Genomic DNA, 41766 nt, shown 5'->3' with positions numbered 1-41766 from the left:
TGGTCGCAGAACCAGATACCGGAGACCTCTTCAGTTATCGATCACCGCCACGCCGCAACTTCACGGACACAACCCGACTTACGAAACACGCCTTAGGCGCTGCCGTACCGGAAGGACGGCAATCTCGGTCCGCTGGACGTCAGACTGTCGGAGGCGGTTGACGGTATACCGGGCGTAGGCGGCGGTGACGGAGGGCCGTTCGATAAACCGTCTGAAACTCGCCCCTGGAACCACCCGGACCACCATGGGGGTCAGCGTCGAAACCGTGCCGGAGCGGCGGCCACCGTCTATCACGGCCAGATCGCCCACGACATCGCCAGCCCCGCGAATCGTCAAGATCGCGCTCTTTCCCGCTGCTTCGCCCCGAACTACCTTGACCGCGCCGCTGAGGATCACGTAAGCGTGCTCCCCCTCGTCGCCCTGTCGGAATAACGGGTAGTCCGCGGCCATGAGGCACCGGGAACCGAGCGAGCACATCGCGGCCCAGTCGGTCGTCGAAAGAAAGGAAGCGAGACCGCCACTACTGGCGGACAGATCGTCAACGTCCACGCACAGAAGGTAACGAGTGGATTCCCTCCGGCCTACCCTCAAGCCAGCCCCTCCGCCGGAACTGCGGCATCACGGTGAGGCGGCGCCGAAGTTCCGGCGGACTGGTCGGAGGTGATCAGTCGCCGGCGCCGCCGCGGGCGGCGACCGGTCTGACCCGGGCGGCGTGGTAGGCCGGCAGCACTCCTCAGCACGGTAGCGATCTAATACCCGACCGGCCCGCAGCCGGCATCGGCGGTACACCCCCACGGCGTAGTCCGCCGTTGCGATGCTTGTCGCACAGCAGACCCCCATCTCGGCGCTCCGAATCCGCTGGCCAGCTACCGTAGCCTTGAAGGCATGGCAGGTAAGGACAAGTTGCGGCGCCGGCATCACATCGTGCCACGGTTCTACCTTCAACGATTCGCTGACCAGCGAGGGCTACTCAGGCGCATCGTGCTCCCTGGCAACGTCCGCCACTCAGTTTCTGTCACGGACGCTACGGTGGCCAAAGACTTCTACCTCGTTGAGGAGAAGGACGGCAGCCGCAGCGACCGAGTGGAGCGGCTGCTGGGCGACGTCGAGACCGAGGCCGCAGATGCGTTCCGCACGGTCGTCGACCGCCGGGTGTGGCCAATCCCGGACGACGCGCGGCTCGCCATCGCTTGTTGGGCGGCCTTCCAGATCCTCCGCACCACCGTTCAGCGACAATCCGGTGCGGAACTCGCCGACATGCTGTTCAAGCTGCAAATGGGCGCTGGCGGCAAGCCCCAGCTCCGCAGCATGCTGCGCAAGAACCTCAACCGGGAGCCTACCGAGGCAGAGGTCGAGGAACTCTGGACGAAGATCAGTGACTTCGACTCCTACGCAGTCGTGCCCCATCCGAATTCCCAGATCAAGACGATGCTGGATCTGATGCCCACTGCTGCATACACGTTTTATGAGCGAGGCTGGACCCTGATCCGTTGGAAGCGCAAAGCCCTCGTAACGAGTGATCATCCGGTTGTCCTGGTGGCCGATCCTGATCGACCACAGTGGTCCGGTGTGGGGCTGCGGACAGCCGGTGCCATCCTCGTGCCGCTCGACCGCCGCGCTGCACTCTGGATGGAAGCACCGAAGGCAGCCGACGAGCAACTAGCCGGGACTACAGCGATGGCTAAAGTTTACAACTGGATGATTGTCGGTCAGGCCCACAAGGCCCTATTCCACCACCCTGACGATGATCCACTTGCCGGCATCGACCTACCAGAGCCGCGCGGCAGGCTCATGAGAGCCTATGAGCAGGTCAAGGGCTTCGTTTATCCGGACGGCATGCCTCCTATCCCAGCGGGCGTTGACCTCCCTACTTCTTGACCAGCCGAATTGTCCCGCCGCCCTTGCGCACGTCGGCGATCGCCAGGACGCCACGCGGGCCACCTGGTGTGCTCAGCAACAAACACGCGGCGACCGCTGATCGGGTGCACGCTCATTGGCAAGACCGGCGTCAGCACCGGGCGAATCTTAGAGCCTCGTCACGCAGCCCCTTCAGCACTTCGAAGTTATGCAGCCCCTTCAGCACTTCGAAGTTATGCAGCCCCTTCAGCACTTCGAAGTTATGCAGCATGACCCCGGGGTTGTGGGTACGGGTCATCTTCAGCCTCGACATCCGATCGAGCACCTCCTCATCAGTCAGTTGGGCCAGCCACCCTGCGATCTGCTGGTCGCTCGGGGAGCCGTCCACCTGGCCGATCAGATCGACCAGGTCTGTCCGGACGACTGCCGCGTGCAGGCGCCGAACTTGGCGATCTGCGGCCGACGTCGTCGAACCCATCGACATCGCGCGGCGTTCGTCCTGGTGACCAACGGCGATCTCATAGCGCGTCGGAAGCGCCGGCTCGGGCGGCTCCGTGCCCATGACGAGGCGCGGCACCGCCTGGGTGCGGACCCAATGGGAGAACGCATCGAGCTCCTGCATCAGCACCGGCCACCGATCCGTGCCCGGTCGATTGATCCCGATCGTCGGAAACAGGGTGACGGGGATGGTGGTGCCGATCGGGGTCTCCGCGATGACGTCGCCGACGCGTAGCGGCTCTTCGGGTCGCGGTGGCAGGTCGCGTACCGAGCGGGGCATCTTTTTGTCCTGGTACATGGCAGCCAAGCGGACCGCGGTGATCGCGGGCGTCCTGTGCTTCGCATGGTTCGTGTGGAGCACCAGTCGAGCCAGAGGGTGCGCCTGAGGATCGCTCTGACGATGGAAGGGCTGCAGGCGTTCGATCCGCCGCACGAGTTCGCTGCCGGCTCGAAGCGATGGCGGACGGTTACGGAACTGCTTCTTCGTCCACTCCTCAAACTTTTCGTATGTGTCCGACGCGGGCATCTCCACGAGCCTGGCCGCCTTCTCGTCGAGCGGCGCACCGTCCAAGAACTCGACCTCGGCGAACAGCGTGTGCTCAAGCGCGGCCCGCAGTGCCACCAACGCGTCGGCGACGAGGAGAGGCACCTTGCGTGGGATCGGAGCCACGCTGCCCACAACGGTCCGACTGAACGACCCCGCCGGAACCTCACGCAAGCCGAACACGCCTTGGGCCTGTGTCTGGTAGGCGAAGAGCAGATCGCCAACCTGTCCGATCAGCTCATCCGCGTGCGAGAGCGTCGCGGCGACGCTGAGATGGCGCTCGGGGAGCCAATGGGGCGTCGAGTCCGTCACGCCGCGATTTTACGTGCTCTCGAAGTCGCGCATCGTGCAACTCCCCCACCAGCGAGTCGCCCCAGGCTTTACCCGAGTCTAGGTCGACCGCGGCTGGGTGCGGGCGGCGAGTTTCTTCGAACCGCATTCCAGTGGCCGGGGCGTCAGCACCATCGCCGTCGGCCGGTTACTGGGCACTGCAGCAGAGTCGCACAGAACGTTAAACCTGTCCGCCATCCGTACGAAGGACGGCGCGACTCTCTGAGTCGAGCCGCTTCGTTAGTCGGGATCACACCGACCGTCGTCGGACCCGCAGTCACGGATGCACTTGGCCCCTGAGCTGCCGGCATGCGGTCCGATTCTGCCGAGAATGGTCCACCGATAGAAACTGACCTGGGAAAACTTCAGGCGGTGTTTGGCAGTCCACGAATCGCCTTTGCCGGATGTGCGGTGGGCTGGGAGAACGTCGCGGTCGGCAGAGCCGGTCACCGATGCACCGATGATGTCGCCGGCACCCGTTGCTGCTGAAGCAGGAACGGCAGGTTGGTCGTCTCTGTCGATCGGCAGGTCCCGGGCGGCACTCGGCCCCAGGGTCACCGGTTTGCCGGGCGTAGTCAGCGCTGCGTCGGCACTGGCCGAATCGTCCGAAGCGCCTCGATGCCCATCAGTCCCATGTTGGTGACCACGGCGTCCAGTTGCGGGTCGGGACCGGGCAAGCGGTTGTCGTAGGCGGTGGCGACCAGCGCACCGGTGTCGCCGTCGTAGAGCAGCCCGAAGGACCGGTCGAGCTGCCACTGGTGCTTCTTCGCGCTGGCGTACCGCGCCAGCTCCGCGTGGGCGGCTGTAGGGGCGCCGTAGGGCGGATGCGTCATCCACACGAGCACGAAGCTGTCGCCACGTCGTGTTCCGCCGGGCATGGCGGCGCTGTGCGGGCGCCCGTCCGCGCGGGTCTGGCCGGCGAGACGCTCACCCAGACCGGCCCACCGTCGTTGCGTAGGGGTGTCTCCGCCCAAAAGGGTGGCGGACATCGCCAGCCATCCCGGTTCTGCCCGAGCGGTGAGGTTGTCAACGAGCTGCAACAGGCCCCGATCCGCCATCAGGCGGGGCTTGTCAGCCGGGGTCCGACGGTATCCGAGCCTGTGCATGTACCAGGCGTCGAGAGCGTCCGTCCGGCTCGTCAGGAGCTCCAGCTGCTGCTTGCGGTACTTGCGCCGGTCCCTGACCCGGGGCGCGCCAAGCTGTGGGAGCTCGCGATGCACGACATCGGGATCGGGTTCGGCGTACAGCTTCGCGGCGAGGAAGTGCAGATAGAAGTCGAGTTCGTCGACAGCGTGGAACCATCGTGTGATGTCCGGCTCGGTGCGCCGGCGCAGGTACAACAGCAACTCCGCGGGCCGATCGATGAGTTCGCTGATAATGCGCAGGTCATGCAGCGAGACAGTCCACGGCAGGGCACTGTCGGTCAGTAGGCCGGCTGCGACGAGGTCGCTCGTCACGGTGGCGATGCCGGACAGGTCCTCGAGGCTGACCGCGATGGCGTGCACTTCGCGCACACCGCTGAGATCCAGCCAGTTCTGGTCGCGTAGGCGCAGCCCGCCGTCGTCGAGTATGCGCCGGCGGAGCCGCTCGCTCTGGTTCGCGGCGTCGGTGACGATGCGACGCAGGTCCTGCCGCAGCCGCAGCGGATCCCCAGTCCGCGACTGCGCACGTAGGGCCACCGCCTTGCTTTCGATGATGATCGCGACGTCGTCGCAGATGAGCAGACCGTCGCCCTCGACTACCTTGGTGTATCGTGCCGGTTCGGTTTCGACGCCTGTGGCCGGGACGAAATGCTCCAGCCCAAGGTGCGAGACGCACCCGGGCAGATGCGCCGCGACGAGATCAGCTGCTGCCCGCTCAACGTACTGGCCGCGATGCTTGCTGTAGACGTCCCAGGCGCGCTGATCCAAACGCAGTGCCTCCTCCACACGCTCGCGAATCGCCGGAATCAGCAGCCCGCCGTGCACGACGACGAAGCTACCGTCGGGATCTTGCAAGATTGGACGTACCCGCAGCGGAGACCGGCCCTGAAAGAACTCGAGCGCCACCTCGGTCGACGGCCGCTGCACCAGCGGCGTTGTGAACAGGTCGAGCACGGTGCGGACAGTCTCCACATCGATGCCGGCTTTGCGGGCGATGACCTCATCAGTGAAGGCCGAGCAGGCCGCGGGATTATCCCAGAGAGCCGACAGGTGCAGCGCCTGCGCAACCACGTCCGGCGGCAGGTCATCAGCCGTCGCAGTGTCAGAGTCAGCCAACTGCCCGAGCTCCCGCAACGCAGCGAAGCGGCCGTGCCAGGCCTCGTTGTGCAGGGCGTGCAAGGCCGAGAACACATCCCTGATCTGCCTCACCGTGCAGCCCATAACCCTGCAACAGGCGTCTTGCACGGCGGGCTGGTCGAACAGCGCCGTCAAGGTGTCCTCAACCATGTGGCCGTATGCGACGTTACGCACCGACACCTCGCGCAGCCGTGCGCCGAAGCTCAGGCGTCGCAACGGATCAGCATCCAGCGCGGAAGCGAACATGATCAGCATGGAGCCCGCGTCGAAGGCCTCCCTGGCGGCAATCTGAATGTCCTCGACGATCTGCTCCGGTCTCACCGGCTGGTCTTCGTCGTTTGCTGCGGACGCAGCACGGCTACCGCGCGCCGCCATGATCAGCGCCACAAGCTCGATCACTGCGGCGCTACCTTCGTGTTCGGTCTCTTGGAAGGTCTCCGGGTTAACTATCGCGTTGTCAAGCCGGACGTACTCGAGGACGTCGAAGGCATCGCACTGCGCGGTCAGCCGCGCGATGCGCTGTGCCGCATCGGTGAGCCGCGCAGCGGCAAGCGCCGCGGCCGCCTCCGGACCGCCCAGCTCGGCGTACTGCACGAGCCGCTCAAACCCCTCCAAGGCAAGTCGAATCGGGCGAGGAAGGTCGCGACCTGCGGCCCTGGCCTGCTTCGCGCGACGGAGCCTACGGCGCTTATCCTCCTTCCTGCGCTTCTCGCCTGACATACCAAGATCGTACGACCGTTTGCGCTCGTTGCCGGCCGCCTCGGGCCGACAAGGAGCCCTCGATCTGGCGCAAGAGATGCTCCTGGTGACTTTGCAGCACAAGGTCCCTCCACAGAGGACGGCAAGGCGGGGCCGGGTAGCTCCCGGGCACTACAGCCCGCCGACCACGAACTCCGCCAAATCGGGGATGCCGGCGCTGCCTGACGCTGATGGATCGCCTGTTCCCCGCACCTGCGATCGACCAGCGGGTACCGGTCGTCTCCCACTGCTTGCTCCATTGGAATGAAGGCACTGGACATCCCGCGCCTGTCGTCGCCGCGAGAGCACGCGCATCAGCAGACGGCCCGCGCCTACGCCCCGGTATCCGCCGGCTCGTTACCTCGCGTCAGGAAGGGGACTATGACCGAAAGCTGGGAGCGCGCGACCGGCCAGTAGTTCGCTCGGGTCGGTCGTCACGGTCTGTGGATGTGCTCCGTCCAGGCGGCACCGTCCCACCAGCGCAGCTGCGCCGGCACGTGGGGGTCCGGGTACCAGCCGGCGCCTGGGGCTGCCGGGGCCGACGCCTGCCGGCGGCCGAGCAGCCGCCCCAACACGCCTGAGCGTCGTTCGGGGGCCGCGGTGTCGGCGTCCGGCGAGACCGCAGGTGGCGGTGTGGACGGTTGCCCTGGTGGGGCTGGGGCTGGCTGCGCCGCGGTAGCGGGCGTCGACGGTGGCGCGGAGGTTGGCCGTTGCTCCGGGGCGGGTCGGGCCGGAGCTGCCTGGCCGGTGGACTCCCATGACCGCCCGAGCAGAGCCATCCGCGCGGGCGGGGATGCCGACGCCGGCGGCCCTACCGAGGTGATCGTCGGCTCCGTGCCGGCGACCCGGCTCGCAGCTTGTTCCGTGGTGGTCGCAGTCTGACGGACGGTGTCGAGTCCGGCACGGACCTGCCGGACGGCAGCAGCGTACCGGTTGAAGGGAACGGTGGTGGGCCAGGTGAGCCGGGCCGCGCCGAATTCCTCCGGAGTCGGCGGCCGGTCGAGCGCCTCCTCGAGCTGGACGAATCGGGGGGCCTCGGCGGCCAGCCTCCGGAGGTCCCACGAAAGGCGGTTGCCCTCGATGTCCTCAACCGCGCGCCCGTTGGGCACGTACCGGCCGCCGAGGTCGGTGAAGACCTGATTGCAGAACGCCGCCCGGTCATAGGGCATCAGCTGCACGCGAGTCTGCTCGACCGGTGCCCTTTCGCCGACGGCGGCGTAGAGCGCGGCGAGGTCCCCGCCGAACCACGCATTGGCGACCGGCGCCCCGAGGGTGGCGAACTGCTTGAGGGTAGGGAGCTTGCCGCGGCGGGCGACGGCAAGGTTCACCTGGCGGGCGAGCTCGCGCAGCGGCTCCTCCCAGGCGCGGTTCAGCGCAGTCTCCAGGTTCTGGACGGCCCATGCGCGGCGGTGCGTGGTAACGATGTCGCGGAGGATCTCGAACCCGTCGCGGCGAACGCCCCCGCCCATCGACATCGTTATGCTGACGCCGGGGCCTGCTTCGAGGACGCGGCGGTCTGCCCACAGTTCCTGCGGGGGTCCCAGCCGCTGCTGGGCGGCGCGCAGATCAGCGAACAGTTGCGGGTCGACCGGTGTGTCAGCGGCGGCGAGGGCCTTGACGCCGCGGCTGTAGAACTCGGCCGCGCCGTCGATGTCGGTGCGGGAGTAGGGGCCCTCGCAGTAGAACCAGCAGGTGAGCGCGATGTTGTTCCAGAAGGTCAGAGCGGGGCCGAACGCAGCGACCATCTCCGCTTGTGGAAACAGCGCCGAGACGATGCGGTCGGGGTAGCGAGGAACGCATGCGCCGTTCCATAGGGCTTCGATGTCGGCGAGCACGGCCGGGGGCAGAACCCGCTCGAGATCGGGACGGGTGAATGGCACATCCTTGCCGATGTCGAAGCCGCGGCCCGGCGTCAGGTCCGGTGGCGCCGGCGTGCCGGAGGCCTGCCGCGCGTGGACGGTGTCGAACGCGGCCCAGTAGCGGCGCAGGACGTCGAGGCGGCGCTGGATTGGGGAACGGATTTCGTCGGTGCCGAGGTAGCTGGCGAGGATCTTCGCGACCTCCGCGACCGGCAGGTTCTTCTCCGCGGCGACCTGCTCGACCTTCGCTGAGGCCTGCACATACAGCCGCGGCTCCGGCAGAGCGGTGGTGATCTCCTCGCTGGCGGCCACGGCCTCGCCGAGGTAGTCCAGCAGCGCCAGCCAGTTGCCGCCGAAGTAGGCGGCGGTCGCTGGTTGCAGCGCCTTTGTCAGTACCACGCGTGCGGTGGGCGCGTCCTTGTTCGCCTTCGCGTAGTACCGGCGCACCAGCGGCCGTAGCACCTCGGCGCGCCAACGGCGGACTGTCTGCCGGCCGACGACCTGGCGGAGCGCGTCGAGCAGCGCCACCTTCGTCGCGATCTGCTCCGCGGTCGGCAGCTGCGACCAGCCGTTGCCCGGACGCATCCGGGTCAGCGTGGACCGCACGTTCTCGCTCGCGAGTCCGAGCGCGGTATACAAGGCGTCGACCGCGGCCCAGGAGGCGTCCCGGGCGGCGGGCTCGAGCGCGCCGGCGTCGGGTCCGCGCAGGATCAGCGGTGCGTAGAGGGCGTTGGCGAACGGAATAAGCAGCGCCCAGCTGGCCAGCGCGTCCGGGCTGCCGCCGAACTCGACGCGTACGGCGTCGGTCGCCGCGGTGTTCATCGCCCACCGCGGCTCGATGGCGTAGTACGCGGGCAGGTTGACCGTTCCTGGCTTGATCGGCGCGGACTCCGGCAGCCACCACGCGCCCGCCGCCTGTTGCGTGGCGAGGTCGAACCCCTCCTTGAGCGCCGCACGGGCCGAGGCGGGAACGTGCCGAAGCGTGAGCGCCCTGGTGGCTCCGGCGGCGGTCACCCGCACTGGGGGCTTGCCTGCGAACGCCGCAGACGTGACCGCGGCCAGCAGCCCGTCCACCGCAGCGAACCGCTTGCCGGCACCGGCCTCGTCCTCGACGGCCAGCCACTCCTCCGCGTCGGTGGTCGCGGCCAGTCGGCGCCCCAGGCTGTCAGTCACGCATGCCTCGCATCACCTCGACGTACTGCTCGAACGTCACCGGGTCAGCGGTGCTGGCCGCGTAGGCGGCGTACCGGGCGGCCAGCGCCTCCCGTTCGCGTTCCGCGCGGCGGGTCTCGACCCGGTCGGCGTCGTACACCACGCGGCTGGCAATCTCGCCGCGCTCGAACAGGACGAAGGCGTCCATCCGGCCGGCCTCGTCACCGCCGGTAGTGCCGGGGCAACGGCGGCCGGGTGCCGCCCGGGAGGGCATCGAGCTTCGCATCACCGGTGACTGGGTCCATGTCGTTCTCGGCGTAAAGGGTCTTCAGGTGCTCGTCGAGACCGAGTTCAGCGTGCAGCACGACGTCGAGGAACTGCTGCTCCGGGCCGACCCGGCCGATCAGCGCCGGGTGGAGCAGCACCCGGATCCCGCGGCCGATGAACTGGTAGAACTCGCTGAAGCTGCCGTACGGGCGCATCGGGACGACAACGCAGATCGGCGGGAAGTCGTAGCCCTGGCCGAGCATCTTCAACTGCACGACCGCGTCCAGGTCGCCGGCATCGGACTCGAATCGCTCACGAACCCGCTTGATCTTGGCGTCAGTCATCGAGTGATGCAACACGTCGCAGGCGATGCCGTGCTCATTGGCGATGCGGGAAATCTGCTCGGCGTGTGCCTGACCCATCGCCGCGAACAGCGCCCGCGGCTTGACCGGGAACAGCAGCTCCCGCTGAGCGCCCAATGCGCTGGCCACGACCCGCATGACCTGACGGATGGGTTCGGCGGACCGCGCGGTAATCCGCGACAGCTTGCGTTCGTCTCCGAGGACAGCGAGCAGCGCGTCGCGTCCAACGATCTCCTCCCGGCGCCCGCCGGGCCACACCAGCTCGTAGGTGGTCACTGCGGTGTCAGGGATGAAAGGCAGCACCCGCAGGTTCTTGGCGTTGCCGTCGGCGATGGAGTCGATCAGCCGGTAGCGGTAGACGACGTCGGCATCGATCGGCTTGCCGTCCAGGCGGGTGAAGCAGGCGCTCATCAGCAGCGACCGGGCACCAGCAAAGTGCGCGAACAGTCGCTGATAGGACTCCGCGGCGGCGATGTGCGCCTCGTCGACGACAATCATGTCCACGTCGCCGGGGGCGAGCTTGGCCAGCAGGTCGTCGGGGTCGTCACCGGTGCCCAGGGAATGGAAGTTGGTCACGATCACGTCGGCGGCGAGCAACTGTTCGCAAGTGACGCGCCGGATGCCGCCGGTGTCCCGGTCGAGCACCCGCACCAGTGGCGGGCGGCGGCCGGGGATGAGCGGGCCACCGGGGAGCCCGTAGAGAGCGTTGCCGGGCGCCTGGTGGTCGAAGGCGCGGTCGAACGTGCCTCGGATGACGTTGCCCGGCGTGACGACCAGCGCGCGGCGCCGGGTGAACGCTAGGGCCGCGACCACGCCGAGGACGGTCTTGCCGGCACCGACGCTCATCACGCAGGCGGCCTTCGTGCCACCGGAGCCGTAGTAGTTGCCGAGCGCGGTGAATGCTTGCTTCTGACACTCCCGCAGCGTGCGGACGTCGACGGCGGAACGGACGCCGACGAAGTACCCGGAGGACGTCGGCGCTGCGGCGCGCGGGGAGGGCGCCAACGCCCACATCGGGTCGGGGGCCATGTCGGGCGCCTCCACATGGGGATCGGGGACAACGAGGAGAGCAAGCGCGGCGTCGCGGGTGAGTACCGCTTGAAACTGGGCAATGCAGCGGGCGGTGTCGGTGCGGATCGCATCGTAGGAGAACCGAATGACGGCACGGCCGGTGGCGATCAGGTCGTTCTGCCGGAGCCGGTCGTACGTGAACGCCGCACGGGTGCCATGCACGGCGAAGCCGTCGAGCTCGACAGCGACAGTCAGCTCGTCCCCAACGATCTCATAGTCCAAGCGATAGGTGCGCCCGTCGACAGTGGCCTCCGCCTGCGGGCGGACCCGAGCGGCGATCGCCTGGGACGCGGCCGGCGTTAGTACCCACCGCAGGAACGCCCACTCGAGGAACGAGTCGCTGGGCAGCACGTCCGCCAGCGACGTGACCTTGCCCGCCTGGGCGGGGATCATCAGCTGTTGTCCTCCGCGGCGAACGCAGCACACCGCTCCCGTGCCCGCCGGGCCGATGGAGTGTCGCCGTTGTCGAACCGGTCGGCGAGCTCAAGCACCTGGGCTGCGTCGCCGAGTGCCCCCTCGGTGAGGTAGAGGTCAAGAAGTGTCCGGAACGCCGTGATGCTAGCGAACCGCACCCCGCCGTCACGGTGCTCATAGGTGACCGCGTCGGGGCAGGCCCGGATCAGCTGGAGGTCTAGCCAGCCCAGCCGCTCCAGCTCGACGAATGCCTGCGGCCCCTCGGCGCGGCGCGACCACAGCAGCGAGACGACCTCCTGGATCGCGAAGTGGTAGTCGGCGGGTTCACCGGGTAGCTCGAGGGCTTCGGCGAGGGTGCGCAGCACCCGGGCCGTCGTCGCCTTACGGGAATCATCGAGACGGTGAGCACCGGCAGGGGCCTCACTGGTGGTTCCGTTCGGCAGCGGCCAGCTCAGCGACGGCGGCATATCCGGCCAATGGTCCACCGTCGGGCGGACGCTGCGCTGCCTGAGCTTGGACACGTCCAGCCCTGCCGGCGGGGAGTAGCGGACGCCCGGCACGTCCGCGAAGCGCGGGAACCACAGCGGCACCTGCGAACTCATCTGACGACCTTCCCCGTAACGGCGCCCGGCAGCGGCGCCGCGTTGCAGAACCAGCACGTAACGTACCGACGGTCGGCTATGTTGTCACGCTGCGCCACCCCGGCGCACCCTTATCAGCGAGCAGCCAGGGTCGCCGACAGACCTTGCCCCGACATTGCCCGTCAGCCACTCGGCCGGATGTCGTCGACATCACCCGAAAGGGTGACGGACCTGCATGAATCAGCCGCTCCTCCTACTCTGGACGTGGAAACCCAGGGCGGGGGTAGACGCGCCGATCGTGGAGGTCCTATGTCGACGAGGATGACGACACCCCCGGAACGGGGCACTCTCTCGTCGTGGGCCACCGGGCAGCGGAAGCTACGGCCACGACGGTTCACCTCATCTACGGATGGGCTGTTCGCGTTCTACGGCCGGATGTCCACTGTCGACTTCCAGGATCGGGCGTCGTCGTGCCGGTGGCAGCGCGACTACGCCGAAGACCTTGTTGCTGGTCATGGTCGGATTGTGGTCGAGTTCTTCGACGAGGGTGTCTCTCGCCGGATCGCTTGGCCGGATCGGCCGCAGGCGGCACGGCTGCTCGCCGCGGTGGCGGACCCGGCGCGCGGGTTCGACGCGATCGTCGTGGGCGAGTACGAACGTGCCTTCCACGGCCAGCAGCTCGAACAGTTGACCCCCACCTTGCTCAGGCATGGTGTGCAGCTGTGGCTTCCGGAGACCTATGGGCCGGTGGACTTCAACAACCCCCGACAGTTGGCGCTGCTGGACCTGCTGGGCGTGCACTCCCAGCGGGAGGTGTCCCGGGCGCGGCATCGCACGACTGCGGCCATGCGCGCCCAAGCCGAGCTGCAGGGTCGACATCTCGGCGGCCGGCCACCCTACGGCTACCGGCTGGTCGACGCCGGTCCTCATCCGAACCGCGCCCACGCCGCCTGGGGACGCCGTCTGCACCGCCTGGAACCCGACCCGGCCACAGCCCCGTACGTCCGGTGGATCTTCGAGCAGCGGCTCACCGGCCGCAGCGTGGCCAGCATCGCCCGCGCCCTCAACGACACCGGCATACCGTGCCCGTCCGGCGCGGACCCGGCGCGTAACCCGCACCGCAGCGGCCAAGGCTGGATGCTGACCACGGTCGCGGCGATCCTGGCCAATCCCCGCTACACCGGCCGGCAAGTCTGGAACCGGCAACGCAATGACCGCGACGACCTCACGCCCGATGGGACCATCGCGCGGCACCGCGAGGTCCAGCGCTGGAACGCCGCCCCGCAGTGGGTCATCTCCCGCCAGATCGCCCACCCGCCGCTGGTCACCGAGGAGCAGTTCGTCGCGGCCCAGGCGATCCACACCGCGCCGACGCCAACCGATGGCGCTCCTCGCCACTACCTCCTGGCCGGCCTCGTATGCTGCGGCGTCTGCGGCCGCATCATGGACTCCCACTGGGTCCACGGCCGTCCCGGCTACCGATGCCGCCACGGCCACACGAGCACCCGCACCAAGACCTCACCGCAGCCGAAGATCCTCTACATCCGCGAAGACCACCTGCTGGACCGCATCCGCCACGACCGCGGACTACACCGTCACCATCCCGCGCTGCGCAGCCCCGACCCAGAAAGGGTCACCGCCTGCCTGCGCGCCAACAACATGGTCATCGTGTGCGATCACCGCGCCTTGACCGTCGAAGCCGAGACCGCGGTCTACACGCTCAACCATCCGGGGAGCGTCCTCGCCGCCGCAGCAAAAATCCCCGCCCAACGGGACGGGGATCACGCAAAGCACGAAGAAAAATCGCGCTTCGTGTGGAAATAACGTGTCCGAGATCTGAACTCTCCTGTGTAGCATCCGTTGCACAAACGGGTGCTCATGCGGTAAAGCCTAGCACCTCACGGTGCGTAAACACTACACGCGCGAACCGTCTGTGAGCATCAATTAATTACCGAAGGAAGCCGATTCAATGCGCCTGAAAAGACGACAGCAACCTAGTCAGTCCAGGCAGGAAGAATTGGGCCGCCGCCAGGCAGAGTCAGTGCTGGAGTTCACGCGGTAGCAACAGGGACGGCGCGGTGGTGAGGCCATGACGGAGGGGCTATGGAGCCTTGGGCTCGGCCAGCGGCTCGGCCTGTCGTGGTGCCGCCGGTCGGGCGACACCCTGGGTGGTGAGCAGGATCAGAGGCGCGCCGAAGCCTGGGGCGCCAGGGCGGGCCGAACAAGGCCCCGTCGGTGAACGGGTGGCCCTCAGGGTTACTGACTTACTGCCGCCGGCAGTAGCGAGCGGCGGAAGCGCCCCCAGTCAAGATTGAGCTCTTTTTCGGCCACCCGGGGCAGGAGGCTCCCGAGGCCCGGGAACTGTCCGGACATCAATCGGCCGAAGCCTTGAGGGCATCGCTTATCGCTGAGTACCGGATGCGTTCCTGCTCTAGCCGGAGGGACGGGGCGAACGTGTCATTGACGAGGTCGTCAACAAGTGCACGCTCTTGTTCCGTAAGCTGCGGAAGTGATCGGCGGGTGGGGGTCGGTTCGCAACCCCAGTGTGCGCGGTGGGCGAGCAGGGTTTCGCGGTCCATGAGAATTGAGCGTGTGTGTGAGAAGGCGGCGCGCAGTCGATCGAGAATAGCGAATCCGTGTGTGTCGATGTCGCCCCAGTAGATGAGGTTGCGGTCGCGGAGCCATGTCAGGGGCTCAAGTTTCGCGACGGCGTAGCCGCTGCCGAGGATCACGGCAGCGTCGTGGACGGGCGGGAAGGCGAGGAAGGTGGTTTCGTTCTCGACGACGTAGACGGTCGCCACAGGCGGGGGTGTGGCCACCAGTTCGCTCGCGCGGACGGTGAGGTCGCTGTACGGCACGGGGCGGTGGTGGTTGTCGAGGAAGCGGATTCGAACGAGCAGAGGCTTGGGCCGTAATCCGTACCGTTCAGCGAAGGCTGACGGCGGGTGAGCGACGTTGACTCGATCAGCGGCGAGGTGTCGGTCGAGTAGCTCGGCGAGGATGCTGCGGCGGGTCTCGACGAACTTGGTGTCGACGTCGCGGACGTCGATCTGTCGCAGGTAGGTGGCGGGATCGGCGTGGTGGTCGATCCACGCGACCGTGTCGAGCAGGCGAATCCAGTCCTGTTCGTGGGTGAGGAGCTTCATCGGGCGCTCGGCGGCCCACGCGGCTATCGGAGGTGAGACGGCGCGGGTTACGTCGAGGAGGGTTTGATAGCGGTCGACCTGGGCCTGGACGCCGAGCGTTCGCCAGAGGTCGTCTGGCGTGTCTATCCATGCCTTGTGTGGGAGTTGGTTGGTGCCGATGAGGCGGCCGCCTACGCTGCGGTACTCGACCCGCACGGATCGGCCGTCGACTTCGCGCCAGCGGGTGGCCCACTGTTGGACATCCCCGAAGTTGTCGGCGGTTTCGGCGGCGGTCGGTCCTTTCAGCGGCACGGCGACCGGTGTTGGGGATGTGCCGTGGGCAACGTCGCGCAGGAAGTCGCCGCGTTCCCAGCGCCGTCGCAAGACGGCGATGACGTCCTCGACGGTGCCCCACGAGGCTCGTTGGCTGCTGCGGCTGCGCGGCATGGTTATGCCTCCGGGTCGGCGCCGGTGTGGGCCTGTCGCCGGCGGTGGTATTCGTCGATGGTCAGGGTCTGCAGCCGGGAGAAGTTGTCGGTGGGGTTGTCGACGAAGCCGACTGCGGATACGTATGGCTCGATGACGTGGATCTTCTGCAGGGGTGTGACGATCAGCAGTTGCAGGCCGAGACGCTGGAACAGGGCGAGCGCGAAGCGGGTGGAGTCGTCGGAGCCACGGCCGAAGGCTTCGTCGATGACGACGAACCGGAATGTGCTGGTGTTCTCGGCGTCGAGACGGAACTGGTAGGCCAGGGACGCGGCCAGGATGGTGTAGGCGAGCTTCTCTTTCTGCCCTCCGGACTTGCCGCCGGAGTCGGCGTAGGTCTCGTATTCGGTGTTGTCGTCTCGCCAGCGCTCGGTGGCTGTGAAGGTGAACCAGTTGCGGACGTCGGTGACGCGTCTGGTCCAGGCGCGGTCGGTCTCTGTCTGGCCTTCCCTGCCGCGGAAGCGCTCGACAAGGGCTTTGACCTGGAGGAACTTGCGTTCCGAGTATTGCTCGGAGTCATCGTGGCCGAGGGCGTCGTCTGTGCAGGCGCGCAGCTCGGTTCGGAACTCGCGGACCTCGACGTTCGGGCTCGGGTTGCCGTCGAGCCGGATGTAGCGGCCTGGGTTGTAGTCGATCCCGACGAGGGATTCATTGATCGTGGCGATGCGGTTCTTGATGAGGGCGGCCTGTTGGCGCAGCTGGGAGTGGAAGGTGGCGATGTCGCGGATGGCGTTGGTGTTGAGGTAGGTCTTGAACTCGGCTTCGAAGCGAGGTAGGTCATCGTGGATGAGGCGCTGGTGCATGGTGCGGTACTCGGCGGCGGCCGCGAGTGAGGCGTCCATCTCCGCGGTGTCCAGGGGGTAGGTGCTGCGGAAGGCCGCCATCAGGCTGACCGCCTTGTTGCCTTCCTGGCTCTGCTTCTTCATGGTGTCGTCCCGCTGGCGCGCGAGTGTCGTCATGAGTGATTCGCGGAGGCGGTCCCAACCCTCGGGCGTGACCGGTTGGGCCGGGATGAGCGCCATGAGCTGCGGGAAGTGGGCACTTGCCGCTTCATGATGTGGGTCGTCGAGAAGCTCGTCGGCCTCTTGGCGGCGACACTCGGCTGCTTCCAATGCATTCCCGGTGACGGCGATCTTGTTGCTGTGCTCGTCACGACGGCGTCTCGCGCCCTGCAGCAGTCGCATGAGGCGGTCCAGTTCGGCGGTGAGTTCGGCGATACCTTGGGTGCCGGACTCGATGCGGCGTTTCTCGTCCTGCAGGCGTTCTATCGTGTGGGTGGCTGCTTCCCAGTCGAGGTCGGCGAAGTCCTGGTAGACGGTGATCTTGTGGAGCTCACCCAGCCGCTGGCTTCGGGCTTTGATCTTGCCGGCGATCTCGTTTTCGGTCTTGCGGGCGGCGTCTAGGAGGCTGTCGATTCGTTGGCCCTGTTCGACGAGGGCGTGGATCTTCGACTCGTTGGACCAGCCAAGGACGTATTGGCTGCGGTCGTCGATGCGTCTGCGGTCATCTTTCTCGTGGCGCCCGTTGGGGTCTTTGAGCTGGCCGGTGCGGGTGATCGCCTTGGGTGTGCGGCGGAAGTCGACCATGGTGGTGACGCATTGGTGTGCCGCACGGTGGCGAAGTTCCCGTTGCAGCCACGGGGTGAGCGGTGAGTCTTTGAGGTCGAGGGTGTCAAACAGTTGGAGGCCGGTGTTGAGCGGCGGCGTCTCGCCGGTCTTGGGCACAGTGGCTGGTACCCGGTAGTAGACGAGTCGGCCGTCCAGATGGTGTCCGTCGACCCAGTCGGCGACTGCCCGGTAGTGCTCATCGGGGACGAGCAGCGACAGCGCGAAGCCTCGGAGGACGCGTTCGGCGGCGCCTTCCCAGTCGGCGTGTTCGGCGCGGACTTGGACGAGTTCGCCGACGAAGGGTAGTTCGGTTTCGGGTAGGTCGAGGCCAGCGCACAGACGTTGCCGCAGGGCGAGGTTGTGGCGTGGGATGTTGCTCGGTCGGCCGCTAAGGCTGCGCAGCTCTGCGTTGATCTCGGCTGCGTCCTTTTCCAGGTCACGGACGTGGACGCCTGCGTCGGTGGCGGCAGTGTGAAGGTCGGCGATCGCGCTGTCGTGTCGCTGGATTTCCTCGGCGACTGCCATCTGGCGGGTCGCGAAGGTGGTGGCATCGGCGACGCGGGCGAGTCCGACTGCGTCGAGCAGTGCGTTCAGGCCTGTCATGCGGTCCCTGCGTAGGTCGCGGGTTGCGGAGAGGTCTTTGATCTTTCGCTCGAGTTCGCTGATGCGTCCGCCGCCGAGGCCCTCTCGTGCGAGGTCGGCGCGGCGGTGTTCTTCTTCCAGGGCTCCGATCTCCCCGTCGACCTGGCCGAGCAGTTTCCGCTTTGTCGTGAGCTGGTCGGTAAGGTTCGTGATCTGTGCGTCGAGGAGGTCGGCGCTGCGGCGGGCGACGAGGTGCGGCAGGGCAGCGCGTTGTTCGTCGAGGGTTTGCAGCGTTTGGCCGTGCTGGTCGTGTGCGTCGCAGGCCGCGAGTATCGGGGTGAGCCCGGCGATCTGTTCTCGGGCGCGAAGGACCGCGTCATGAGCTCGGTTGAGGTCGTCGAAGTGGTCGATGAGCTGGCGGATCACCGATGCGGCGTCGAAGGGTTCAAGCATGTGGCTGCGGACGAAGTCGTTGAGGTTGCCGACTGCCTTCATCGATACCGTCTGGTGGAACAGGTCCATTGCCTGCTCGGAGGCGATGCCGAGTCTCCTGCGGAAGTCTTGGCCGTACTCGGGGAAGTGATCGGCGATCTTGGCTCCGCGTTGGCGTAGCCGCCGACGTAGTTGGGAGATCTCCGTGCCGAAGTCGAGGAAGTCTTCGTTGATCGACAGGGAGGTGCCGGCGGTGACGTAGAAGCGTTCGGGTTGGCCGGTGTTGGCATCGTTGAGCCAGAACACTTGGGCAAGGGTGACTGTCGTTCCTTGCGTCTCGTCAGCGAAGACGCCGAGGATCACCGAGAAGCAACTGCCGCTGCGCAATCCGACTGGCTTGGAGGTGCCGGTGGCGTCATTGCTCTCGGATTTGTAGTAGCCGAGAACGTAGGAGCGCAGCGACCGCTCGCGGGTGTCCGCTCCGGCCGCTTTGTTGTAAGAGATCTTGTTGGCTGGCAGCAGCAGCGTCGTTACTGCGTCGACAAGGGTGGACTTGCCGGAGCCGATGTCGCCGGTGAGGAGGCTGTCGGCTCCGTCGAGGTGGAAGGTCCAGACCCGCTGATCGAAGGTGCCCCAGTTGCGGACTTCCAACCGGTGCAGGCGGTAGCCGCGGCGGGTCATGCAGCACCTTCCTCATTTTCGGTCAGTTCGGCGGCGTACTCCGCAAGGTGGGAGTCGAAGTCCGCCAGCCACTGAGCATCTACGAACGCCTTGAGGATGCGGCGCACCTCGAAGCTGGGCTCCTTGTCCTTCGTCCGGCGCAGGAATCCCAGCTCGACGACCTTCGTCAGGTGAGCGTCGATCTGGTCGACGAGGCGGGCGTCGTTGGGGCCAGGGGGCATGAATACCGTCAGCATGTCGATGATCTGGCGGCGGGTCAGCACGAGCCGGGGGTCCGCACCACTGGCGTCGGCCTCGGCCAGCTTGCGGCGCAGTAGGGCGAGCAGCAGGCTGACGTGGAACGACAGGGACCGACGCGGCACCAGCCGCGGCACAGGCGGGAGATCGGGATCCTCGGGCCGGGATTTCAGATAGGCGTATCCCTCAGACTCGTCGATGACGACGACCAACCCGAGCACAGTGACGTAATCACGGACTTGGGGCTGCAGCGCCGCCAAATGTTGCCAGGCCGCCGCATGGGTGTCTCGGTAGACCACACCCTTCATGAGCTGCGTTACCGCCACGGAAAGCGACGGCTCACTCCGTGTGTCCGGCGCGTTCATTCGCTCTCCCCTCGCTCGTCCGGACGAACGTCACCGACGGGGCGGTGACGGTACGGCGGTTGCCCTCGAAATCGGCCCAGGTGATCGACTCGCGGCGTGACTCGTTGAACACCACCTCGAAGGAGGCGTCATTCAGGGACAGGTAGCCCACCAGCTCGGCGAGCCCGTCCGTCGGTGGGTGAGCGCCGATGATGTCCCGCAGCGACGCCTGAGATGCTCCGCGAAGCACGTCGCGCACTGCCGCGACCAGACGCGTGGGGTCGACATACACCTGCTGGAACAGCGCCGACATGTCAACGTCGACTACAGGGTCGGCGGTGCTGGTGCTGTTGACGGCGTGCCGAGCACGAGGTTGGTACAGCGGCCGCTCCATTGGCAGCACGACCTCGACCCGAGTGTCGTCCAGTGACGTTCTCACCCTCGACGTGTCCACATCTCGTAGCGCGAGTGCCCGTGCCTCAATGCTGCGGAGAACGTCCATGACCCGGCGGTTTTCCAGCCACGCCTGATCGTCAAGGAATCGACGAAGCTGCTCCGACAACAGTCGCACGGTGGCCTGTGTCCGGCCGGCTGCCTCCAGCCAGTCGTACTGCACACGGTTCATGCGTGAGTCTGCATGGCCGATGGCGTCGAGGGCCTGCACGCGTTCCAGCAGATCGGTGAACTCCTCCTGGCGGCGTAGCGAGAGCAGGAAGTCGTAGAACGCGTCGAAGCTGCGGCCCTGATCGGACCCGGAGATGGCCTGCCGACTACCGACGATCTCATCGAGCAGTTCGCCCTTGGATCCCTGCCACGCCGCGATCCGCTCACGCACCCGCCGATCGAGGGCCCGAAAGTTGTCCTCCACCTCCCGCAGATCCCCGAGCAGGCTCCGCGCCGTCGCCACGAACTGCTGATAGCGGTCCCGCTGGGCGGCGTCATCAAGCACGGTGAAGTCGCCGGCGCGGACCCGAGCGATCTCCGCGTCGACCTCCGCGCGGCGTCGCTGTAGGACCTCAAGGCGTGCGTCAGGGTCGGTCTCCGCGCCGAAGGCCATCTGCCGTAGCAGGTCCACGGCGATATTGAGGCGGGACTCTGTTCCCACGAACTCGCGTGCCTGCAGGCTGCGTACCCATGCCAGCGCGCGTTCCACAGCCGGGGTTGCGTCGAAATGAACCTCGTCGGAGTCGGGCGGGTAGTACCGGCGTAGCCAGCCCGCGTCTACCCAGTCACCAAGGTAGGCACGGGCGCTCTTCGGGAACGTCGCCTCGCCGTACTGGTTATTCAGTGTGAACAGCATGTCGTCGAGACGCTCAGCGAGCCGATCCCCCGAGATCGACCTGACGTTGTCGTCAACGAACACCTGGCCGAGGAACCGCAGCACCAGCGGTGCATGGTCGGCACGGAGCAGCCGCCAGGCAGGGTCGTGGCGGCGCAACCAATCGATCTCGTCGTACTCCACGGGCACTTCCCTCTGGGTTCGCTCAGCCGGCGTCAGGCTACCCGCGCAGTGCGACGAAACCATCGCACGAAGTGATCAATTGCTGTCGGCGCAAGGCTATGCGGTGAAGCGCCACCACCGATCCACGGAGGACTGCGCTCTGGTGATGTTGTCGCCCAACCACCGGAATCTTTAACTGCCGTGCCGCGCTGCGGCGCGGTGGGGCGCCACTCCCCCACCGCGCCACTTCGGGCGAGTCAGATTGGCCGGTCAGGGCAAAGTCCCTGTCGTCGGACCGCTGGCGGTCTCGCGCGCCGTGACGAGTGGGTGCGGCTGTCCGGTCATCGCCGACAGCGCGTCGGCCACATCGTGGAGGTCAGCTTTGATGTAGGTGGTGGTGGACGATCCTGGGCTGTCGGTGTGGCCGGCGTAGGCGCGGGCTACCCCATAGCCGAAGTGGCGTTCCACCCAGGTGAGGGTGGTGTGGCGCAGCCAGTGGGTGGAGATGCCCTGCACGGCGACCCAGGGCAGGCGCTCGCCGATTCGTTTCCACAGGTGGTCGTAGCGGCGGCTGCTGATCGGCTGGCCGTTGCGGTAGCGCAACAAGCGGTCGGTGGACAGCAGGGCACCGCGGGCGTGGGCGTGCTCGTAGAGATGTTCGGCGAGGTCGAGGCTGATCGGCTGCCACCGCACGGTGCCTTTCTCAGCCAGGCGCACAAGCCCGCTGGTGCGATCCAGGTCGACAAGCCGCAGGGCGACGGCGCCACCTCGCCGGCAGGCGCTCTCCGTGTGCAGGCGCAGCACGAGGGCGTCGAGGATGACATCGTTGCCGCTGGTCCGCGCCACCGCGTTGATCTCCTCCATCTCGTACGGCGTCAACGCCCGACGGGTGCTCGGGAGGCGGCGGGGTTTGGCGACGCGGTGGGCGGGACTGGCCGACGCGTCGATCAGACCGTCAGCGACAGCCCGGGAGTAGAAGGCACGAGCGGCGGCGATGACATGTTCGCCGGCATGCCGGCCGTTGCGGCTGTTACGCCGCGACCGGGCTGTGGCGACCATCTGCTGTTTCATCGCCTCGATGTCACTGGCCGCGACGCGGTTCAGGGGCCAATCACCCCACGCGGCGGCCATGCGCTCCCAGTAGGTGCCGTAGGTCCGTCTCGCACCCGGGCCCGCCGCGGCGATCACGCGCGGCAGATACTCCGCGACTGTCGGCAGCGATACCAACACGCCGGCGTCGGACTCCAGATCGGCCAAGGTGACGCCAAGGTGGGCCAAAACCTGCCGAGCTGCGGCAACCGCGGCGGGATCAGCAGACATGGTCGCCTCCCGCCACTTCGGCGTGCAGATCGGCGAGCAGGCGAGCGACAGCGCTGATCGAGTGCACAACGATCAGGTCATGGGCGACAAGAGCGGCCAGCAGTACCGGCTGGCCGGACTCGATCCGGCACATCCGCCGTGCGGAAGCCGGAAGTGGCAGTTGCCCTCGGCTGCCCACCCCGTGCCGACCATCGTTGGCCGAGGCGATGACGAGCACCCCTCGGTGCGGCTGGATGTCGAGGCGGTGTCCCGGCTGCCAGCCCAGCCTCTGTAGGAGGTGCTGCGCGGTCACTCGGCCGCAGCGGGATGGGAGAGCCATCCCCAGCAGAAGCTCAGGAGCAGTGACCGCCGCCGGTATTTGAACTCGGGCGGGTAGTACCGGTATCGGTACCGGGCGGGGACGCGGACGTGCGGGCAGGGCAAGCGGAACAATCGGACGGACAAGCTGCTCCCCGCCCGGTCGGGGGAAGGTCGTGTCATGGCGGTGACAACAAGAGACGACGTCGTGGGCCACGTCGTTCCCGACCGCCGGAAGCGATCGGTCGCCAACGATGCTCTGTGCAGCACCTCTCAGCCCAATGATCGGACACCCCTTCGAGGCAGTACCTTCCAACTACGGCAAGATCCGCACGGGCCGGGATCGACCTGCGTCCCCGCGCACGGCGGCCATGAGCGGATACGCCGCGGTCCGCGTCGCCCCGAGCGGGGCACGGGCCGGGACCGCAGTCGTGACGCGCACGCAGCGCCGCGGCGGCGACAACATGTTGTCCGGATGCCCTATCTTGAGACGGCAAGGGAGGTCCGATGACCGAGTTGCTGACCGCGACCGATCTGGAGCAGTGGTCGGAGCGCAACGACTCGCGCGAGCACCTGCCGACGCTGGTCCGGCGCCTCATCCTCGCGGTGGCCGCTCCGGAGACACTCCGCATGCCCGCCGCCGAAGCCGTCGGGCTGCCCGGCCTCGATGGCGAGGTCACCAGCCCCTCCGGCGCGCCGCCGTTCGTGCCGCCGGGCCGCTCCGTCTGGGAGCTGGGCACGGGCCGCGATCCCCAGGACAAGGCGCAGCGCGACTACCGGAAGCGGGTCGATGGGTCAACCCGGGACGAGCGCGCAGGCGTCGTCTTCGTGTTCGTGACGAGCCGGCGGTGGCCCGACTCGCAGGACTGGGTCGATCGGCGCACGGAGGACGACGATGGCTGGGCGGACATCCGGGTGCTCGACGCGGAAGACCTTGCTGCGTGGCTCGCGCTGTGCCCTGGAGTACACCGTTGGCTGGCGTCCGAGCAGCTCGGGCGGGACCCGCACGGCGTGATCGGTCTTCGCGACTGGTATCGGAACTGGGCGGAGCGCACCCAGCCGGCCATCCCGACAGCGCTGCTACTGGCGGGCCGCGACGACCAAGTTCGCCGCCTTCGGGACCGGCTCCGCGCCGAGCCATGCGAGCAGGTGGTGGCTTCGGCGAGCCGTGACGAGTCCGTGGCGTTCGTTGCGGCCAGTCTGATGGCGGAGCCGCCGCAGGACGCCACCACGACGCCGCGCCAGACGTCCGAAGGTCCGCCGGTAGACGCGCCCGGCAGGTCGGAGGAACCGGTCAGCGCCGTTGCGGATACGGAGCCGGGCGAGCCCGTCGGACCGTCCACCGCGGAGGAGGGCGACGCCGCAACGGGGCTCGCGCGCGCCACCGGCACGCCGGCCGAACTCGAGGCGCTCCTCGAACGGGCCCTCGTCGTCGAGGACGTGCGGGCATGGCGGCGAGTGGCCGCTCACGAAAGCCCGACGGTGCTCGTGCCTGTGTTCGCCGAGCCTGAGATCGGCGACGCCCTCCGCGCCGGCCACCACGTCGTGCTGCCCCGCGCCGGCCGGCCCGCCGACGACCGGCTCCCACGGCTGCACCGGCACCTCGCACGGGAGGTCTGGATCGCCGCCGGGCTCGACCACGACCGTGCCGACGAGTACGGACGAGCAGCGAGACGGAGCCTGGCATCGCTGCGTCGGCGCATCGGCCGGCCCGGCTGGCTCCGCCAGCCGCCGTGGGCCTCGGACACCACAGCGAACCTGCTCGCTCCGCTGCTGCTCGCCGGTGCCTGGGCCGACGACGTCCAGGGCGACCTAGAAGCGCTGCAGAGCTTGACCGACCGCGGCTGGCGGGCGACTGCCCGGGACCTGAGCACACTGACCTCAGGCGAGGACGCACCGCTGCTCTTAAGAGACCGCCGGTGGGAGTTCGCCGATCCCGTGGACGCATGGGACGCCCTAAACCACGCCCTGACGGCCGAGGATCTCGATGCGTTCCAGTCGCTAGCGCCTGGCGTGCTGGGCGAGAGCGACCCCGCTTCAGGGCTAACCGCACAAGAGCGCATCGCTGCCTCGCTCAGCGAGACCGGCGTGCCGCGCCGACGGTACTCCAGCATGCTTCGCCGCGGGATGGCCACGACCGCGGCGATCCTCGGCGCGGTCGTCGGCGACCGTGAACTTCCCGGCGGTCTCACCGGTCAGCAGCGCGCGTCCCGAGTCGTCCGCGAGTTGCTCCACGGCGCCGACGCCGCGCGCTGGCACGCGGTCGTTGATCTGCTGCCGCTGCTGGCTGAGGCGTCGCCCGAGAACTTCCTCGCGTGCGTCGAGCATTCCCTCGACGAAACCGACCCGCCGGTGATGTCGCTGTTCGCCGAAACGCCCGACGACTTCGGGCTGGGCAGCCACAGCGCCCACTCCCCGCTGCTGTGGGCGCTGGAGAGCCTCGCCTGGTCCCCTGCACTACTGTCTCGGGTAGCTGTCGTGCTCGGCCGCCTCGCCGACCGGGACCCGGGCGGGCGGCTCGCCAACCGGCCCAGCGCCTCTCTCGCTGCCGCCCTGCACCTGCGCATCCCGCAAGGCGCGGGCGACTCGGCGACGCGTATCGCCGCGCTCGACGCCGTCCGAACCGTCGCGCCGATGGCGGCTTGGCGGCTCGCGCTCGACCTCGTCAGCCACGCCAACCGAGGGATGATTCTGGTCAGCGGCCCGAAGTTCCGAGACTGGCCGCGGCCCCCGCACGCCACCGTCATCGACATCGTCGACGCACTGGACGCCCTGGCCCCACGCATCGCCGATGATGCCGGAGCCGACCCGGACCGGCTCGCCGCCGCCTTCGCTCTCGTCGACCGATTCCGGGAGCCCGGCAGGCTCGCGCTACTCAACGCAGCCGAGACCGCATGGCCCGATCTGCAGGAGGGGGGCCGTCGCACCGTCCTCGCCAGCCTCGCGGAGAGGGTCGCGATGCACCGCCGACACCCGGACGCGGGCTGGGCGCTGCCCGACCAAGCCCTCCACCCCCTTGAAGCGTTCCTGGACGCCCACGCCCTCCCGGGGAGCCACCCCGACGACGCCGAGCTGTTCTCATGGCTGCCTTTTCGACGCGGGCTCAACCTCGACCGCGAGGACCCCGATCCGGAGGCGCTCGCGTCCGCGAGGGCCGAAGCGGTCCGACGTTGCCTCAACGACGGGCTCCCAGCGGTCCTTCGCCTGGCCGAGGCGTCCGAACATCCGGCAGCAGTCGGCGACGCCCTGGCTTCAGTAACAACCGACCACGACCCAGCGGTCCTCGAGCATCTCGCGGGCTCGTCGCAGCCCCTGCACGCGATGGCCGCCGGACTGGCCGCGCACCGGCAGCGGGAGGACGCAGGCTGGCTCGCTGCCACAGCAGCCGCCAGCCCCGCGCAGGCCGCAGCGCTGTGCCGGACCGCGGCGATCGACGAAGCGCTGCTGACGCTCGTGGACGGCCTGGAGCCGGACACGCAAGACGAGTTCTGGCGCGACATGCAACCGTTGGGAGTTCCGGACGACCTGACGCCGACCGTCGCGCGGCGCCTGCTCGAGCGCGGCCGGGCCTGGACGGCGATCGAATTGCTCAGCCACGCCGGCTTCGACGCCGACCTCGACCTGGCCATCCAGGCGCTGAAGGCGCCGGCCCTCCCAGCCACCGAAGACATCTCGCGCGCACGGTCGCCGCAGTACACGGTCGGACGGCTGCTCGACCGTCTCGAGGAAGCAGGCGCGGACGACAATCTGCTCGCAGACCTCGAGTGGTTCTACCAGCCGCTTCTCGACCACAGCCGCAGGCCGAGCGCCCTGCACCGAGAACTCGCCCGCAATCCCGCCCGCTTCGTCGGCCTCGTGTCCTTGATGTACCGGCCGGACCCGGACACCGGCGCGAACTCAGCCGACGAAGAGGCGAGGGACAACGCTGCGTCGTCAGAGGCCTTCAGCGCGGCATGGACCATCCTGCGGGAGTGGCGCACGCCGCTCCCAGGCTCCGTCGACGGACAGTTGCCGACCACCGAGGACATGCTGCGATGGGTGGAATCGGTACGCGAGATGCTCACCGCGTCCGGCCGCGCCCGGGTGCTGCCCATCGTTCTGGGCGATGCGCTGTCCGGCGCCGTCACAGACGACGACGGCACGTGGCCCAGCGAGCCAGTCCGGGATGTCCTCGAGATCCTCGGAGACACAAACCTCGACGAGCACCTCGCTGTCGCAAGGATGAACCAGCGCGGCGTCACAAGCCGCGGTGTCTACGACGGCGGAGCGCAGGAGCGCGCGCTCGCCGACCAGTACAGCGCGGCGGCAGACCGGGTACGCGGCCGGTGGCCTCGTTCGGGAGCGCTGCTCGACGGGCTGAGCCGGTCCTACCGCGATGACGCCCGCCGGGAAGACCGCTCGGCTGAGAGCCAGGGCGATCGTTGACGGCTGGTCAGCGCGACTCACGCAACCCCCGTCCGGTCATCCGCCCTACTCCGGTGTCCGAGCCTCAAGGAGTTCCAAGTCGGAGTCATATGAACATCCGCTCATGGGCGAGAAGCGGATGCGGATTGGTTCGCCGAAGTTGGGGAGCCCGTTACGCGGTGTGACCGATCGGGGCTGCAATCGTAGGACCTCGGGGCAACGCCCTCCTCCGCTGGCCGCGCACGACTGGCGTCTACTTTCGGGCGTGACCGTGACGGTGGCGAGTGGGTGAGGTTCGCCGTCATGGCGGCGAGGGCGGTGGCGACGGCGTGCGGGTCGGCTTTGATGTAGGTGGTGGCGGGTCCGCGGCGGTCGGTGTGGCCGGCGTAGGCGCGGGCAACCCCGTAGCCGAAGTGGCGTTCGACCCAGGTGAGAGTGGTGTGCCGCAGCCAGTGGGTTGAGATCCCTTGTGCGGCTACCCATGGCAGACGTTCGCCGATGCGGCGGTTCGCGACGCCGTACGGCGGCTGCCACCCTCGTCCACCGTCACGTACTCACCCATCGGAACGGAGGTGGAGGGCTCCACCAGCCCGGCGAGGACCTCGCGCAACCGATCGTCGTCGACCGGTACCGCCCCGACAAACTCGGTCGACGACGGGTCGGCGGAGAGCGGGCGGGTTTCCGGATCCCCCTCCCCCTCGGTGAGCAGGGCGTGGGATGCGGCGGAACGGCGTACGACGGTGACGCCGTCGGCGGGGATGCTGTGGCGCAGCTCGTCGGCAGGCGGGGCCTGCCACGGGTGGCGCACGACCGCCCGGGTGGGCGGCAGCCCCGCCCCCGACACCAGGCGGGCCAGCTGCTCCTCCGCCCCGACGGTGGCCCCGGGCACGCCGGGAACAAACAGGGTGCTGCTGTGGCTGCCGTCGGTGAGCAGGCACACGTACGACCGGTGCATCCCGTCGATCTCGACGCTCACCGGGCCGACGGCGGCCGGGTGGGGTGCGGGCCGGTAGCCTCAGGCGATGTCGAGCAGCGAGGCGTCGGACGGGCGGCCGGTGGCGACGGCGTTCATCACGGGCGGTGGCGGCTTCACTTTCGAAGACCGTGTTGGTGCGTGGCTCGCCGCTGCGATGGCCGCTGGCGAGATGCCGCTGGGCCTCGGGGTCGCGGTCCCGGTGGAGGTGCGGTTCCAGGGCAGTGCGTCGGGGTTCTTCCTCGACGACATGGTCGTCACCGGTGACGCGGACGGTGGGCCGCGGTGGTCGGCGTCGGTGAAGTCGTTCGACATGCTGATCGGAGCCAGGCTGCACACGGAGTTCGTGGAGGCCGCCTGGCGCGACATCCTTGCCGACAGTTTCCGGCGCGCTGCAGACCGGGTTGGTCTGGTGTCAGGGTCTGCGGCGCAGGGCACCTGGGTCGAGCTCGGGGAGCTGATCGGGGAGGCCGCCGCCGACCAGGCTGGCATCGCCTCGCGGATCGGCGTGCCTGGCGCGTTCAACGAGGCGAAGCGCTCGCTGTGGGAGTCGGCGAAGTGTCCGACGGAGCTCGCCGAGCAGCACGGGGTCAACGTGGACTCCTCTCCCGCCCGGCTGCTGGCCTTGCTTCTGCCTCTGCGTCTGGACTTCCTCACTCCTACCTCCCAGGCGATGGCGGACGCGATCCGGTGGTGCCGCGCCGCGCTCGTGCCGCAGCAGGCCGGGAGGGTTGTGGACCTGTGGACGGCGCTGCTCGAGGTGGTCGCCGACCTGCGGCCCAAAGGAGGGGCAGTCACCTGGCAGCTTTTGGCTGACCGGCTGGGCGGGCAGTTTGCGTTCCAGCTGCGCCCGGATGTCGCTCCCGACTGGAGCCTTCTCACCGCGCACACCATCAACATGACGGCCCGGGTTCGGGACCGGCTCGGCGACGACGTGGTCCTGGTCCGTGAGGACGTGACCGCCGTGCTGGCCGACGCCGGGGCGGTGAGCGTGCTGTCGGGGCCGTCGGGCTGCGGCAAGACTGTGGCGGCCAAGAGGTGGCTGGCCGCCCCGGGCACGCATCGGGCGGTTTGGCTGTCGGCCGCGGACCTCGAGGCCGGCGTCGGCGCGCGACTCGGGCTGACCCGAGGCCTGGAGGAGGTCCTGACGCTTGCCCCCGGAGAGGTCCGCGTCGCCGTTGACGGCCTCGACCGGGTCTATACCGACGAGCCGTTCGCCGCGACGGCCGCCCTGGCACGCCTCGCGGCCGCCACCGGCGGTCGGATCCGGTTGTTGATCACTTCGCAGCAGTCGGAGTTCCCCCGAGTGTCGGAGCGCTTGGTGCAGGCCAACGGCCCGGAGGCCGCCCCGCTCGTGATGGGGGACCTGTCTGACGCCGACGTCAATCTGGTGTTGCGCGGGCACCCGGACCTGGCCGCGGTGGTCGTTGCCGGTGGGCTGCGTGGTGTCCTGCGACGCCCGAAGGTCCTCGACCTGGTGCTGCGGATGCCCGGGGCTACGGTTGCCGCTATCCGTGACGAGCCGTCGATCGCTGGTTTGTGGTGGCAGCGGCTGGCCGGCGCGGGCCGGAACGGCGCCACCCGCCAGACGTTGCTTCGGCGGATCGCCGTCGAGCAGGCCGACCGTCTGCGGGCCCAGACTCCCCTGGATGACCTGCCGGTCGACTCCGTTGGGCTTGTCGACCAGCTGCGCGTCGACGGGATCCTCGCCGAGGTCGACGGCCGGGTCTCCTTCGCCCACGACCTGTTCGACGACTGGACGTTGTTGCATTACCTGCGCTCCCGTGACGACGTCATCGGCGTGATCGCGGAGAAGGCGGCGCTGCCGTCGTGGCACCGAGCGATCCGCCTGTATGCCGCCGGCGTGCTCCGCGAGCACGGTGTCGACCGGTGGGAGGCCGACCGGTCTGCGCTGGATGCCGCCGACCAGCCGCTCGTGGCGGATTTGTACCTCGACGCGGTGTTCTACGCCCACGACGCCGACCGGCTTCTGGGCGAGCTGTGGTCGCGCCTCGCCGCCGACAGCGCTCTGCTGGCACGGCTGCTGCGCAGGTTCAGGTTCTCCGCGACCGTGCCGGACTACGGTTGGATCACTGTGCTCGCCGACGAGCCGGACGTGGCGGTGTACGCCGCCGCGCAGTCGCGGCTGCCGGTATGGCCGCTGTGGCTTCCGGTCCTGCGCGTCCTGGCGGCGGAGTATGAGACCGCGGTCGCCTCGGCCGCCCCGGAGGTCGCCGCGATCGCCGACCTGTGGCTGCGGCATGCCCCCGAAACGTGGCCGGCCCGCGATCAGGCTGCTGTGATCGGCCTGGCGGTCGGACGGCACATCGTCGCGCACATCGACGGCGGAGGCTTTTTCGACGACAGGGTCGAGCCGGTGCTGTGGCGGTGCGTCATCGCCGCCGGCGCGGTCGAACCCGACGCCGTCGCCACCTTCCTCGGCACGCTGCTGCCCCCTGTCGACAGTCAACTCGAGCACAGCGGCCAGGTCAGGGGCCGCCAGCGTCGCGGCCAGACGGGACTCCGTGCAGCCTTGCTGGACGTCGACACCGTGATGCCGTTGCTGCCGGCGTCCGCGCAGATGGCCCGGGACCTGGTGCTGCGGGCAGCCGTCGACTTCGGCCGCCATCACCGCCATCACTTCCACCACCGTTTGCGTGACGGCCTCGGCATCGCCAGCGCCCCGCGCTCCTTCGATCCGCTCCCCGAGTGCGGGCCGTTCCGCGCGATGCTCATCAACGCCGAACTGCAGGGCGTCGACGTGGTGCTCGCCCTCGTCGAGCACGCGACCATCCATTGGAGACGAAGCCGCAACGCCCCGATGTCAGGCGGCCAGGAACCCACGCAGGAGCGGCCGGCGTTCGAGCTGCTCATCGACGGCGCGCCCGTCGCGCTGGTCGGTGACGCCACCGTCCTGGCCTGGAGCCACGGTGGCCACCAGGTGCCGGACATCCTGGCGGCGGCGATGATGGCCCTGGAGGCTCACCTCTACCAGGCCCTCGACGACGGCCGCGACATCACCGCGCTCCTCGTTCAGCTCACCGGAAGCCGATCGGTCGCGATGTGGGGGCTGCTCGCCGATATCGCCCGCCACACTCCTGCACTGCTGGAAGGCCCGCTTGCGCCCCTGGTCACCAGCGCCGACCTGCTCGACCAGGACCAGATGAGCGTGCAGTTGCGCTCCTTCAGGTTGCTCCCGCTCGTCATGGATCCCACCCGAGCGAAGCGAGCCCGCGACTGGCACACCATGGACCACCGCAAGACTCCGCTCCTGGACCTGGTGCGCCTGGGCGCATTCGTCACCGGCCGGCTCACCGAGCAGCTCACTACCGCCCGAGAGCACTGGGCCGCGACAGACGCACGCCGGTGGCGGGTGATGCTCGCCGCGACCGACATCGCGAACTACCACGCCGTCCGCGCCACGGACGGAAAAACCTACCTCGCGTACACCCCGCCGGCGGCCATTGAGGAAGAAGCCCGCGAGATGCGGGACCACCTCGACCGCGATCGCGCCTGGCTGGTGTTCGCCCACACCATGCGCCGCAACATCACTGACCATGTCCGCCCCAGCGACACCGAGCTCGAGGAGCAGTGGGCCACCGTCCAACCCCAACTCGACGCTCTCGTCCCGGACGCTGAGTCGCCGAGCTCCATCAGCGGTGTGGAGGACCTGCGGTGCGGGTACGCGGCGTGGCTGGTGCTGTGCGCCCGCGACTGGCTGCGGAACCACCCCGACCGCGATGAGTGGTGCCGGGCCGTGCTACTGCGTCCCCTCACCGACCCGACCGCCACGCGATCCCACGACGACCCCGACAGCCCCTCCGACGATGAATGGGACGTCTTCTGCGCCGAAGCGCTCACCGCCCTGTGGGCCGAGACTCCCGACGATGTCGCCGTGCGCGCGGCCGTCGCGCGGCTGCTCGTTGCCCGTCGCATCACGGTCACCACCGTGATGCGGCTCGCCGCCGCACACCCCCACCTCGCCGACGACCTCCGCCGGCTCGAGTACCTGACGCTGTACTGCGCGCGGCTGTCGATGTGGCACAACGAAATCGACCCCTACTTGGAAGAAGACTTCGACTTCAACACCGACTCGGAGGAAGCCGAAGGACTCGACGTGGACCCGGAGAACGACGAGCCCGGCCGCGGCCCGATCGACGGACTTGCAGAGCTGGAGGCGGCCAGCGAGGCCGCGTTCGACGCCTTCGCCGACGGCAGCCTGCCCGCCGAGGTGCCACGGCTGACGGACTGGATCGCCACCACCCCCACGACCAGATTCCCTAACGGCCACTCCCACATCCTGCGCACCATCGACCTTGGCTACCTCGTCGCCTCCCGCCCGCACTTCACGGCCCTGGCTGATGCGGCAGATGCGCGCACGCGGGCCCGGGCGGTCGAGTTCGCCGCCGACCTCACGACGCTCCTCGTCTCCCGGCTGCCCCCGGCCAACGCCGCCTACCGTTTCCCCCGCCACCCCTACGACGACGAACGTCGCGCTCTTGGGCTACTCGCCGATGTCACGATCAGCGCCGGCACCGCACAGGCCCAGACGATCTGGGAGCCGATCCTCACCCTCGGCGCCACCGCCTCCTCCTACGTGGGCAACTACCTCAGCCAGGTCTGGAGCACCGCCTGCACGAGGGACCCGTGGCCAGCAACGTTCCCCGCCCTAGTCGCAGACATGCTCGACTTCGCCACCACCGCCAGCACCTGGCAGGGCCATAGCGACACGGGCGTCCTGGCGCTCGCCGCCGCCGGCCTCGACAAGTGGGGGCATTCGCCGCTCACCGAGCAGCAGATCGCCGCCATCCACGCAGCCGTGCCGGCGTGGTCTACGTGGTTCGGCCAGCACATGGCCCGCAACGACTTCGCCCACGCGGCCGTCCGCTTCTTCCGGGAGCCGGCTGCGACAGTGTTCGTCCACGACGCCGTCAGCTGGCTCGCCGACCGCGAACGCTCCTCTGCCCCCAAGAGTGAGCGGTTGGATACCGCGGTCACCGAGTTCCTGGTCACCATCTCCACCCGCACCCCTAGCCCGCTGCACGGCACCGGCCCCACCGCAGACAACGGACGGCAAGTCCTCGCCCGCCTCCACGGTCGAGGCAACACCGTGGCCGGCCAACTCCTCAACAGCCTGACCTGACCGCATCCCACCACCGGCCAGCCACATTGGCGTTCGTCCAGGCAAATGCGGACTTACTCTGCTCGACCGCCAGGGGTCCCGCAAAACGCATATGGCCGTCGCGTTGGCGGTGGCTGCCCACGGCGCCGGGGTTCACGGCAGCGACCGCCAGCGCCGGCGGGCTGCTCTACGCCACGACGGTGACGCTCACCGCGGACGCCCGGCCCGAAGCGGAGGCCGGCAGGGCTCTGATCCTCGGCCAGTTCGTCGGCAGATCAGGGCGCCGGCCAGGCAAATCCACGAAGATGGCTGGCGTGAAGGCGATCTACCCAGACAACGGCGATGGCGACTGGGAGGCCCACCCGGAGGCCGTGTCCGGCCTGCGCCCCGAAGCTGAAGGTGCGGCCGACGCCACGGCGCTCACGCTTGAAGTCGATGGAGAGATGTTCGCCCTCCGCCCAAACGAGTTCGGCGGCACCGACTACACGTGGCTTAGCGGGCCCAACCCCGGCTACGGATTCGGCGTGAGTCCGACCCCGAACCTGTCGCTCGTCGAGCACATGGAGAACATCCGCGACTTCCTGGCCATCGTTGACCCCACCACGGGATACATCGAAGACGACTGAGCAGTAGGGCCGTTTGACGTTGCAGTCCACTAAGCGCGCACATCGGCTAGATCCGCACGTCCCGAGGCGCACTGATGTGCCCTAAGGGACGTCTCGTAACTCGGTAGCTGGTCCATGATGGATCATGTTGAGGTGCAGGTGATCTCGGCAGCCCGTCAGGAGTGGATCTTTCCGTTCACCGGGTTGCAACCCGCCCAGTTCCGTCGCCTGGTCAGGCTGGTCGCCGAGCGTGGCGGTGACGCGATCGCCGATGGTCGGCCGGGCCGGCAGTGGTCGCTTGACCTTGCCGATCGGGTGTTGCTGGTGGCCGCGTACTGGCGGACGAACCTGACGATGCGGCAGATCGGCCCGCTGTTCGGGGTGTCGCACTCCGCCGCGCACCGGGTCATCGACACCCTCGGCCCGCTGCTGGCTCTGGCCCCGGTACGCCGGCGTCGGGTCGACCAGATCGCCATCGTCGACGGCACCCTCATCCCGACCCGGGACCACCGCCTGGCCGCCCCGAGTAAGAACTACCGCTACAGCACAAACCTGCAGGTCGCCATCGACGCCCACACCCGCCTCGTCGTCGCCCTCGGCGACCCGCAACCCGGCAACCGCAACGACACCATCGTCTACCGCACCAGCGGCATCGACCAGAAACTCACGGGACGGCCAGTCATGGCCGACGGCGCCTACCGCGGCAACCCCGACGTGATCATCCCGTACCGCAAACCCGCCGACGGCAGCGAGCTACCCGACTGGAAGAAGGACCTGAACAAGCAACACCGCACCGTCCGCGCGCAGGTCGAACACGCCCTGGCCCGCATGAAGTGCTTCAAGATCCTGCGCGACTACCGCCGCGCCGCCCACACATTGACCGACCCCGCTTCCGGCATCGCCCACCTCCACAACATCATCCTCGCGGGGTAACACCAACACCGTTGCCAGGCAACGCCTTCACCGAGTTACGAGACGTCCTTTAGGGCGGCAGAGCCGCCGCAACGGACGAGTCCGGCAACGCCGGCTGCACCTGGCACTGGCCCGAGCGGGTTCGAGTAGAGCCGTCGGGCTCTGGACGTGCAACAATCCTGTATGGAGCGTAGGGGGATCAACACCCACCAGGTCTTCGAGGCTGGCATGAGTCGCGTTGTCGCTGAGATCGAAAAGCGAGGAGGCAGCACCGAACGGCACGGAAGGATGCTGACGATCACCACCTCTTTCGGTTCGCCCAACTCGCCAGCCTGTATCCGCGCCAAGGTGACCTCCAAGACATCCGGTGACTGGCAGACCTCGATACGAGAGGGACAACGGTCGGACGGAGGCGTGACTGGCGCGGATTATTGGGTGTTCGTGCATCTCGGAGTAGATCCCTCTGAGTTTTACATTGCTCCGGCATTGTGGGTCCGCGAAGAGGTCGCGAAACGACACCGACAATTTCTTCTGAAACACGGGGGGAAGCGCCCAGTCAATCCAGAATCGGTGCATCACAAGATCAAGACCGAGTGGATCGCCCAATGGCGGCACCGCTGGGACCTGCTCGGGCTCCCGGATCATTAACGTGCGCCCGTCGACTCAGAGGGCGTATGGCTGCGCGCTCATCTTGCGTGGACTCCGCTTGTCATCAGCCAACCGGATGACTTCTTCTTGCGGTCGTCAGGCTGAGGGCCGGCACGAGCTGCCCGCCGCCGTGATCACGTTGGCGATGTTCAGGAATTGGCGACTCTCGTACTCTGCGAGAGTGGAGAGCAGTCACGGGCAGGTACTGGGCATCCCGGATGCCCTGACTCCAGACAGCACACCACCTCTGGGGAGGAGCCGCAATGAAGGCATCGGAGACTAAGCTGCTGGACCTGCTCGCAAAGGGCAGCCAGTTCGTCATCCCCATCTACCAGCGCACCTACTCCTGGACGCAGTCGGAGTGCGCACAGCTGTGGGATGACATCCTCAGGGCGGGAACCGACGACAGCCTCAACGCCCACTTCATCGGCTCCATCGTGCACGTCGAGAAGGGCCTGTCGAACCTCACCTCACAGGAGCCGAACCTCGTCATCGACGGCCAGCAGCGCCTGACCACGGTCACGCTGCTGGTCGCCGCGCTCGCCGAGGCCCTCGGCCGGCTCCCTGAGCAAGACCGTGAGCCACTCGATGGGTTCTCGCCGAAGAAGTTGCGCAACCGGTACCTCGTCAACTACGACGAGGAAGATGATCGCTACTTCAAGCTGCTGCTCTCGCAGACCGACCGCGACACCCTCAAGGCGATCGTCGATGGTGCCCAGCTCCCCAAGCACCGATCAGAGCGCATCGAGAGCAACCTTGCCTTCTTTCAAGGCCGACTCGGAACTCCGGGAACCGACCACGGAACCATTTGCCGGGGCCTGGCCAAGCTGGTCGTCGTGGACATCCGGCTGGACCGCTCCCAGGACAACCCGCAACTGATCTTTGAGTCCATGAACTCCACCGGACGCAAGCTCTCCCAGGCCGACCTAATCCGCAACTTCGTGCTGATGGGCCTCGAGCCATCCACCCAGGAGCGGTTCTACGCCCAGTACTGGCGCCCCATGGAGAGCGACTTCGGCCAGGCCGCCTACGAAGCCCAGTTTGATGACTTCGTCCGCCACTACCTCACGGTGGTAACCGGCGCGATCCCCCGACTCGGCGACATCTACGAGGCGTTCAAGGCCTACGCCCGGGCGGCAACCAGCGACACCGGCTCGGTGGAGCCCTTGCTCAGTCAACTCCGCGACTACTCCGGCCGGTACTGCGCGGTGGCGCTCGGGCAGGAGAAGAACAAGCGGCTCGACGCTGCCTTCCAAGACCTACGCGAGATCAAGGCCGACGTGGTCTATCCGTTCCTGCTCGAGGTCTACACCGATTATGAGCTCGGCACCCTAACCACCGAAGAGGTGGCCGAAATCGTCGACCTAATGACGTCCTACATCTTCCGTCGGGCCGTGTGCCGCGTCCCCACCAACTCGCTCAACACGACATTCGCCACGTTCGCCAAGGCACTACGAAAGGACCGCTACCTGGACAGTGTTAAGGCGCACTTCCTGTCGATGAAGAGCTACCGCGCCTTCCCCACCGACTCCGAGTTCGCCGAAGCCCTGAAGACGACGGATCTCTACCATTTCAAACGCCGTTCCTACTTTCTTCGGCGCCTGGAGAATCACAACCGCAAGGAGCACGTGACGATCGAGGAATACACGATCGAGCACATCCTCCCGCAGAACGAAAACCTCTCCCAAGAGTGGCGCGACGCCCTCGGCGACAACTGGGGCGAGATCCAGGCCCGCTATTTGCACACCCTCGGCAACCTGACCCTCACCGGATACAACTCCGAGTACAGCGACCACCCCTTCATCGTCAAGCGCGACATGAATGGAGGGTTCAAGCACAGCCCCCTGCGGCTGAACCACGGGCTCGGCCAGCTCGACACCTGGAACGCTGACACGATCCAGTCCCGCGCAGCACGCCTGGCCGAGGCCGCGCTCGACATCTGGCAGATGCCCAAGCTGCCGCCCCGGGTGATAACGGAGTTCCAGGAGCCGCGCGCCGAGACGGCGTTCTCCATCGAGGACCACCCGAACCTGCTCCCGCCAGCTCGTCGGGCGCTGTTCGACAAGTTCCGGTCTGAGGTACTGGCCCTCGATCCCTCCGTGACCGAGCAGTTCCTCAAGCTGTATGTGGCCTACAAGGTGGAGACCAACTTCGTCGACGTCGTCCCGCAGGTCGCCAGGCTCAGGCTCAGCCTCAACCTGCCGTTCGAGTCCCTCCACGACGAGCGTGGCCTCGCTTGGGACGTCACCGGACGGGGCCACTGGGGCAACGGCAACGTCGAGGTCGGCCTCGACGAAAACAGCGACTTCACCTACGTCATGGGCTTGGTCCGTCAAGCCTACGAGTACCAGATCGCGGAGTGAGCGGTTCGCCAGGGCCACCGTGTACAGCTACAAGCAGCCAGTCGCAGGCAGCTCATCGCGCCCGGTGGGGCAGACCGGATTACCTCGAGCAGCCGATGGGCGATGCTGGGCGTCAACGTCGTCCGTCGCGAGGGTCTTCGACCCGGCCACCGTCGAGCGTCACTCGCGTGGCTTGGGATCAGCCCGACCACCCTCGGTTACCTGGTCAACCTGATCGACGGACAGGGGCGGCCGGCCGGCATGCATAGCATCTTAGCAGTGCAGTGTAGACGATCACGGAAGTCCCAGGGCCAGGATCACGACCCGCCCTGCTCTGTGTCAACGCGCACGGTCAGCTGCACGCCGAGGACGCCTGTCGGCGCGGACTACCGGTCCGCTGATGTTTCAGCCGTTAAAGCGGAACGGGCCCCGGTACCGGGTCGACGCCGGCTTTCAAGATGTCCGGCAATTGATGCGGAAGCGCGAAAGGCACCTGCGGTTCGGCGACGAACGCGGCAGGTTCCACATCGCGGGTCACCAGGATCGGCACCACGCGCCACTTCGCCCGGTCGGGTCCGCCGACTAGCATGGCGACGCCGCGCGCGGCCTCGCGGATCTGCGCGGCCTTGGCGAGCAGCCGCGGCACATACGGCTTCGGGCCGCGGTAGAACTTACGAACGTGGTTCCGGAGAGTTTCCGTGCTGAACGCCGCGATTGGGTCCTTGACTTCGCCGACCCACAGTCTGTCTGTGGCCGGATCGGCGACCACCAGGTCCACCTCCCCGAGCGGTTCCGGGATGCCAGCGCCCTTGAGCTCGGCCACCTCGACATGCGTGCGGCGTGGCAGCCCCGTCGCGGCGACTATGCCGTGGACGAGCTCCTCGAGTTGGGCGTTCGACTCCTGCCGATAGGCGCTCATCATGTCGGCGACGCCGGGCGGAAGGTCCCGGTGGGCGAACGGCAGCCGTGACCGGTGTAGGTAAGCGTCGAACAGACGCTGCGTGTCGAGCAACCGCCACGGCAGGATCCACAGCTGCCCATCGGCGTCGACGAGTGGGCGCAAGGCGAGGCGGTGCGTGCGCCGCTCGATGTCGAGGAATCGCAGCGGGCCCGCCTCGCGCAGGTGGTCACGGGAGAGGGTGAGCAGGTCGACGGCTGCCTCAATCTGCGCCACGCTGAGCTCGGACCATTGCGCGGCGGCATCGACGAGTTCGGCACGGCTTACCGCTTGTACGCCGGAAGCGCCGGTGGCCCAGTCGACGGCCACGCCGAGGACGGCACGCATACCGTCGAGGCCGGTGCCCCAGTGATCGCCGAGTCGATCATCGACCCGTTGCAGTTTGACCGGCAGCCGTCCGTGTATAGGGGTGAAGGGGACCTGGTACCGATGTCCCGGCGGTGAGTTTCTGAGGAGGCCGGAGTCATCGTCCTGGTGGTGGTCGACGGTGCCAGCCGGCTGACTGGCGGCCGGGATGAGACGGGCCGCGCGGCGGTGCTCGGTGTAAGCGGCGAGGTCGATCTCGACGCGCTCGAGGTCGTCGTGGTCGGACCAATCCGGTTCGACCGCGAACATGCCGCGGCTGATGGTGAGGCGCAGGCCGTGCAGCCGGTCGGTGTAGCCGCGGACCACGGCTGCCGTGACCGCCAGCCGGTGCGCCAGCGCGGTGATCTCGGCGACGTCGAGTTCGTCGGCGACGGCGCTGCCTGCGGGTGGTTCGGCGAGAAGGGACTCGAGGAGGGTCTCCAAGGCGTGGGTCTGCTGGTGCTGATCGTCAGTGAGGGCGATCTCGTGCCAGTTGTGCGCCCAGGGCCCGGTGAGGGCTACGGCAAGTTGCTGGGCGCTCCGGTAGGCGGTGGCGTGGGCGTCGTTGACCCGGGCGGCGACGGCCAACGTCACCGTGCGGTCGAACTGGCACGTTAGCTCGTGCAGCGATTCCTGAACGCCCGGCAGGATGAATTCTTCGCACATCCGCAGTGCGTCCGGGCCGAGAAAGACGCCGTCAGGGGTTCGGCGGCGCAGAATGGCGGTGACGGCTCTCCGATTGGCGCGGGTGTGTACCGCCGCCGATCGCGGGAGGCCGTCGTTGCGCGCTACCAGTGGAAGTTCCTCCACCTGTCGGTGTACGGTCATGAAGGGCCCCGCCGCCCGCCACGCCGTTCGGAATGCTGACGGTTCAAACCTGCCTGCTTCGTGGGCGGTGGCCAGCGCGGTGATTCCGCGTTCCAGCCCTTCGCCAATGAGCGCATACGCAGATGCCGGGTTGTCGGCGAGCATGATGAACAGCCCTGCTGCCATGACCAGAGCGATCTGCCGCAAGTTCGGGTCGACCCGCACGAACGCGAGAGCGCCGTCGGTGTGCTCGAATGACGTGTCCGGGAGCCAGACCAGGGCCAGCCGCAGTGTTCGCCCCGTCCCGTCGCGCACGTGTTTACTGATGGCCGGCTTGCGTAGGTGTAGGCGCAGGCTGTCGGCGAATCCCACGACCGTGTCGGGATGACTGTGCAGCGTGGCGGCGTCATTGAGGTCGACTTCGAGAACGACGGGCGGGTTGACGTTGACCAGCATCGCCGGGCTGTCCGGCTTGTAGAACAGGTCGGCGCCATCACCTTGGTCACCGCGCGCGAAGGGCCAGTCGATGTGCTCCGCGCTGATGCCGGCCCCGGCCAGCACGGCGTCGACGCCCTCCCACGACGCCGCCCTCTCCCACGTCTCGTCCGTTGTCGCCGGCGCAACGGCCAAACCCTGCCGCGGTGCCCCCACCGTGACCGGTCCGATCGAGCCGTGCTCCTTCCACGCTCGCCAGACGTCGAAGATGTCGACGAACGCGACATCGGTGTAGCCGGGATGGAACGCGAGGTCTTCGAGGAAGCAGGCCACGGTGGTGAGGTCGCCACCGCACTCGGCGAGCATCTCGGCGAGTTCCTCAACGTGGAGGACGACGGCTTCGCCGACCATCTGCGCCACGACGTTCGCCGGCCCTCCGTAGACGATGACCTTCGCAACCGGCCGTTCCAGGATTGCAGAACGGCCACCAGAGCCTTGGGCGATGTTGTGCGTCGTTGCAGTGCCGGCCGACAGCAGCTTCTTGCCCCAGGCGATTCCTCCTTGCAGCCCGGCAGCACTCACGCCGCTGACCACCGCGATGCGGAACCGGGGGCCCTCAATGACCGGTCGGACGGGTGCTGGTTCGGGCGTTTGGCCACCGCGGCTCACCAGTCGCCGCGAGAGCAGGTCTACGGTGTGCGACCACGTGCGGGCGTGCAACTGCACTGCGGCGTCGCCGGCGTCGCCGACCATCTCCGCGAGATACCGGGTGGCGGCGACCGCTGCGCCCAGCGCCAAGCAGGCCGGCACCCCGACGTGCCGATGCTCGGCGGACACTTGCAGGACTGGCCCGAGCGTTGCCTCGTCGGCATTGTGGCGCATACGCAGATGCTGACTGTCGCGGGTCAGCCAGGTCAGCGCCCGCCGGGCGGCCGCAGGCTTACTGCACTGGTCAATCCATCCGAACGGCTCGGCGTCGACCAGCCGCCGGGCTGCCGACACTTCAGCGTCATCGACACGAGGCGCAGCAGCGCCGGCCTCAGGGCCTGCCTGCCAGGTTGGCGCGAGCTCGCCGATGATGTGGTCGCCATGCGCGAGGCAGACCTCAAGGACGTCACTGAGGGAAAAACCCATGCGAGCCGCTACGGTCTCGTCCACCGCTCGTGCGGTCTGTTCCAGCTGGCGAAGCAGCACCACGGGATGGTCGAAATCGCCGGGGTGAACCCGCCAGCGGCGGCCTCCAAGAGTAAAGCCAACCAAGCGGCGAGGATCATTGGGCCTCCGGGACATCTCCGGCGCGCGGAACGGCGCAGCGCGCAACGCACTCTCGACCAAGCGGACCAGGTCCGCGGGCTGAGCATCGATACCGCCGGCCGACGGCCGTCGCAGTGCTCGTCCCCACAGCAACGTCAGGTGGTACTCCCAGGGGCGGCACGACGGGGAGTCGAGTGCCGCGGCGATCAATACGAGGATGGACTTGCCCGCGAAGGACGCAAGCGCCCGATCGATCACGGCCCATCGCGGCTGAGTCCTCGTGTCGTTACGGGCGCCGGTGGGCTGGTAGCGAGTGGCGTGCACGGTGCCAATCCTGCGTGATCACGCCCCTCGCGGGCCAGCTAAGGCGTGTTTCGTAAGTCGGGCTGTGTCCGTGAAGTTGCGGCGTGGCGGTGATCGATAACTGAAGAGGTCTCCGGTATCTGGTTCTGCGACC

Annotated in this window: 23 protein-coding genes; 9 read left to right on the top strand and 14 right to left on the bottom strand. The window is 67.9% G+C overall.

What is annotated here, in order from left to right; all coding sequences use genetic code 11:
• Window positions 1-78 precede the first annotated feature (78 nt).
• A complete protein-coding gene (locus AB0D32_RS31045) occupies window positions 79-549 on the bottom strand; it encodes a cyclic nucleotide-binding domain-containing protein (protein ID WP_357097863.1) in 471 nt (156 codons plus the stop codon).
• 336 nt (window positions 550-885) lie between these two features.
• Here AB0D32_RS31045 and AB0D32_RS31040 point away from each other — a divergent pair, with 336 nt between their 5' ends.
• Complete coding sequence (locus AB0D32_RS31040; RefSeq protein ID WP_357097860.1) at window positions 886-1878, top strand: DUF4238 domain-containing protein; 993 nt, start codon at window positions 886-888, stop codon at window positions 1876-1878.
• Between the two features lie 130 nt (window positions 1879-2008).
• Here AB0D32_RS31040 and AB0D32_RS31035 read toward each other — a convergent pair whose 3' ends face one another.
• From AB0D32_RS31035 to AB0D32_RS31010, 6 genes are all read right to left on the bottom strand, one after another.
• Window positions 2009-3211 (bottom strand): hypothetical protein, encoded by a 1203-nt coding sequence (locus AB0D32_RS31035; protein ID WP_357097858.1) that lies wholly within the window; start codon window positions 3209-3211, stop codon window positions 2009-2011.
• 593 nt (window positions 3212-3804) lie between these two features.
• A complete protein-coding gene (locus AB0D32_RS31030) occupies window positions 3805-6228 on the bottom strand; it encodes a hypothetical protein (protein ID WP_357097855.1) in 2424 nt (807 codons plus the stop codon).
• Between the two features lie 452 nt (window positions 6229-6680).
• Entirely contained in the window at window positions 6681-9179 is a 2499-nt protein-coding gene (locus tag AB0D32_RS31025) for a DUF2510 domain-containing protein (RefSeq protein ID WP_357097852.1), read from the bottom strand.
• Between the two features lie 91 nt (window positions 9180-9270).
• Window positions 9271-9465, bottom strand: coding sequence for a hypothetical protein (locus AB0D32_RS31020; RefSeq protein ID WP_357097849.1), 195 nt, complete (start codon window positions 9463-9465; stop codon window positions 9271-9273).
• Window positions 9466-9478: 13 nt separating this feature from the next.
• Window positions 9479-11350, bottom strand: coding sequence for a DEAD/DEAH box helicase family protein (locus tag AB0D32_RS31015; protein WP_357097846.1), 1872 nt, complete (start codon window positions 11348-11350; stop codon window positions 9479-9481).
• Window positions 11350-11973: a hypothetical protein gene (locus tag AB0D32_RS31010; RefSeq protein WP_357097842.1), complete on the bottom strand. Its 624-nt coding sequence runs from the start codon at window positions 11971-11973 to the stop codon at window positions 11350-11352. Before AB0D32_RS31010 ends, AB0D32_RS31015 begins: the two co-directional genes overlap by 1 nt.
• A gap of 78 nt (window positions 11974-12051) precedes the next feature.
• Here AB0D32_RS31010 and AB0D32_RS31005 point away from each other — a divergent pair, with 78 nt between their 5' ends.
• Complete coding sequence (locus AB0D32_RS31005) at window positions 12052-13776, top strand: recombinase family protein (RefSeq protein WP_357097839.1); 1725 nt, start codon at window positions 12052-12054, stop codon at window positions 13774-13776.
• Window positions 13777-14324: 548 nt separating this feature from the next.
• On the opposite strand, the gene AB0D32_RS31000 is transcribed toward AB0D32_RS31005, so the two are convergent.
• The 5 genes from AB0D32_RS31000 to AB0D32_RS30980 all read right to left on the bottom strand — a co-directional run bounded on the left by AB0D32_RS31000 (window position 14325) and on the right by AB0D32_RS30980 (window position 22207).
• Window positions 14325-15524: a Wadjet anti-phage system protein JetD domain-containing protein gene (locus AB0D32_RS31000; RefSeq protein ID WP_357097836.1), complete on the bottom strand. Its 1200-nt coding sequence runs from the start codon at window positions 15522-15524 to the stop codon at window positions 14325-14327.
• Between the two features lie 2 nt (window positions 15525-15526).
• Window positions 15527-18865 carry an SbcC/MukB-like Walker B domain-containing protein gene (locus tag AB0D32_RS30995; RefSeq protein ID WP_357097833.1) on the bottom strand — a complete coding sequence of 1113 codons (3339 nt, stop codon included), beginning with the start codon at window positions 18863-18865 and terminating at the stop codon, window positions 15527-15529.
• Window positions 18862-19467, bottom strand: coding sequence for a DUF4194 domain-containing protein (locus AB0D32_RS30990; protein ID WP_357097830.1), 606 nt, complete (start codon window positions 19465-19467; stop codon window positions 18862-18864). The genes AB0D32_RS30995 and AB0D32_RS30990 overlap by 4 nt, the downstream gene beginning before the upstream one ends.
• Window positions 19442-20908 carry a DUF3375 domain-containing protein gene (locus AB0D32_RS30985; RefSeq protein ID WP_357097827.1) on the bottom strand — a complete coding sequence of 489 codons (1467 nt, stop codon included), beginning with the start codon at window positions 20906-20908 and terminating at the stop codon, window positions 19442-19444. Before AB0D32_RS30985 ends, AB0D32_RS30990 begins: the two co-directional genes overlap by 26 nt.
• 249 nt (window positions 20909-21157) lie before the next feature.
• Entirely contained in the window at window positions 21158-22207 is a 1050-nt protein-coding gene (locus AB0D32_RS30980) for a site-specific integrase (protein WP_357097824.1), read from the bottom strand.
• On the opposite strand from AB0D32_RS30980, the gene AB0D32_RS30975 reads away from it, so the two are divergent.
• Window positions 22206-22481: a hypothetical protein gene (locus AB0D32_RS30975; RefSeq protein ID WP_357097821.1), complete on the top strand. Its 276-nt coding sequence runs from the start codon at window positions 22206-22208 to the stop codon at window positions 22479-22481. The two genes, AB0D32_RS30980 and AB0D32_RS30975, sit on opposite strands and share 2 nt — an antisense overlap.
• A 530-nt stretch (window positions 22482-23011) precedes the next feature.
• Window positions 23012-26929: a hypothetical protein gene (locus AB0D32_RS30970; RefSeq protein ID WP_357097818.1), complete on the top strand. Its 3918-nt coding sequence runs from the start codon at window positions 23012-23014 to the stop codon at window positions 26927-26929.
• A 454-nt stretch (window positions 26930-27383) separates the two neighbouring features.
• Here the strand turns inward: AB0D32_RS30970 and AB0D32_RS30965 are convergent, their stop codons facing one another.
• Window positions 27384-27884 (bottom strand): hypothetical protein, encoded by a 501-nt coding sequence (locus tag AB0D32_RS30965; RefSeq protein WP_357097815.1) that lies wholly within the window; start codon window positions 27882-27884, stop codon window positions 27384-27386.
• A 46-nt stretch (window positions 27885-27930) separates the two neighbouring features.
• Between AB0D32_RS30965 and AB0D32_RS30960 the strand changes: the two genes are divergently transcribed.
• From AB0D32_RS30960 to AB0D32_RS30940, 5 genes are all read left to right on the top strand, one after another.
• The gene (locus tag AB0D32_RS30960) at window positions 27931-33024 is read left to right on the top strand and encodes a hypothetical protein (protein WP_357097812.1); all 5094 of its coding nucleotides are present in this window, start codon (window positions 27931-27933) and stop codon (window positions 33022-33024) included.
• Between the two features lie 179 nt (window positions 33025-33203).
• Window positions 33204-33629 (top strand): hypothetical protein, encoded by a 426-nt coding sequence (locus AB0D32_RS30955; protein WP_357097809.1) that lies wholly within the window; start codon window positions 33204-33206, stop codon window positions 33627-33629.
• A 132-nt stretch (window positions 33630-33761) separates the two neighbouring features.
• Window positions 33762-34541 carry a transposase family protein gene (locus tag AB0D32_RS30950; protein ID WP_357097866.1) on the top strand — a complete coding sequence of 260 codons (780 nt, stop codon included), beginning with the start codon at window positions 33762-33764 and terminating at the stop codon, window positions 34539-34541.
• Between the two features lie 267 nt (window positions 34542-34808).
• Window positions 34809-35168 carry a hypothetical protein gene (locus AB0D32_RS30945; RefSeq protein WP_357097807.1) on the top strand — a complete coding sequence of 120 codons (360 nt, stop codon included), beginning with the start codon at window positions 34809-34811 and terminating at the stop codon, window positions 35166-35168.
• 263 nt (window positions 35169-35431) lie between these two features.
• Window positions 35432-37531 carry a DUF262 and DUF1524 domain-containing protein gene (locus AB0D32_RS30940; protein WP_357097804.1) on the top strand — a complete coding sequence of 700 codons (2100 nt, stop codon included), beginning with the start codon at window positions 35432-35434 and terminating at the stop codon, window positions 37529-37531.
• Window positions 37532-37922: 391 nt separating this feature from the next.
• On the opposite strand, the gene AB0D32_RS30935 is transcribed toward AB0D32_RS30940, so the two are convergent.
• Window positions 37923-41633, bottom strand: coding sequence for a hypothetical protein (locus AB0D32_RS30935; RefSeq protein ID WP_357097801.1), 3711 nt, complete (start codon window positions 41631-41633; stop codon window positions 37923-37925).
• Window positions 41634-41766: the final 133 nt, after the last annotated feature.

Origin of the sequence: Micromonospora sp. NPDC048170, assembly GCF_040652795.1 — a bacterium.
Classification (GTDB): domain Bacteria; phylum Actinomycetota; class Actinomycetes; order Mycobacteriales; family Micromonosporaceae; genus Micromonospora.
This window is presented reverse-complemented; position numbering and strand designations above follow the sequence as displayed.

Bases quoted from the DNA above. Each gene is read 5' to 3' on its own strand.
- AB0D32_RS31040 (WP_357097860.1), top strand. From the start codon at position 886: ATGGCAGGTAAGGACAAGTTGCGGCGCCGGCATCACATCGTGCCACGG.
- AB0D32_RS31030 (WP_357097855.1), bottom strand. From the start codon at position 6,228: ATGTCAGGCGAGAAGCGCAGGAAGGAGGATAAGCGCCGTAGGCTCCGT.
- AB0D32_RS31020 (WP_357097849.1), bottom strand. From the start codon at position 9,465: ATGGACGCCTTCGTCCTGTTCGAGCGCGGCGAGATTGCCAGCCGCGTG.
- AB0D32_RS31015 (WP_357097846.1), bottom strand. From the start codon at position 11,350: ATGATCCCCGCCCAGGCGGGCAAGGTCACGTCGCTGGCGGACGTGCTG.
- AB0D32_RS31010 (WP_357097842.1), bottom strand. From the start codon at position 11,973: ATGAGTTCGCAGGTGCCGCTGTGGTTCCCGCGCTTCGCGGACGTGCCG.
- AB0D32_RS31005 (WP_357097839.1), top strand. From the start codon at position 12,052: ATGTTGTCACGCTGCGCCACCCCGGCGCACCCTTATCAGCGAGCAGCC.
- AB0D32_RS31000 (WP_357097836.1), bottom strand. From the start codon at position 15,524: ATGCCGCGCAGCCGCAGCAGCCAACGAGCCTCGTGGGGCACCGTCGAG.
- AB0D32_RS30995 (WP_357097833.1), bottom strand. From the start codon at position 18,865: ATGACCCGCCGCGGCTACCGCCTGCACCGGTTGGAAGTCCGCAACTGG.
- AB0D32_RS30990 (WP_357097830.1), bottom strand. From the start codon at position 19,467: ATGAACGCGCCGGACACACGGAGTGAGCCGTCGCTTTCCGTGGCGGTA.
- AB0D32_RS30975 (WP_357097821.1), top strand. From the start codon at position 22,206: ATGGTCGCCTCCCGCCACTTCGGCGTGCAGATCGGCGAGCAGGCGAGC.
- AB0D32_RS30980 (WP_357097824.1), bottom strand. From the start codon at position 22,207: ATGTCTGCTGATCCCGCCGCGGTTGCCGCAGCTCGGCAGGTTTTGGCC.
- AB0D32_RS30970 (WP_357097818.1), top strand. From the start codon at position 23,012: ATGACCGAGTTGCTGACCGCGACCGATCTGGAGCAGTGGTCGGAGCGC.
- AB0D32_RS30960 (WP_357097812.1), top strand. From the start codon at position 27,931: ATGTCGAGCAGCGAGGCGTCGGACGGGCGGCCGGTGGCGACGGCGTTC.
- AB0D32_RS30945 (WP_357097807.1), top strand. From the start codon at position 34,809: ATGCTGACGATCACCACCTCTTTCGGTTCGCCCAACTCGCCAGCCTGT.
- AB0D32_RS30940 (WP_357097804.1), top strand. From the start codon at position 35,432: ATGAAGGCATCGGAGACTAAGCTGCTGGACCTGCTCGCAAAGGGCAGC.